61 protein-coding genes, 2 tRNA genes and 1 riboswitch (2 of these 64 only partly in view) are annotated in these 54,442 nt (G+C 58.4%); of the genes, 31 read left to right on the top strand and 32 right to left on the bottom strand.

Translation table 11 applies throughout. From position 1 onward, the window contains the following. A protein-coding gene (locus tag FNT36_RS11845; RefSeq protein WP_144847825.1) for a sodium:solute symporter family protein crosses the window boundary here: on the bottom strand, nt 1-1,687 show its 5' portion. It extends 146 nt beyond the left edge of the window; 1,687 of the gene's 1,833 nt are visible here — the first part of the coding sequence; it begins with the start codon at nt 1,685-1,687; its stop codon lies beyond the left edge, outside the window. Nucleotides 1,688-1,999: 312 nt separating this feature from the next. Between FNT36_RS11845 and FNT36_RS11840 the strand changes: the two genes are divergently transcribed. Both FNT36_RS11840 and FNT36_RS11835 read left to right on the top strand, forming a co-directional pair. Then, complete coding sequence (locus FNT36_RS11840; protein WP_144847823.1) at nt 2,000-2,875, top strand: helix-turn-helix domain-containing protein; 876 nt, start codon at nt 2,000-2,002, stop codon at nt 2,873-2,875. A gap of 282 nt (nt 2,876-3,157) precedes the next feature. Then, nucleotides 3,158-4,837: a glycosyl hydrolase gene (locus FNT36_RS11835; RefSeq protein WP_144847821.1), complete on the top strand. Its 1,680-nt coding sequence runs from the start codon at nt 3,158-3,160 to the stop codon at nt 4,835-4,837. 85 nt (nt 4,838-4,922) lie between these two features. Here the strand turns inward: FNT36_RS11835 and FNT36_RS11830 are convergent. From FNT36_RS11830 to rpmB, 6 genes are all read right to left on the bottom strand, one after another. Continuing rightward, nucleotides 4,923-4,996 (bottom strand) — tRNA-Asn (locus FNT36_RS11830). 91 nt (nt 4,997-5,087) lie between these two features. After that, nucleotides 5,088-5,495: a Rieske (2Fe-2S) protein gene (locus FNT36_RS11825; protein ID WP_233635862.1), complete on the bottom strand. Its 408-nt coding sequence runs from the start codon at nt 5,493-5,495 to the stop codon at nt 5,088-5,090. Nucleotides 5,496-5,608: 113 nt separating this feature from the next. Continuing rightward, nucleotides 5,609-6,586, bottom strand: coding sequence for a signal recognition particle-docking protein FtsY (gene ftsY, locus FNT36_RS11820; protein WP_144847819.1), 978 nt, complete (start codon nt 6,584-6,586; stop codon nt 5,609-5,611). A 193-nt stretch (nt 6,587-6,779) separates the two neighbouring features. After that, nucleotides 6,780-6,935 (bottom strand): DUF4295 domain-containing protein, encoded by a 156-nt coding sequence (locus FNT36_RS11815; RefSeq protein WP_144847817.1) that lies wholly within the window; start codon nt 6,933-6,935, stop codon nt 6,780-6,782. An 8-nt stretch (nt 6,936-6,943) separates the two neighbouring features. Then, nucleotides 6,944-7,126, bottom strand: coding sequence for a 50S ribosomal protein L33 (gene rpmG, locus FNT36_RS11810; protein ID WP_133659579.1), 183 nt, complete (start codon nt 7,124-7,126; stop codon nt 6,944-6,946). A 214-nt stretch (nt 7,127-7,340) separates the two neighbouring features. Then, nucleotides 7,341-7,580 carry a 50S ribosomal protein L28 gene (gene rpmB, locus FNT36_RS11805; protein WP_144847815.1) on the bottom strand — a complete coding sequence of 80 codons (240 nt, stop codon included), beginning with the start codon at nt 7,578-7,580 and terminating at the stop codon, nt 7,341-7,343. Nucleotides 7,581-7,773: 193 nt separating this feature from the next. Here rpmB and FNT36_RS11800 point away from each other — a divergent pair, with 193 nt between their 5' ends. Further along, nucleotides 7,774-8,631: a class I SAM-dependent methyltransferase gene (locus FNT36_RS11800; RefSeq protein ID WP_144847813.1), complete on the top strand. Its 858-nt coding sequence runs from the start codon at nt 7,774-7,776 to the stop codon at nt 8,629-8,631. Here FNT36_RS11800 and FNT36_RS25450 read toward each other — a convergent pair. Then, nucleotides 8,628-8,801, bottom strand: a complete 174-nt coding sequence (locus tag FNT36_RS25450; protein WP_233635861.1) for a DUF5522 domain-containing protein — start codon at nt 8,799-8,801, stop codon at nt 8,628-8,630. The two genes, FNT36_RS11800 and FNT36_RS25450, sit on opposite strands and share 4 nt — an antisense overlap. Before the next feature lie 171 nt (nt 8,802-8,972). Here FNT36_RS25450 and FNT36_RS11795 point away from each other — a divergent pair, with 171 nt between their 5' ends. From FNT36_RS11795 to FNT36_RS11775, 5 genes are all read left to right on the top strand, one after another. Then, complete coding sequence (locus tag FNT36_RS11795) at nt 8,973-9,491, top strand: DUF2314 domain-containing protein (RefSeq protein ID WP_144847811.1); 519 nt, start codon at nt 8,973-8,975, stop codon at nt 9,489-9,491. 35 nt (nt 9,492-9,526) lie between these two features. Next, entirely contained in the window at nt 9,527-10,780 is a 1,254-nt protein-coding gene (gene rocD, locus FNT36_RS11790; RefSeq protein WP_144847809.1) for an ornithine--oxo-acid transaminase, read from the top strand. A gap of 12 nt (nt 10,781-10,792) precedes the next feature. Further along, nucleotides 10,793-11,344, top strand: a complete 552-nt coding sequence (locus tag FNT36_RS11785) for a hypothetical protein (protein WP_144847807.1) — start codon at nt 10,793-10,795, stop codon at nt 11,342-11,344. Between the two features lie 96 nt (nt 11,345-11,440). Beyond that, nucleotides 11,441-12,433, top strand: a complete 993-nt coding sequence (gene hemB / locus FNT36_RS11780; protein WP_233635860.1) for a porphobilinogen synthase — start codon at nt 11,441-11,443, stop codon at nt 12,431-12,433. A 1-nt stretch (nt 12,434) separates the two neighbouring features. After that, on the top strand, nt 12,435-12,950 hold the full coding sequence (locus FNT36_RS11775; protein ID WP_144847805.1) for a GNAT family N-acetyltransferase: 516 nt from the start codon (nt 12,435-12,437) through the stop codon (nt 12,948-12,950). Nucleotides 12,951-13,016: 66 nt separating this feature from the next. Here the strand turns inward: FNT36_RS11775 and FNT36_RS11770 are convergent, their stop codons facing one another. From FNT36_RS11770 to FNT36_RS11755, 4 genes are all read right to left on the bottom strand, one after another. After that, nucleotides 13,017-13,724 carry a phosphatase PAP2 family protein gene (locus FNT36_RS11770; protein WP_144847803.1) on the bottom strand — a complete coding sequence of 236 codons (708 nt, stop codon included), beginning with the start codon at nt 13,722-13,724 and terminating at the stop codon, nt 13,017-13,019. Nucleotides 13,725-13,863: 139 nt separating this feature from the next. Next, entirely contained in the window at nt 13,864-15,282 is a 1,419-nt protein-coding gene (locus FNT36_RS11765; RefSeq protein WP_144847801.1) for an APC family permease, read from the bottom strand. A 47-nt stretch (nt 15,283-15,329) separates the two neighbouring features. Then, entirely contained in the window at nt 15,330-17,393 is a 2,064-nt protein-coding gene (locus tag FNT36_RS11760; protein ID WP_144847799.1) for a vWA domain-containing protein, read from the bottom strand. Between the two features lie 81 nt (nt 17,394-17,474). Further along, the gene (locus FNT36_RS11755; protein ID WP_144847797.1) at nt 17,475-17,834 is read right to left on the bottom strand and encodes a DoxX family protein; all 360 of its coding nucleotides are present in this window, start codon (nt 17,832-17,834) and stop codon (nt 17,475-17,477) included. 73 nt (nt 17,835-17,907) lie between these two features. Here FNT36_RS11755 and lptB point away from each other — a divergent pair, with 73 nt between their 5' ends. Together lptB and FNT36_RS11745 are read left to right on the top strand one after the other, a co-directional pair. Then, entirely contained in the window at nt 17,908-18,645 is a 738-nt protein-coding gene (lptB, locus tag FNT36_RS11750; protein WP_144847795.1) for an LPS export ABC transporter ATP-binding protein, read from the top strand. Between the two features lie 96 nt (nt 18,646-18,741). Then, entirely contained in the window at nt 18,742-20,274 is a 1,533-nt protein-coding gene (locus FNT36_RS11745) for a GH3 auxin-responsive promoter family protein (protein WP_233635859.1), read from the top strand. Between the two features lie 317 nt (nt 20,275-20,591). Here FNT36_RS11745 and tal read toward each other — a convergent pair whose 3' ends face one another. Continuing rightward, on the bottom strand, nt 20,592-21,734 hold the full coding sequence (tal, locus tag FNT36_RS11735; protein ID WP_144847791.1) for a transaldolase: 1,143 nt from the start codon (nt 21,732-21,734) through the stop codon (nt 20,592-20,594). A gap of 406 nt (nt 21,735-22,140) precedes the next feature. Here tal and FNT36_RS11730 point away from each other — a divergent pair, with 406 nt between their 5' ends. Then, a complete protein-coding gene (locus FNT36_RS11730; RefSeq protein ID WP_144847789.1) occupies nt 22,141-22,437 on the top strand; it encodes a hypothetical protein in 297 nt (98 codons plus the stop codon). A gap of 319 nt (nt 22,438-22,756) precedes the next feature. Beyond that, complete coding sequence (locus FNT36_RS11725; protein ID WP_233635858.1) at nt 22,757-23,254, top strand: DUF2306 domain-containing protein; 498 nt, start codon at nt 22,757-22,759, stop codon at nt 23,252-23,254. Nucleotides 23,255-23,326: 72 nt separating this feature from the next. Here FNT36_RS11725 and FNT36_RS11720 read toward each other — a convergent pair. Continuing rightward, nucleotides 23,327-23,400, bottom strand: a tRNA-Val gene (locus FNT36_RS11720). Between the two features lie 138 nt (nt 23,401-23,538). On the opposite strand from FNT36_RS11720, the gene FNT36_RS11715 reads away from it, so the two are divergent. Next, nucleotides 23,539-24,051 carry a DUF6992 family protein gene (locus FNT36_RS11715; RefSeq protein WP_144847785.1) on the top strand — a complete coding sequence of 171 codons (513 nt, stop codon included), beginning with the start codon at nt 23,539-23,541 and terminating at the stop codon, nt 24,049-24,051. Here the strand turns inward: FNT36_RS11715 and FNT36_RS11710 are convergent. From FNT36_RS11710 to FNT36_RS11690, 5 genes are all read right to left on the bottom strand, one after another. Continuing rightward, entirely contained in the window at nt 24,048-24,572 is a 525-nt protein-coding gene (locus FNT36_RS11710) for an acyl-CoA thioesterase (protein WP_144847783.1), read from the bottom strand. The genes FNT36_RS11715 and FNT36_RS11710 overlap by 4 nt on opposite strands. Before the next feature lie 53 nt (nt 24,573-24,625). Further along, complete coding sequence (locus FNT36_RS11705; protein ID WP_144847781.1) at nt 24,626-25,024, bottom strand: hypothetical protein; 399 nt, start codon at nt 25,022-25,024, stop codon at nt 24,626-24,628. Between the two features lie 342 nt (nt 25,025-25,366). After that, a complete protein-coding gene (locus FNT36_RS11700; protein WP_144847779.1) occupies nt 25,367-26,026 on the bottom strand; it encodes a response regulator in 660 nt (219 codons plus the stop codon). Nucleotides 26,027-26,230: 204 nt separating this feature from the next. After that, on the bottom strand, nt 26,231-27,484 hold the full coding sequence (kbl, locus tag FNT36_RS11695) for a glycine C-acetyltransferase (RefSeq protein ID WP_144847777.1): 1,254 nt from the start codon (nt 27,482-27,484) through the stop codon (nt 26,231-26,233). Between the two features lie 187 nt (nt 27,485-27,671). Next, a complete protein-coding gene (locus FNT36_RS11690) occupies nt 27,672-28,736 on the bottom strand; it encodes a patatin-like phospholipase family protein (RefSeq protein ID WP_144847774.1) in 1,065 nt (354 codons plus the stop codon). 120 nt (nt 28,737-28,856) lie between these two features. Between FNT36_RS11690 and FNT36_RS11685 the strand changes: the two genes are divergently transcribed. Beyond that, complete coding sequence (locus FNT36_RS11685) at nt 28,857-29,849, top strand: NAD-dependent epimerase/dehydratase family protein (RefSeq protein ID WP_144847772.1); 993 nt, start codon at nt 28,857-28,859, stop codon at nt 29,847-29,849. 206 nt (nt 29,850-30,055) lie between these two features. Here the strand turns inward: FNT36_RS11685 and FNT36_RS25445 are convergent, their stop codons facing one another. Both FNT36_RS25445 and FNT36_RS11680 read right to left on the bottom strand, forming a co-directional pair. Then, nucleotides 30,056-30,193: a hypothetical protein gene (locus FNT36_RS25445; RefSeq protein ID WP_233635857.1), complete on the bottom strand. Its 138-nt coding sequence runs from the start codon at nt 30,191-30,193 to the stop codon at nt 30,056-30,058. A 159-nt stretch (nt 30,194-30,352) separates the two neighbouring features. Next, nucleotides 30,353-31,117, bottom strand: a complete 765-nt coding sequence (locus FNT36_RS11680) for a DUF475 domain-containing protein (protein ID WP_144847770.1) — start codon at nt 31,115-31,117, stop codon at nt 30,353-30,355. Between the two features lie 113 nt (nt 31,118-31,230). Here FNT36_RS11680 and FNT36_RS11675 point away from each other — a divergent pair, with 113 nt between their 5' ends. From FNT36_RS11675 to FNT36_RS11660, 4 genes are all read left to right on the top strand, one after another. Further along, on the top strand, nt 31,231-32,007 hold the full coding sequence (locus FNT36_RS11675) for a DUF3891 family protein (RefSeq protein WP_233635856.1): 777 nt from the start codon (nt 31,231-31,233) through the stop codon (nt 32,005-32,007). A 153-nt stretch (nt 32,008-32,160) separates the two neighbouring features. Next, nucleotides 32,161-33,129 carry a YihY/virulence factor BrkB family protein gene (locus FNT36_RS11670; protein ID WP_144847766.1) on the top strand — a complete coding sequence of 323 codons (969 nt, stop codon included), beginning with the start codon at nt 32,161-32,163 and terminating at the stop codon, nt 33,127-33,129. Nucleotides 33,130-33,330: 201 nt separating this feature from the next. Continuing rightward, on the top strand, nt 33,331-34,293 hold the full coding sequence (locus FNT36_RS11665; RefSeq protein ID WP_144847763.1) for a hypothetical protein: 963 nt from the start codon (nt 33,331-33,333) through the stop codon (nt 34,291-34,293). 112 nt (nt 34,294-34,405) lie between these two features. Then, entirely contained in the window at nt 34,406-35,146 is a 741-nt protein-coding gene (locus tag FNT36_RS11660) for a hypothetical protein (protein ID WP_144847761.1), read from the top strand. A gap of 17 nt (nt 35,147-35,163) precedes the next feature. Here FNT36_RS11660 and rlmN read toward each other — a convergent pair whose 3' ends face one another. Together rlmN and FNT36_RS25965 are read right to left on the bottom strand one after the other, a co-directional pair. Further along, nucleotides 35,164-36,237: a 23S rRNA (adenine(2503)-C(2))-methyltransferase RlmN gene (rlmN, locus tag FNT36_RS11655; protein WP_144847759.1), complete on the bottom strand. Its 1,074-nt coding sequence runs from the start codon at nt 36,235-36,237 to the stop codon at nt 35,164-35,166. A 57-nt stretch (nt 36,238-36,294) separates the two neighbouring features. Beyond that, complete coding sequence (locus FNT36_RS25965; RefSeq protein WP_144849224.1) at nt 36,295-36,567, bottom strand: energy transducer TonB; 273 nt, start codon at nt 36,565-36,567, stop codon at nt 36,295-36,297. Between the two features lie 324 nt (nt 36,568-36,891). Continuing rightward, a riboswitch (TPP riboswitch) is annotated at nt 36,892-36,989 on the top strand. Between the two features lie 57 nt (nt 36,990-37,046). Between FNT36_RS25965 and thiS the strand changes: the two genes are divergently transcribed. The 6 genes from thiS (at nt 37,047) to thiH (ending at nt 42,660) form a co-directional block, all read left to right on the top strand. Continuing rightward, complete coding sequence (gene thiS, locus FNT36_RS11645) at nt 37,047-37,274, top strand: sulfur carrier protein ThiS (RefSeq protein WP_233635855.1); 228 nt, start codon at nt 37,047-37,049, stop codon at nt 37,272-37,274. Between the two features lie 36 nt (nt 37,275-37,310). Further along, nucleotides 37,311-39,188, top strand: coding sequence for a phosphomethylpyrimidine synthase ThiC (thiC, locus tag FNT36_RS11640; protein ID WP_144847756.1), 1,878 nt, complete (start codon nt 37,311-37,313; stop codon nt 39,186-39,188). A gap of 95 nt (nt 39,189-39,283) precedes the next feature. Beyond that, the gene (locus FNT36_RS11635) at nt 39,284-40,072 is read left to right on the top strand and encodes a hydroxymethylpyrimidine/phosphomethylpyrimidine kinase (RefSeq protein ID WP_144849218.1); all 789 of its coding nucleotides are present in this window, start codon (nt 39,284-39,286) and stop codon (nt 40,070-40,072) included. Next, the gene (locus FNT36_RS11630; RefSeq protein ID WP_144847754.1) at nt 40,069-40,701 is read left to right on the top strand and encodes a thiamine phosphate synthase; all 633 of its coding nucleotides are present in this window, start codon (nt 40,069-40,071) and stop codon (nt 40,699-40,701) included. The genes FNT36_RS11635 and FNT36_RS11630 overlap by 4 nt, the downstream gene beginning before the upstream one ends. Continuing rightward, the gene (locus FNT36_RS11625) at nt 40,698-41,474 is read left to right on the top strand and encodes a thiazole synthase (protein ID WP_144847752.1); all 777 of its coding nucleotides are present in this window, start codon (nt 40,698-40,700) and stop codon (nt 41,472-41,474) included. The genes FNT36_RS11630 and FNT36_RS11625 overlap by 4 nt, the downstream gene beginning before the upstream one ends. A 76-nt stretch (nt 41,475-41,550) precedes the next feature. Then, nucleotides 41,551-42,660, top strand: a complete 1,110-nt coding sequence (gene thiH / locus FNT36_RS11620) for a 2-iminoacetate synthase ThiH (RefSeq protein WP_144847750.1) — start codon at nt 41,551-41,553, stop codon at nt 42,658-42,660. An 8-nt stretch (nt 42,661-42,668) separates the two neighbouring features. On the opposite strand, the gene FNT36_RS11615 is transcribed toward thiH, so the two are convergent. From FNT36_RS11615 to FNT36_RS11605, 3 genes are all read right to left on the bottom strand, one after another. Next, the gene (locus FNT36_RS11615; protein WP_144847748.1) at nt 42,669-43,682 is read right to left on the bottom strand and encodes a hypothetical protein; all 1,014 of its coding nucleotides are present in this window, start codon (nt 43,680-43,682) and stop codon (nt 42,669-42,671) included. A 168-nt stretch (nt 43,683-43,850) separates the two neighbouring features. Beyond that, complete coding sequence (locus FNT36_RS11610; protein WP_233635854.1) at nt 43,851-44,465, bottom strand: thiamine phosphate synthase; 615 nt, start codon at nt 44,463-44,465, stop codon at nt 43,851-43,853. After that, complete coding sequence (locus tag FNT36_RS11605) at nt 44,462-44,896, bottom strand: acyl-CoA thioesterase (RefSeq protein WP_144847744.1); 435 nt, start codon at nt 44,894-44,896, stop codon at nt 44,462-44,464. Before FNT36_RS11605 ends, FNT36_RS11610 begins: the two co-directional genes overlap by 4 nt. A gap of 14 nt (nt 44,897-44,910) precedes the next feature. Here FNT36_RS11605 and mnmD point away from each other — a divergent pair, with 14 nt between their 5' ends. The 4 genes from mnmD (at nt 44,911) to FNT36_RS11585 (ending at nt 47,890) form a co-directional block, all read left to right on the top strand. Further along, nucleotides 44,911-45,654 carry a tRNA (5-methylaminomethyl-2-thiouridine)(34)-methyltransferase MnmD gene (gene mnmD / locus FNT36_RS11600; RefSeq protein WP_233635853.1) on the top strand — a complete coding sequence of 248 codons (744 nt, stop codon included), beginning with the start codon at nt 44,911-44,913 and terminating at the stop codon, nt 45,652-45,654. 130 nt (nt 45,655-45,784) lie between these two features. Continuing rightward, nucleotides 45,785-46,096 (top strand): hypothetical protein, encoded by a 312-nt coding sequence (locus tag FNT36_RS11595; protein WP_144847729.1) that lies wholly within the window; start codon nt 45,785-45,787, stop codon nt 46,094-46,096. Continuing rightward, nucleotides 46,086-47,348 (top strand): DUF2157 domain-containing protein, encoded by a 1,263-nt coding sequence (locus tag FNT36_RS11590; protein ID WP_144847728.1) that lies wholly within the window; start codon nt 46,086-46,088, stop codon nt 47,346-47,348. Before FNT36_RS11595 ends, FNT36_RS11590 begins: the two co-directional genes overlap by 11 nt. Beyond that, entirely contained in the window at nt 47,348-47,890 is a 543-nt protein-coding gene (locus FNT36_RS11585; RefSeq protein WP_144847726.1) for a GDYXXLXY domain-containing protein, read from the top strand. The genes FNT36_RS11590 and FNT36_RS11585 overlap by 1 nt, the downstream gene beginning before the upstream one ends. Here the strand turns inward: FNT36_RS11585 and FNT36_RS11580 are convergent. The 3 genes from FNT36_RS11580 to galK all read right to left on the bottom strand — a co-directional run bounded on the left by FNT36_RS11580 (nt 47,874) and on the right by galK (nt 50,252). Continuing rightward, nucleotides 47,874-48,401, bottom strand: coding sequence for an ExbD/TolR family protein (locus tag FNT36_RS11580; RefSeq protein WP_144847724.1), 528 nt, complete (start codon nt 48,399-48,401; stop codon nt 47,874-47,876). The genes FNT36_RS11585 and FNT36_RS11580 overlap by 17 nt on opposite strands. Before the next feature lie 90 nt (nt 48,402-48,491). Next, on the bottom strand, nt 48,492-49,079 hold the full coding sequence (locus tag FNT36_RS11575; protein ID WP_144847722.1) for a 5-formyltetrahydrofolate cyclo-ligase: 588 nt from the start codon (nt 49,077-49,079) through the stop codon (nt 48,492-48,494). A 9-nt stretch (nt 49,080-49,088) separates the two neighbouring features. Further along, nucleotides 49,089-50,252: a galactokinase gene (gene galK / locus FNT36_RS11570; protein ID WP_144847720.1), complete on the bottom strand. Its 1,164-nt coding sequence runs from the start codon at nt 50,250-50,252 to the stop codon at nt 49,089-49,091. A gap of 168 nt (nt 50,253-50,420) precedes the next feature. Here galK and FNT36_RS11565 point away from each other — a divergent pair, with 168 nt between their 5' ends. After that, nucleotides 50,421-50,609, top strand: coding sequence for a hypothetical protein (locus tag FNT36_RS11565; protein WP_144847718.1), 189 nt, complete (start codon nt 50,421-50,423; stop codon nt 50,607-50,609). A gap of 84 nt (nt 50,610-50,693) precedes the next feature. On the opposite strand, the gene FNT36_RS11560 is transcribed toward FNT36_RS11565, so the two are convergent. From FNT36_RS11560 to FNT36_RS11550, 3 genes are all read right to left on the bottom strand, one after another. Continuing rightward, nucleotides 50,694-51,377, bottom strand: a complete 684-nt coding sequence (locus tag FNT36_RS11560; RefSeq protein ID WP_233635852.1) for a sterol desaturase family protein — start codon at nt 51,375-51,377, stop codon at nt 50,694-50,696. Between the two features lie 33 nt (nt 51,378-51,410). Further along, nucleotides 51,411-51,959: a shikimate kinase gene (locus tag FNT36_RS11555; RefSeq protein ID WP_144847714.1), complete on the bottom strand. Its 549-nt coding sequence runs from the start codon at nt 51,957-51,959 to the stop codon at nt 51,411-51,413. A gap of 163 nt (nt 51,960-52,122) precedes the next feature. Continuing rightward, nucleotides 52,123-53,184: an ABC transporter permease gene (locus FNT36_RS11550; protein WP_144847712.1), complete on the bottom strand. Its 1,062-nt coding sequence runs from the start codon at nt 53,182-53,184 to the stop codon at nt 52,123-52,125. A gap of 255 nt (nt 53,185-53,439) precedes the next feature. Between FNT36_RS11550 and FNT36_RS11545 the strand changes: the two genes are divergently transcribed. Next, nucleotides 53,440-54,129 carry a hypothetical protein gene (locus tag FNT36_RS11545; protein ID WP_144847710.1) on the top strand — a complete coding sequence of 230 codons (690 nt, stop codon included), beginning with the start codon at nt 53,440-53,442 and terminating at the stop codon, nt 54,127-54,129. Nucleotides 54,130-54,199: 70 nt separating this feature from the next. Continuing rightward, nucleotides 54,200-54,442, top strand: partial view of an ATP-binding protein gene (locus tag FNT36_RS11540; protein WP_144847708.1) — the 5' end (the start) only. 1,956 nt of this gene lie beyond the right edge of the window; 243 of the gene's 2,199 nt are visible here — the first part of the coding sequence; its start codon is at nt 54,200-54,202; the stop codon falls past the right edge of the window.

The following is a 54,442-nucleotide window of genomic DNA, read 5'->3' as shown; positions in this document are numbered from 1 at the left end:
CCAGCACCACGTTGAACATATTGAGCCGAAAGTTGCGGTTGGGCTGAAAGGTGGGGTCGGCGGCTAGCACCTGCGCCTTCACCGGGCCCCAAAAGCCCCAGGGCCGCACGGTGGTGTAGAAGTGGTGCAGCACCGCCGCTTCGGTGGGTGGCGCCAAGTAGGTGCCCGCTACCGAGCCCCCTAGGGAAATGGCAAACAGCAGCGGAAACCAATACAGCAGGTTGCCCGATGGGATGAGCGCCCCAAACACCAGCGCCGCCAAAATACCGGCGCTCATGCCCACAAAAAAACCCGTGGCGTTGAAGCGCCACCAGTGCCACTTCAGCACATTGGCCGCGATATAGCCACCGTAGAGCGCCGACACGATGAACTGGAGCACGGTATTCACATCCTTGGCAATGAAGCCCAGCGCTACGCCCACCGCCACCACCAGCACGCCCACCACGTAGTTCATCGAGATGATGCGGCGCGTACTAGCCTGCGGATTGAAGTACTTGAGGTAGATGTCGTTGACGATGTAAGCCTGCGCCGCATTCACGGTGCCACTGAAGGTGCCCATGAAGGCGCCGAGCAGGCCCGTGAGCACCAGGCCGACTAGCCCCACTGGTAGGAAATTATTGATAGTAAGGGGCAGAATGCGCTCGAAGTCGATGGTGCCATCGGGCGCCTTCAAGTTCATTTGGTGGTAGTAGAGCAGCCCTAGGATGGTGAGCCCAATGATGAGCGCGTAGCGAATGGGCAACAGCATAATCGACACGAATCCGCTCATTTTGCTGGCCTCCTCGGGCGAGCGGGTGCTCAGGATTTTTTGCATGTCGTAGTTGGGCGCCGGGCCCGCCAGCGAGGCAAACGCGCCCTTGAAAGCCATCATCATAAAGAAAATGCCGAACAGCGAGTAGCCATCGCTCGAAATTTTGCTGTTGACTTCCGGAATAAGCCGGCTCCAATCGAGACCTAGGCGCCAGCCGAAGAAGGGGTTGAACCAGCCGTCGGGCACCGCCAACTCGTGGCCTTGCAGCTTGACATAAGCAATGCCCGCGATAGCCACGCAAGCCACCGTCATGATGGCGTACTTGATAATATCGCCCAGCACAATGCTGTGCATGCCGCCCACAATGGAGTAAAACATGGCAAAGAGCGTGAACACAATGCCATACAAGTGCGGCACGTATTGCGGCGCCACCGCGAAGGGCACGTAGTCCTTCACCACGCTCCACGGAATAAAAATCTCCATGAACTTACCTAGCCCCACGAAGCCATAGGCCAAAAACCCGAGGCAGCTGAGCAGCGCAAACGCGATAACCACCTGGTGCGAGGCCCACACGCCGGGCCCCTTCTGGCCGAAGCGAGTAGCCAGCCACTCGGCGCCGGTGCTGGCGCCCGAGCGGCGCAGCCAGCGCGAGAGGTACATCATCAAAAACACCTGGTTGAAGACCGGCCACAGCCACGGAATCCAAATGCTTTTCATACCATACACGAAGCAGAGGCTGACCATCCACATCGTGCCGCTGATGTCGAACATGTCGGACGCATCGCTGAGGCCGAGCTTGTACCAAGGCAGCGTTTTGCCGCCCAGCAGGTAGCTGTCCTTGTCCTGGCTGGCCTTCTTGCGGTAGTAGAGCCCAATGCCGACCGTGGCGAGCAGGTAAGCAACAATGAGCAGAATATCGGGTAGCCGCAAGCGCATAATAGAAGGGTGGGAAGCGAGAAAAAGGGCGAGCACCCGCGGCGAGCGCCTAGGTCGGGTTCAAAAAAGCAGACGGTAAAAACCGTGGTGTTTTTCCGCTGAATTGTGGGGTCAAAAGTAGACGCGCTATGCAGGCAGAAGTAATGATATTTTAACCTTAGCTAGTACTGATTTGCCGCAGATACCTAGCAAGCCGTTTTTGAAGGCTTTTAATAGGGTTTCAGTGCTTTATTTGGGGTAACAGCACCTAGGCGATAGTCGGTATTATTTTACCAGCCGGTTGTTGCCCTACCCTCTCTTTCCCACCCACTCATGTCGCACCAACTGATGCGGGAGATTACCCCGCTCACCCAAAACGACTGCTTTATGCTCTTCTCACGCGTAAAGCAGGAGTTCAACTTCCCCATTCACCACCACGAAGAGTACGAGCTAAACCTGATACTCGGGGCAGCCGGTGCGCAGCGCGTGGTGGGCGACCACATCGAGACCATCGGCAACGTGGAGCTGGTGCTGGTGGGCCCCAACCTGCCCCATGCCTGGTTTACGCACGAGTGCCGCAGCGGCGAAATCCGGGAACTAACCATCCAGTTTCACCGCGACCTGCTCGACGAGCGTTTTCTGCGCCGCAACCAGCTCCACTTCATCCAGAAGATGTTTGAGAATGCGCAGCGCGGCATCCTCTTTTCGGCCGAAACGGCCGAGCGGCTGCGCGGCCGAATACTGGCCCTAGAGCAGAAGCTGGGCTTCGACTCGGTGCTGGAGCTGTTCTCCATCCTGCACGACTTGTCGGCCTCGCGCAATATGCGCATGCTCTCCGACGCATCGTTTACCAACGAGCAGCTCAACTACAATAGCCGCCGCGTGGAAAAGGTCTTTGAGTACCTCAACGCCCATTACAGCCGGCAAATCACCCTGGCCGAGGTAGCCAAGCTCGCCAATATGCCCGAGGCCTCGTTCAGCCGCTTCATCAAGAAGCGCACTGGCAACACCTTCATCGACAGCCTCAACGAAATCCGCCTAGGGCACGCCTCGCGCATGCTCATCGACACGACGCACAGCATCGCGGAGGTGGCATATAAGTGCGGTTTCAACAACATTTCCAACTTCAACCGCATCTTCAAGAAGCGTAAAAACTACACGCCTAAGCTGTTTCGCCAGAGCTTCTCGGGCACGCGAGTCTTTATCTAAGCCTAGAAATAAAAACGGGTCATGCAGAGCGCAGCGAAGCATCTCGCGTGGCGCACTAACCTCTAACGTTAGCAACAAAGCGAGCGAGATACTTCGCTGCGCTCTGCATGACGAGTAAAAAGTAATAGTACACAAACGTCAAGTAGCACAATCACAGCATTTACTTGCTCATTTTTAACCACTTGGTCGGGCCGGTCGGTGAAACGAATTTCTTTGCTAGCGTCACCCCGCTCTCGGGGCGCGGGTGGCGCAGTGTTCACTTCCTTTTCCCACCCCCACCTCATGCGTTTCACTCGCTACGCTATTGCCCTAGGTCTGCTGGCCGGGCTGCACGGGGCCGCCGCGGCCCAAACCGCTTATAAGAGCCTCAACTACCTCTACGGTATTTCGGGCACCAAAACGGCCTCCGGCATTCATAACCGAGAGCCCAACTCGGCCCCCGCTACCTCCACCAACCGCGTGCAGGCTACCGCTGGTGTGTATCCAGCGCTCTGGAGTGGCGACTTCTTATTCTCGGCCGACGACGTGGCCAACCGCCAAACCATGATAAACGAAGCCAAGGCCCAGTGGGCCCGCGGCTCGCTCATCAACATCATGTTTCACGCCTGCCCGCCCACCCAAGCTGAGCCTTGCCAATGGGAGGGCGGCGTGAAAAGCACGCTCAGCGACGCCCAGTGGCAGGAGCTGATTACCAACGGCACCACCCTCAACACCAACTGGAAGCGGCGCCTCGATGTGGTAGCTGGCTACCTGCAAGACCTCAAAAACAGTGGCGTAGAAGTGTATTTCCGCCCGCTGCACGAGATGAACCAGGGCGTGTTCTGGTGGGCCGGCCGCACCGGCTCCAATGGCACGGCCAAGCTCTTCCAAATCACCCGCGATTACCTGCGCAATACTAAGGGCCTCACCAACCTCATTTGGGTGTGGGATTTGCAGGATTTCAGCTCGCTTTCGTCCGACCTCACCGCTTACAACCCCGGCAGCAGCTATTGGGACATCCTGGCTCTCGATATGTACTACAGCGACGGCCAGGGCTACACCATAGCCAAGTACAACGCCATGATGAACGCCGCTGGCGGCAAGCCCATCGCCATCGGCGAGTGCGAAGTGCTGCCATCACCCAGCCTGCTCAGCACCCAGCCTAAGTGGAGCTTTTTCATGGGTTGGTCGGAGCTAGTATTCAACAAAAACTCTACCGCCGCCATTCAGCAGGCATACACGGCCAGCAATGTGGTCAGCCAAAACGAAATGCCAGGCTGGGGCACCACCAGCACCCAGGCGCCCAATATCGCCTACCAGCGCCCCGTCACGGTCACCTCGACCTACAACAGCACCAACACGGCCGCTAAAGCCGTGGATGCCGACGGCAATACCCGATGGGAAAGCGCCTACGCCAACAACCAATCCCTCTACGTCGACCTAGGGCGCAACTACAATGTCAACCGCGTGCGCCTGGCCTGGGAAGCCGCCTATGCCAAAGACTACCAGGTGCAGTTCTCGACCGATGGCAGCACCTGGACCACCGTAAAAGACATGTGGGGCAAAACCTCGGCCGCTGCCGACGACCTCACTGGCCTTAGCGGCACTGCCCGCTACGTGAAGGTGTACTGCATCAACCGGGCCACCGCCTATGGCTTCTCACTGTTCGAGTTTGAGGTATACGGCACCGCCACCACCGCTACTGCGGCCCGCACGGCGCAGGCCACCTCCGCGGCTGCCGAGCCGCAAGACCTCGCCATTTATCCCAACCCAGCCAGCGACCAGCTCACCGTGCGCCTAGCCCCCACCAGCCCACCTAGCGGCCAACTAACCCTCAGCAACCACCTAGGGCAGGTAGTGCGCCGCCAAGCCACAGCTGGCGGCGAAAATAAGATTAACCTGCAAGGGCTAGCCACTGGTATCTATTTGCTAACCTTGACCGACTCACAAGGCCAGGTTACCCGCAAAGTCAGCAAGCAGTAACGAAGCCCTGCCACTCCTATGTGACTGGTACTGACCATAAACAAGAAGACCCGCCGAATTTCGGCGGGTCTTCTTGTTTGGGTAGCGCTCCCTCCTGGGCTCGAACCAGGGACCCTCTGATTAACAGTCAGATGCTCTAACCGGCTGAGCTAAGGAAGCTTTTTGTATCCGAAACCGGCGCTTTCGGGCTGCAAAGATAGGAAAGGCTTTTTTGAATTTGCAAGCAAATAGCAAAAAAATATTTCTCGATTTAATTTGTAATTGTTAATAAACTGCCGCTCAAGCTGGTAGAATATTGCCGCAGTGGACGTAGCGCCGGTCCGCCCGTCACGTTGCCTCGAAAGTCGAACTGCGAGGTGCAGCAGCTATCGCGAAAAAACAGCCGCGAGCGGTCAAGACTCACCGTAGAGCAGGCATCGTAGGGCTGGTAAGGGCAGTTGCGGTCAAACGCCAAGTATGTGCTCGCGTTCTGCCGCACCACTAGTAGGCCCTTTACGCCACCACCATTGATGCCAGTGGCGGGCAGCACCACCACGCCATTGTCGAAGCGCAGGGCTTGGTACTGCTGATTAGTGATGTTAATCTGGGTGCTGAATGAAATTGACGGAATAGTTTGGGTCGTCGTCGCCGAATTGCAGGCAGCGAGCAGCAATGCCAAAGAAGCCAAAGTAAAACCGCGCATAGGAGAAGAGGAACAGACTCGGCCTAAACGCGGACGAGCCCTGATTTATTCCGTCGGCGCCCCGCAAGCTTGCCTGCGGGAGCCCTAGGCTACTTTTTGAACAGCGAATTGACGAAGGTGTGGCGGTCAAATAGCTGCAAGTCTGTCATCTTCTCCCCTACCCCAATGTAGCGCACCGGAATGCTAAACTGGTCGCTGATACCGATAACTACGCCACCTTTAGCCGTACCATCGAGCTTGGTGATGGCCAAGGCCGACACCTCAGTAGCACGAGTAAACTCTTTGGCTTGCAAAAAAGCATTCTGGCCGGTGCTGCCGTCGAGCACAAGCAGTACTTCGTGCGGCGCTTCAGGAATAACTTTCTGCATCACGCGCTTGATTTTGCTAAGCTCGTTCATCAGGTTCACTTTGTTGTGCAGGCGGCCGGCGGTGTCGATGATGACTACATCAGCACCCATATCCACGCCCTTTTGCACCGCATCGTAAGCTACCGAAGCCGGGTCAGTATTCATGCCATGGCTGATAACGGGTACGCCCACCCGCTGGCCCCACACGATAAGTTGGTCCACAGCAGCGGCCCGGAAAGTATCGGCGGCACCTAGGACCACTTTTTTGCCTGCCGAGTGGAAGCGGTGCGCCAGCTTGCCGATGGTCGTGGTTTTGCCCACACCATTCACCCCCACTACCATAATCACGAAGGGGTGGCCGGGGCTGTCGGGCCGGTCGAGGATGGCGCGCGAGCCGGTGCTATCGCCGTGCGCGTCGAGCAAGCCCACAATCTCTTCGCGCAAGATGCGGTCGAGTTCACCAGTGCTCACATACTTGTCACGAGCCACGCGCTTTTCGATGCGGTCAATGACTTTTACCGTCGTGTCGATGCCCACGTCGGCGTGCACAAGCAGCGTTTCGAGGTCGTCGAGCACGGCTTCGTCCACCGTGCTTTTGCCCACCACGGCCTTGCTGAGTTGGTCAAAGAAGCTGGTTTTGGTTTTCTGCAAGCCTTCGTCGAGGGCTTGCTGCTGCTCCTTATTTTCCTTGTCTTTCTTAAAAAAATCGAAGAGGCCCATATAGCGGCAGGGTCATGCTGAGCGCAGCGAAGCATCTTATCACGCCTGCGCCAGTGAACTGGATAATTTCTGACGAAAGCCGCCGTGATAAGGTGCTTCCTTCGTCAGCATGACAAAAAGGAGGGGATACGGGTAACACGAAAAAAGTCCCACGAAGGTGGGACTTTTTCACGTCATTAAACAGCGGCGCAGCTTATTTGCCAGCCAGCGTGTCCTGCACTTTGTCTACGGGTACCATTTCCTCCTTGAAGGTGTAGGCACCAGTCTTTTCCGACTTCACGGCGCGAATTACTTTCGCCCAGTCTTTGCCGCCGGCGGTTTTCAGCGTTGCTACTACTTTCTTAGCCATGACGCGAGTTATTTAATTTCTTTGTGAACAGTCATTTTACGCAGAATCGGGTTGAATTTCTTCAGCTCGATGCGCTCAGGGGTGTTCTTACGGTTCTTGGTAGTGATGTAGCGCGAGGTGCCCGGCATACCCGAGTTTTTGTGCTCGGTGCACTCCATGATAACCTGCACCCGGTTTCCTTTCTTGGCCATCGCGACGGGAGGGGGGTTAATTTTTTGATTTAGGTCTGCAAAGGTACGGCTTTTTCGGGAAACCGCAAAACCTTGTTGGCCTGGCTCCTGCGCGCCGCTAAGTCTTGGGCTAGGCGCCCCACTTATGCAGCAGCAGCGCCGGAGCCGAGCTTACCCTAGGGGAGTTCGGCTCCGGCGCTGAGATAGGCCCGAGAAAACAGCTTGTGGCTGGTAACTAGTAGGTGATGAAGCCTTGCTCCTTAGCCTTCTTCAAGGTGGCCATGATGCCATTCTTGTTGATGGTGCGGATGGTCGAGGCGGCTACGCGCAGCGTTACCCAAGCATCTTGCTCGGGGATGTAGAAGCGCTTTTTCTGCAGGTTAGGGTAAAACTTGCGCTTGGTCTTGTTGTTGGCGTGCGACACGTTGTTACCCACGCGGGTACGCTTGCCGGTCAAATCACAAACTCGGGCCATGATATCGAAGGGTTAATTGATGCTATTCCGAAACGGGCCGCAAATATCGTGAAAATTTGGCTAACCACCAAATTACTTGCGGCTTCGCCCCGTAGCTACGGCGGTTTGCGCGGCAGTTGCCCCTAAGCGGCGAGCTCGCATAGAGCGCCGTATGTTTGCGGCTCATCGCCAGCGCTGGCCTTTTTTTCGGGAGATGCTTCGAGATATTTATCGGTTTATTTCGCCTAAGTACCAGAATTTATTTCTGGACTACCACGTGGATATGCAGCCGCGCTATGGCCACGGCAAGCCGCCGCACCCACAACTCTACGGCCTTATTGACCGCCACCGGGCTTCGTACCGCACCCTGCTGCAAGAGTTTCTCACGCATCAGCCCCAGCTCACAAAGCTCAAGAACGCCAAAGACGAAACCGACCCCAACGCACCGGCCTGGAACAACGGCTTCCTGCCGGGGCTCGACATTGTGGCTATCTACGGCATGCTGGCCCACTACCGGCCAGCGCGCTACGTGGAGGTAGGCTCGGGCAACTCGACCAAAGTAGCTGCCCGCGCCATCCGTGAGCAGGGCCTGCCCACCCAGATTACGTCCATCGACCCCTACCCTCGCGCCGAGATTGACCAGTTGGCGCAGCAAGTAGTGCGGCAGCCTTTTGAAACGACGGACCTAGCCATTTTTGGGCAGCTGCAGGCAGGCGATATTGTGTTTATCGACAATTCGCATCGGGTGCTACCCAACTCGGACGCCACCGTTTTTTTCTTGGATGTGCTGCCCCGGCTGGCGCCAGGAGTGGTGGTGCACATTCATGATATGTACTTGCCCTACGACTACCCGCAGTTTATGTGCGACCGCGGCTATTCGGAGCAGTACATGCTAGCAGCTTTCCTGCTGGCCAACCCGGCGCGCTATCAGACTATTATGCCTAACTACTTCGTGAGTGAGGATGCCGAGCTAAGCCAAGTGCTGGCCCCGCTGTGGCGGCAGCCTGCTTTGCAGGGTGTGGAGCACCACGGCGGCTCCTACTGGCTGCGCATTGGAGATTCTGTCGCTTAAGGCGTAGGTCGTTTCCAGGGGCAGTGGCGGCAGCCGCTACCGCAGCAGAAGCCACGCCGACGGTGGTATTGCTCGGTGAAGACGAGGTAGCCCTCGGGCGTATAATAAAAGTCACCGGGCTGGAGCGGCTGGGCAGCAAAGGCGGATAAATGCGGGTCGGCAGAAGGCATAGCGGGACGAAAGTACCAGCAGAAGGCGACCTAGGGCTACCCACCCTAGGTCGCCTTCTAATTGCGCGGTAGTTCTCGGCAGTAGCTTTGAGTGGCTAACCACCTTGCTACAAGCGCTTTGTAGCGCACACCAAGGCGTTCGCTACATCATCTTTTTACAAAGGCTTTACTATGAAATGTCTGATACTTCCGAGCCTTGTAGTAGGGCTGCTACTAGCGTTGCCCGCAGCAGCGCAAAAAAAGACTAGCGCTTCTAAAGAGGCCACACTAGCGCCCAACGCCCCTGTCGACCGGCCCGTGAGCGTGGCTGCTCCAGAGCAGGAGGCCGCCGCTGCCTTGGCCGCGTTTGAGCGTCACATTGCGCCGGCGGTGCAGCAAGCCCGGGCTACCCTGCCGCAGGCTAAGCGCCGCTACTTAAAAGGACTACCCGATGGCCAGATTTTCTTCGTCACTACTCGTATTAGCGACTCCGAGGGGCTATTTGAGCAGGTATTTGTGCGCGTCCGGCAATGGCAGGGGTCGCAGGTAAGCGGAGAAATTGCTAGCGAGCTCAATAATATAAAAACGTACCGGCAGGGCCAGCTTATCCATTTCCCCGAGTCGGCAGTGTTCGATTGGACCATCAGCCGCCCCGATGGCACGGAGGAAGGCAACTACGTGGGCAAACTGCTAGATGCCGATAGCCGTTAAGCTTTCTTACTACTCCGTTTTCTTTTCCTATTATTATGTCTACTGCAGCTGCTCCCACCCAGTTTGTTAGCCACGCCGAGCGCCTGATGGCCCTCGAAGACCAATATGGCGCCCACAACTATCACCCACTGCCCGTGGTGCTGGCGCGCGGCAAGGGCGTGCACCTCTGGGATGTAGAAGGCAAGCGCTACATCGACTTCTTATCTGCCTACTCAGCGGTTAACCAAGGGCATTGCCATCCGCGCATTATTGAAGCACTCACCGAGCAGGCCCAGCGCCTGACGCTCACGTCGCGAGCGTTTTTCAACGACCGGCTCGGGCCGGCCGAGCAGCAGCTTTGCGAGCTGTTTGGCTACCAAAAGGCATTGCTGATGAACTCGGGTGCCGAAGCCGTAGAAACGGCCCTCAAGCTGGCGCGCAAGTGGGGCTACCAGGAAAAAGGTATTGCCCCCAACCAGGCACGCATCGTGGTGGCCGAGCACAATTTTCACGGGCGCACCACCGGCATTATTTCCTTTAGTACCGACGGAGATAGCACGGGCGGCTTTGGGCCCTTTGTGCCGGGCTACCAGGTAGTGCCCTACGACGACCTAGACGCCCTGGCCGAAGCCCTGCAAGACCCACACGTGTGCGGCTTTCTGGTCGAGCCCATTCAGGGTGAGGCAGGTGTGGTAGTGCCGCACGAAGGCTATCTAAAGGGCGCCGCCGAGCTGTGCAAGCAGCACCGCGTGCTGCTCATCACCGACGAGATTCAGACCGGCCTAGGACGCACTGGCAAGCTGCTGGCCACCGACCACGAGGGTGTGCGCGGCGATATTCTCATCCTAGGTAAGGCCTTGAGCGGCGGCGTACTGCCCGTATCGGCGGTGTTGGCTGATGATATCGTGATGCTCACCATTCAGCCGGGTCAGCACGGCTCCACGTTTGGCGGCAATCCATTAGCGTGTGCAGTTATGCAAGCCGCGCTCACCGTGCTCCAAGAAGAAAAGCTGGCCGATAATGCGCAACGCCTAGGCGAGGTTTTTCGGGCGCAAATGCGAGAGCTGCAAGCCCAGCGCCCCGAAGTAGTAGACGAGGTGCGCGGCAAAGGCTTACTTAATGCCCTGGTTATTAACCCCTCGCCGGATGGCCGCACAGCTTGGGATGTGTGCGTGACGCTGATGGAACGCGGCCTGCTGGCCAAGCCTACCCACGGTGACATCATTCGGTTTGCGCCGCCGCTGGTTATCACTGAGGCCGAACTGCGCGACGCCTGCGCCGTAATTGCCGACGTTATCCTGGCTTTCTGAGTATAAGGCGTTATGAGAAAACCTTTATGGCTGGCTCCAGCCCTACTGCTGGCGGGCTGCCGCAGCGAGCAACTCGTGTTTCAATCGCAGTCGGCCACCTCTATGCCGATAGCTGTCACCGCCCCGAGGGTACTGGCTGACACTACCCTTACGGCAACCGTGGCTACAGCGCGGCCCCTAGGGGCTACTTCGACCGTTGCCCCGCCCCCAGCCCCTGCCCGCCAACCGTTGGCCGCAGCCGCACAGCCTATCGCGCCGCAGCCGCGGCATAAGGCCGCCCTACAGCTGCCTGCCTTATCGAAAGTCATCACCGCCAAGCCAATAGCTAAGAAGCTAGCGCATCGCTTACGCCAGCGCTCTACCGAAGGCGCCGCCGAAAGCGGCTTGGGTGGCATCGGGCTGTTTGTAATTGGCGTGGTACTGGCGCTGCTGGCCGGCCTAGGTGCTCTGGTGAATGTGATTTTCGGCGTCGGCTTCTTCACGGGGGTGGGCTACGCGGCCGCGGGGCTAGTAGTGCTGTTCCTACTTTACTCGCTCTTTAGTGGCGGCAAAAAGAAAAAGTAAAGCGGCTGCCTAGGTAGTAATATGGGCCGAATCTGTAACGATACCGGGTTTTGGTTGTTGGTAGGGGTGTACAAGTTTAGTTTTTGATTTTTAGCAATGCCTATTCTCCCCACGCATCGCCCCCGTCGCAATCGTAAGTCGCAGGTTATCCGCGACATGGTGCAGGAAACCCGTCTTACTACCCACGATTTTATTTATCCGGTTTTTCTGATTGAGGGCCAAAACCAAAAGTTAGAAGTAAAGTCGATGCCGGGCGTATACCGCTACTCGGCCGACCGTATTATCGACGAAATTGGTGCGGCTGTGGACCTAGGGATTAATTCCTTTGCTCCCTTCCCAGCCATCAATGATAGCCTGAAAGACCGCCTAGCCCGCGAGTCGACCAACCTCAACGGGCTTTACCTAAAAGCAGTAGCCGATATCAAGCGGCAGTTTCCCGATGTAGCTATCATGACCGACGTGGCCATGGACCCCTACAGCAGCGACGGCCACGACGGCGTAGTAGACGTGGATTCGGGCGAGATTCTCAACGACGCTTCGCTCGAAGTACTCGGCCAGATGGCGCTGGCCCAGGCCCGCGCTGGTGCCGACATTATTGGTCCCTCCGACATGATGGACGGCCGCGTGGCTTGGATACGCGAGGTGCTGGACAGCAACGGCTTTAGCAACGTCAGCATCATGAGCTACACCGCTAAATATGCTTCGGCATTCTATGGCCCGTTCCGCGATGCGCTCGACTCAGCGCCCAAAAAAGGCGATAAAAAAAGCTACCAGATGAACCCCGCCAACCGCCTCGAAGCCCTGCGTGAGCTGGCGCTCGACGAAGCCGAAGGCGCGGATATGGTGATGATTAAGCCCGCCTTGAGCTACCTCGACATCATTCGAGAAGTAAAGAACCACACCAACCTGCCTGTGACGGCCTACAACGTGAGCGGCGAGTATGCGCTGGTGCGCGCCGCGGCTCTCAACGGCTGGGTCGATGGCGAGCGCACCATGATGGAAGTACTCATGAGCATCAAGCGCGCTGGGGCCGACGCCATCCTGACGTATTTCGCCAAAGATGCGGCCGAGGTGCTGCGCCGCGGATAATATGCAAACGCAACTCTTAATTCGCCGCGCCACGGTGGCCGACTTACCGGCCATCGTGGCGCTGGTGCGCGACGTAGTGCCGCTGATGAACGCCAGCGGTAATTTTCAATGGACGGCGGAGTACCCCAACGCAGCCGTTTTTGAGAAGGATATCGCTCAAAATCACCTCTGGGTGGCTGAGCTAACTGGCCAGGTAATAGGCATAGCCGCCCTCACCCAGGACCAAGATGCTGAGTACGCCGACGCTGACTGGGACGCTACTGAGCCGGCACTAGTGACGCACCGCCTAGCCGTGTCGCCCCAAGCGCAGGGCCTAGGTGTAGCACAGGCCCTGCTGCAGCAAGCCGAGCACGAGGCACGCGCCCTAGGGCTGCGCACCTTGCGGGTAGATACCAACTCGGAAAACGCCGCCACGCAGCGACTGTTTCCAAAGCTGGGCTACCGGTTTGCGGGCGAAATCAAGCTGGCCTTCCGGCCGGGACTACGGTTTTTCTGCTACGAAAAACGGCTCGATTAACCTAGGCTGAATAGGGTGGCTGGCTATAATGCAAGGCCACTTAAAGCATTTAGCAAAATACCAAGATTAATGAGTACCGAGGAAGAAGGTAGCCACTCCGCGCAATCCCTCGAACATGGTTCCTATCTGGTAGGTGATAAGAAACAGGCTCAAGTAGAAAAACCCCGCATGCTGACTCCGGTAAGTAAGCAGAGGCTCAAAAACGGTTTTTAGTACGGCGGGACGCGTAGCCAGCCACACGCAACTAGCCCCTAACAAGCCCCCAGCCAACAAATCGGTAGGGTTGTGCACTCCAATATAGACGCGAGGTAGGCACACGAACACAATAGCATAGGCCATTACCCACAAGCCCACGCGCCGCGACGCAAGCAGTAGCCCAAATGACAAGGCTATTACCAACGTAGCAGTATCACTAGGCATGGAGTTGACATCGCCGAACGAGGCCGAAGCCATAGTGTGCCAGTTGCCGATAGGAGCTACAAAATGTAGGTCGGGGTTGAAGAGGGGTCGCACCCGAAAAGGCAGCACATGCACCAAGACCCGGGCCGCGAACATAGCCGCAAATCCGCCTGCCAGCGTAGCAAGTAGTATCTGCTGCGTTTTCTCGCGGTTGAGTGTGCGCTTGCTAAACCAAAGCAGCCAAAAGGCCATCGCAATAACACCGCCTTTAAACAAATTATTCACCACCAGCAAATCGATTAACGCATCGAAAAAGCTGGACTTACGTGAAAAATGGTTTACAAAAGTGATGATGGAGTAATCAACTAAATTCATGAAAAGTGAGGATAAGGAAGGAGTATAAAATATATAAGCACGAGCAAATATACTGGCCTATTCATCCTTACTCACTAGAAATTCATGAAATAACCATCATTATTTAAACTAGGCTACACCATTTGGTAACATTAAGCGCTTAGGCAGAACCCACACGGCCTGTGGCAAATGGCCAGCGCCCTAGGCGCCGGCTCCACAGCAAGAAAGCTACCGTGCCTAGCGCCATCATGCCGAGGGCAGCCAGCTGGAAATACAGCTTGAAATGCAGTCCGCCCCAATTCACCTCTACCGGCGCGATGCTCCAAAACACGGCCAGCCACACGGCTATGGCCACGATAACCGGTAGCGGGAAGAGCGGCATTTTGAAGGGTAAGCTAGCCGTGCCGCGCCGCCGCCGCAGTAGCACCAAGCCCACCGCCTGGCCCACAAACTGCACTAGAATGCGCATGGCCAGGATGGCCGAAATAACCTCCCCTAGGCGAAACAACAGGCTGAACACGAAGCCTACGCCGCCTAGCAGCAGTAATGACACGTAAGGAAACTGCTTGGTAGGGTGCAGCTTGCCGAAGACAGGCAAGAACTCGCCATCGGCCGCCGCGGCGTAGGGAATGCGCGAGTAGCCTAGCAGCACCGCAAACAACGACGCAAACGCCACCAGCAGAACCAGCCCCGTGGCCGCCGTGGCCGCGGCCGGCCCGTAGAGTCGCTCCACAAACACGCTCACGATAAACTGCGACTTATCGCCGGCGCCGGCCTGCCAGGCTTGTACTTCTTGCCACGGAATGACGGTGCCCACGCTCCAGTTGAGCAGCAGGTACAGCGCCGCGATGCCCAGAATACTTAAGAAAATACTGCGCGGAATGACCCGTTGCGGATTCACAATTTCGGCCCCTAGGTGGCATACATTGTAGTAGCCTAGGTAGGAGTAAATAGCCTTCACGGCCGACTGCCCCATGGCGGCCGACAGCAGCAGCCCCGGCAGCGCACCCATTCCGCCCGCCGGAAACAGGGCCACCGGGTGGTGCGGGTGCGTAACACCGCCCACAATCAGCCAGCCCATGAGGCCCAGCACGCCCACCCACAGCGCCACGCCGAGCTTACCGATGTCCTCGATGCGGCGGTAGAGCAGTACAATCAGCAACAGCACCACCGTACCGGCCACCAGCTTGGGCTGCCACCACTCGGTGAGCGGCACCAGGTAGCCGAAATACTGCGCAAAGCCAATGGCCCCCGACGCCAGCACCAGCGGCGACTGAATAAGTGTTTGCCACACGTAGAGAAACGACATGTAGCGCCCCCAGCTTTGCTCGCCATAAGCCAGCTTGAGGAAGCGGTACGAGCCGCCCGCCTCGGGGTAAGCCGCGCCCAGTTCGCTCCAGATAAGGCCATCGATGGCGGCCAGCGCCGCGCCCACCAGCCAAGCTAATAAGAAGTTAGGGCCCATGAAGCCCATCACGAGTGGCAGGGTCACGAAGGGACCGATGCCCACCATGTCAATCATATTGAGGGCGGTGGCTTGCACCAGCCCTAGGCGGCGCTGTAGAGAAGGTTGCGACATAGGCGGCGAATGTAGGGCGGACGCTGCGAGTCCGCCCTACGCTAACCCTAGCGCACGCCCACGGTTTTGGGAGCGGGCGTCAGGCCATCGGCCAGCTCCAGCAGCCGCACCAGCTCGGCGCGGTAGCCATCGGCGTCGGGGCCACGGCCAGCCTGGGCCAATTGCCGGGCGCTGGCGTAGGTGGCGGTGCCACGCTGCTCGCTCTGGCGCAGCAGCAGCCCAAACTCGGCCACGGCGGCGGCAAATTGCTGGTCGGCCGAAGCCTGCGTAATGGGCACCGCCGCACCGGCCAGCGGCTGGGCCAGCAGCTTGCTGGCAGTGCCCTGCGGCTCTTTGTAGCGTAGCTTCACGGTTAGGACCTCGCTGGCAGCGCTACCAGGCAGGTGCTGCGAATTGACTTGATATTTAAGATTATCAACCAACGGCTTCTCCGAATTAACCGGCACTAACTCGTAGAGCGCCGTGACGGTGTGGCCCGCCCCCAGCTCGGCGGCGTCTTTGCGGTCGTTGTTGAAATCTTCGTTGGCCAGCAAGCGATTTTCGTACCCTAGGAGGCGGTAGTTGGCCACGCGGGCGGGGTTAAACTCGACTTGCAGCTTCACGTCCTTCGCCACCGTGAAGAGTGTGCCGCCAAACTGCGCCACCAGCGTGCGACGGGCCTCGTCAAGGTTGTCGAGGTAGGCATAGTTGCCGTTGCCCTTGTCAGCCAGCAGCTCCATGCGGCTGTCGCGCAGGTTGCCGCGGCCCACGCCCAGCACAGTTAGGAACACTCCCGTTTCGCGCTGCTGCACAATCAATTGCTCCATGGCCTCATCAGAACTTTCGCCCACGTTGAAGTCGCCATCAGTAGCCAGAATCACGCGGTTGTTGCCGGTTTTTAAGAAGTTTTGCTGCGCTACCGAGTAGGCCAGGCGTAGGCCCGCGCCACCCGCCGTAGAACCGCCCGCCGTGAGCCGGTCGATGGCGTCCAGAATCGTACTTTGTTGGGCGCCAGCCGTGGGCGGCAGCACTAGGCCAGCGGCCCCGGCGTAGGCCACTAGCGCCACGTGGTCTTGGGGGCGCAGCTGCTTCACGAGCAGCCGCAGGCCGGCCTGCACCAGCCCTAGGCGGTCGTCGCCTTGCATCGAGCCCGACACATCGACCAGAAACACGAGGTTAGCGGGCGGCAGGCTGGCGGTTTCTACTTTGCGGGCTTGCACACCAATGCGGGCCAGCTGGTGGCCCGGCGCCCAGGGGCACTCGCTCAGCTCGGCGCTGATACGCACTGGGTCGGGGCTGGTGGCGGGCGGCGCAGGCAACTGATAATGAAAATAATTTAGCATTTCCTCCACCCGCACGGCATCGCGCGGGGGCAGCTGGCCTTCGTTAAGAAAGCGCCGCAAGTTGGTATAGCTGGCGTTATCTACATCGAGCGAAAACGTGCTCAACGGCTCCTTGGCGACGGGGCGAAAGGCGTTTTCTTGCACCTTAGCGTAGGTGTCGCCCGCGCCCGCTTCGGGCCTGGCAGGGTACACCAGCAGGGGCGGCGTTGGGCTGGCCACCATATCATAAGTGCCGCTAGGCGCACCTGATAGATTAGACAAATCGGGAGCAGAAGTCGAACTTGCCGCCGCACGGCGAGACCTACGAGTAGCTTTATTCACGGCCACGCCTGCTACCCGGCCCTGCAGAGGGGCCGCACTTACAGTACTGACGCTGCCCAAAACCTGACTGCGCTGCTGCACACTGTAGCCCGTTACTACTACTTCGTTAAGAGACTTATCATTGGCTTCGAGCACCACGTTCACGACCGTGCCCCGGACCGGTATAGCGAGCTCGCGCGTGACGTAGCCCACAAAGCTGAACACCAGCGCGCCACCTTTAGCAGGTATGCCCGCTAGCGTATAGCGGCCGGCCACATCAGTGGCAACCCCTAGGCTGGTGCCCTTGAGCAGTACAGTCACGCCAGGCAGTGGCTGCCCAAAGGCATCACGCACCTGCCCGCTAATGGTGCGGCGGCTGGCAGCGGGTGCACCTAGGTGGTGTGGTGCGGGTTTGGTTTGGGCAAACGCCGCCGGGCCGGCGGCCAGTAGCCCGAGTAGCACGGGTAGGGTGAGCAATGGTTTTTGCATAGCAAAAGCGGGAAAGAAGTGAAGTCCTTACCCTGCTGATGCCAACACCCTAGCAATTGCACAAGCCTTATTGCGTGTTGCTTAGCGACCCACGCGCCACACCCACCACATAAGCAGGGGCTGCAACGGCAGCCGTGCCCACAGCACCCAGGCCGGCAGGTGTAGCTGCTCGTGGATTAGCAGCATGTAAACGTTAGCCGGAAACACGGCCAGCAGCAGTGCCAGTAGGCCCCACGCCGCCCAGCGCCGGGTAGCAGGCCACAGCAGTCCTAGGCCGCCCGCCACCTCGGCCGCGCCGCTCAGCAGCACCAGCATCCGGGGTGCGGGCAGCTCGGGCGGCATGATGCGCAGATAGGGCGCCGGATGCAGAAAATGCAATAGGCCTGCGCCTACAAACAGCACAACGAGCACATAAAGCGACCAATGCGGACGATGGGGCATGATAAACGGCCGCCAAGCGTTAGGCCCGAAACGGCAAGTAGCCACTCCCTACGTTTTACCTTTGCCACCGTCTATGATTCTTCGCGCCGAGCACCTCGTCAAACAATACAAAGCCCGCACGGTCGTCAACGACATGTCGCTGACCGTGTCCCAGGGCGAAATCGTGGGGCTACTAGGGCCCAACGGCGCTGGAAAAACCACCTGCTTCTACATGATGGTAGGCATGGTCAAAGCCAACTCAGGTGATATTTTCATTGATGATGAAAACATTACGAAGCTTCCCATCTACCAGCGGGCGCGGCGCGGCATGGGCTACTTGGCTCAAGAAGCCAGCGTGTTTCGCGACCTAAGCGTGGAGGAAAACATCCTGTCGGTGCTCGAAATGACCAACCTGCCCAAAAAAGCGCAGCACGACAAAGTAGAAGAGCTGCTCGAAGAGTTTAGCCTGGGCCACGTGCGCAAAAACCTAGGGAAGGTGCTGAGCGGTGGCGAGCGCCGCCGCACCGAGATAGCCCGCGCCCTGGCCGTAAACCCCAAGTTTGTGCTGCTTGACGAGCCCTTCGCGGGTGTAGACCCCATCGCCACCGAAGAAATCCAGGGCATTGTGGCCAAGCTCAAAAACCAGAACATCGGTGTGCTCATCACCGACCACGACGTGAACTCAACCCTCGAAATCGTGGACCGCGCCTACCTGCTCTTCGAGGGCAAGCTGCTGAAAGCCGGCACCGCCGAAGAACTAGCCGCCGACGAAACCGTGCGCCGCGTGTACCTAGGCAAAAACTTTGAGTTCAAGCGCAAGGTGTTTAATTAAGTTATGAGTTTTTAGTTTTGAGTTACGCAGCGCTTTCTATGCTTTTCCAGCCGGATAACTCAACACTTATAACTCAAAACTCATAACTCACTCGAAGTGCTCGACCTCGCCATTGCCGCCGCTACCCAGCTTAGCAGCCTACCTAGGCTGGCGCGGGTGCGCCAGCAGCCGCACGAGTTGCAGGCCACCGTGCTGCGCTACCTGCTGGGGCGGGCCAAAGACACGAGTTGGGGCCGCCGCTACGGCTACGCGGCTGGGCTGCCCGCCCAAGAGTTTGACGCCCGCGTGCCGGTGAGCACCTACGAGCAGCTGTATCCCGAGCTAGAGAAAGCACTGCGGGGCCAGCCCGATGTGCTGTGGCCCGGCCCCGCCCCGCAGTGGCAAGCCAAAAGCAGCGGCACCACCAATGCCCGCAGCAAGTTTATCCCGCTCACTACCGAGGCTCTGCACGACAATCATTATCGCGCTGGGCGCGACATGCTGGCGCTCTCCACGCATCTCTACCCCGCGCAACGGCTCTTGCAGGGCAAAACCCTGAGCCTAGGCGGCACCCACGGCCCCAGCCCCTTTGGGCCGGCGGCGCGGGCCGGCGATGTGTCGGCCCTTATCATGCAGAGCCTGCCGGGCTGGGCCGAGTACCTGCGCACCCCGCCCCTACCGCTGGCACTGCTCGATGAGTGGGAAGAAAAAATCGACCGCATTGCCCACCACGTGCTGCGCCAAGACGTGCGCGTGCTGGCCGGCGTGCCCACCTGGATGGTGGTGCTGCTGCGGCGCGTGGTGGCTTTAGCCGGCGCCCAGCACGTAGCCGAGGTGTGGCCCCACCTAGGGCTGTTTTTGCACGGTGCAGTAGCATTCGGGCCCTACCGCGAGCTGTTTCAGCAGCTCATTCCGAGCGTACACATGCGCTACCTCGAAATCTACAATGCTTCGGAAGGCTACTTTGCTTTGCAAGACGAGCCCGGTGCACCCGACCTGCTACTGCTGCTCGACCACGGCATCTACTACGAGTTTTTGCCCGCGGCCGAGTTCGATAGCCCCAGCCCGCGCCCCGTGCCCCTAGAGGCCGTAGAAATCGGCCCGAGCTACGCGCTGGTTATCAGCACCAGTGCCGGGCTGTGGCGCTACCTCGTGGGCGACACAGTGCGCTTCACCTCGCTGCGGCCCTACCGCGTGCGCATCACGGGGCGCACCAAGCACTTTCTCAATGCCTTTGGCGAAGAAGTAGTTATCGAAAACGCCGAAGCCGCCATAACGGCCGCTGCCCAGGCCACTGGCGTACAAGTGCGCGATTTCACGGCCGCGCCTATCTATTTCGCGGCGGGGGCCACTTCGCGCGGCGGCCACGAGTGGGCCGTGGAGTGCGCGGGCCCGCCACCCGCCGCCCTAGGGCGCTTTGCCGAGGTGCTCGACTACACGCTGCGCCAGCTCAACTCAGATTACGATGCCAAGCGCCACCGCGACTTGGCCCTTGGGCCGCCCCGCGTGCACCTCGTACCCACTGGCACCTTTGAGGCGTGGTTGCGTCGCCAGGGCCCCCTAGGTGGCCAGCGCAAGGTGCCTCGCCTCAGTAATACCCGAGAGGTACTGGAAGCCGTGCTGGTGCTAGCGCGCCAGCATACGCTATAAATCAGTTAATTTTCAAGCGTCTTCACACTTGCACCTCTTCGTGCCATGAAAAACCTTGCCCTGCCATTGTTCGTGGTCGCCGTGTGTTTTTTAATAGGAAGCGCTGTCTTAGCCGATGCCATTGCATCGGGGCAACCCGGGAAAATCACGTGTACTGCCATAGCAATGACCATTATCTTAGGTTTTGTGGCACTACTTGGGCACCAGCTCCTTAAGCTTCGCAAAAAGAAGCTACACGCTTAAGCTACTGGGCTAGCGCACAAAAAAGCCCCGGCTTGCATGGGTGCAGGCCGGGGCTTTGTATGGCTTGGTTTATTTTACTTTAGCGCTTCCGCACCTTCCACAGCCTGCTGGCGCTTCTTTTCGACCGAGTCAATCAGCTTGCCGAAGGGCTCGATGAATTTCTGCACGCCCTCTGTTTCTAGCTGCTGGGTGCTAGCGTCGAGGTCGATGCCTACTTTGGGCAGGTCGCGCAGTACAGCCTGGGCTAGTTCGAGGCCCTGCTCGAGGCGGTCGGCGGGCTTGCCTTTTTCCTTGAAGATGTCCATCGTTTCGACCGGAATGGTGTTCACCGTTTTCGGACCGATGAGGTTTTCAACGTACTTCAGGTCGTCGTATTTCGGGTTTTTGTTGCCCGTGCTAGCCCACAACAGGCGCTGCGTATTAGCACCTTTGTCGGCCAAGGCCTGCCAGCGCGGGCTAGCAAAAATCTCTTTGTACAGCTGATAGGCCTGCTTGGCGCTAGCCAGGGCCACCTCGCCCACCAGTGACTCGGCTAGCTGGCCTTTCTCACCACCTTCAGCCGCGATTTTCTCTAGCTGCGGGTCAATCAGCACGTCGATACGCGACAGGAAGAAGCTAGCTACCGAGTCGATACGCTCTAGCGACTGCCCGGCCTTGGCGCGGTCTTCTAGGCCCGAGATAAAGGCTTCGGCCACCGCTTTATAGCGGTCAAGGCCAAAAATGAGGGTGACGTTAACGTTGATGCCTTCCGAAATAGCTTGGCGAATGGCGGGTAGGCCTTCGAGCGTAGCCGGAATTTTAATCATCACGTTGGGCCGGGCCACGTCTTTCCACAGCTGGCGCGCTTCGGCGATGGTACCCTCAGTGTCGTGGGCCAGCTTGGGCGACACTTCTAGGCTCACATAGCCGTCGCTAGAGTTGTCGTGGCTATCGTAAAGGGTGCGAAACAGGTCGCAGGCGGCTTGCACGTCGGCTACGGCCAGGCCTACGTAGATTTCTTCGGCCGATTTGCCCTGCCGGGCTTGCTCTTTAATCGTGTCGTCGTAGTCGGCCGAGCCGCCGATGGCCTTCTCAAAAATGGCGGGGTTAGAAGTAACGCCCCGCAGCGCGTCTTCGTCGATGCGGCGCTTCAACTCGCCATTGGTGAGCACTTTGCGGCTAATAAAATCGAGCCAAAGGCTCTGGTCCAGGCGGCGGATGTCGACTAAGGGGTTCATATGAAAGAAAGAAAACTAGGGTGAAAAGACAAACGGGCAGCGTTTTCCAGGGTTACTGACCGAGCTACCCCTTCAACAAGCGCAGCCACCATAAAGTAGCCGCCGGCTGCCAAAGTAACTGACCAAGCCGCTATCAAGCCATAAAAAAGTTTGGGGCGGGCAATGGCTGAGCCATCAAGCTGAGCCTAGGTAAGGTGCAGCCAACCTATCGCTACCGTTATGATAGTCGACAATCAGGTGTTCAGCTTATTATAGCCAGAAGCATTGAGCGCCCCTGCTACCATTTCCTATGCCTAAGCCCCAAGGGTATACCACTATACCTAACGCGGCTGCATGTCCACAACCCTAGGATAGATTTTAGGGTACAAGCTTCAGAAAAGTTTTTGTTCTCTTTTTATTACTTCCTATGAAACTCACGCATCTTCTCGTAGCCGCTGCCCTATTCAGTACTAGCGCCGCCCTGGCCCAAACTACCCCAGTGCAGGGTGCTCAAAAAAGCCCGGCCACCCTTACGCCTAGCAGCGCCGCACCGGCCCTGAACCCTAACAGTGCTGCTAATGCTACGCGCGATATTCCGGCCACTGGCGCCCCCGACGCTATTGACAACACTCCTTTAGATTCTAAAGACAAGCGCGCAACAAACAGCAAAAAGCAAAAAAATTCTATGTCGTCGGGAAAAGGCAAAATGAAGACTAAAATGTAAAGCAACCTGCAAGCCCAGGTTTTTCTTTGAGTAAAAGCACCCAGTTTCTTGATAGAAACTGGGTGCTTTTTTTTAGCTTCTGAGCTAAGCCAATCACCATTTTCAAGGCTTAACATTTCGTACTTACACCAGTCTATTTATCAACACACAACTTCTTGCGCAGATAAGCTGCCACAGTGAAGTGATTTATTATTTACTGTTCAGGTTCTGCTAGTAAGACACTAATTTGTGCGTTGAAACAAGAGCCGGAAGGAGTAACCCGCCGCTGAGCTAGAGGGTACAGTGGGCTATGCCCTCTTTGCTTCACTCGCCGGTTAGTATGCTGCACTTGCTGGCGGCACTAGTGGCACTGGGCACTGGCACTGCCGCCCTCTGCCTTCCTAAAGCCACTACCAGGCACCGCTACTTAGGCTGGGCTTACGTGGGCAGCATGTGCGTGCTGCTGCTGACGGCATTCCGTATTTACACGCTATTCGGGCGGTTTGGCATTGTGCACTGGGGTGCCGTTGGCAGTGCCGGCGCGCTCTTGCTGGGGGTAGGGGCGGCCGTGGGGCGCCCGGCAGGGCAGGCATGGCTGCGCTGGCACTATATAGGCATGGGCGCCTCCATCACGGGCCTGTATGCTGCCTTTGTAGTCGAAAGCACGTATCGTCTCTTGCCGGCAGTCTACTTCTGGTGGAGCACCCTCGGAGTTAGCTCCTTGGTGCTGGGGCTGGGCAGTTGGCTGTTGTTTCGGTATTATCCGGCTTGGGTCACTTCGTATGGCCCTTCGCCAGCGCGGCGCGCGGCAACACCGCGCCAAGTGCCAGTCGGGTAGCTTTCGGTAAGCTGCCTAGGTCATTTCCAAATGCAAAATGCCCTTCGGCACGAAGCCAAAGGGCATTACTAGTGGGCAATGCCGGATTCGAACCGGCGACCTCTACCATGTCAAGGTAGCGCTCTAACCAACTGAGCTAATTCCCCAGAATAGAGTTGTTGGGGCCGCGAAAGTACGGCGGCGGCGGGGTTTGTGCACGCCTAGGTGGTTATTTTTTGGCCGGAGCCGCCTCGGTAGGGGGCAGTGGGACTGGGCAGGTAGCTTTCAGCAGTTTCTTTGTAGCCATGATAAGCACTGTACTTCTAACGTCGGTGGTTCCTGCGGCGGGCTGGCTGGCGGCCTACCAGGCTCGCGAGCTACTACTGGGCCGGGGCTTGGGCGTGCTGGGCGTGTGGGCACTGGCCAATCTTATCGTTAGCGGCTACCAGCTGCCGCGCACCGACCGGCGCGAAATGCCCCACCACTTTCATTTCATGAACTGCTGCTGGGGCTTCATTAACGCGGTGCTGGCTGCGGTGGGCATCTTGCGCACGCACCCCGGCGCACCGCCCGCAGGCTTCACGGCCCTCGATGCGACTTTTGACCAGCAGCACGTGGTCATGATATTCCAAGTGAATGCCGTGCTCGACCTAGGGTATTTGCTGCTGGGCTGGTGGCTGGTGGCCCGTGCTGCCCGGCCCGCCTTGCAGCCTATAACTCCGGTGCGGCTGCTGGGTTATGGCCGTTCCATCTGGCTGCAAGGCGGCTTCCTACTAGTGTTTGATGCCCTGATGGCGCAGTTGATTGAGAAGGCTTAGCTAGCCTCGCTAGTGGGGCGGCGCAGCTTCTTCAGCTCTTGGCGCACAGCTTTCACGCGCTCGTCGAAGCCATCGGGGTCGTAGTCGATGTGGGGCACGTCAACCTCTTCTAGCATGTCCATAAGGGCATCGGCGTGGTCGAGGCGGGTGCCAGCAGGCAGCTGCACAAAAGCCATCTCAGACCACAGCAATGCCAGCAGCCGCTGGCCATCGGCCGAGCGCATCTGCATCTCCAATACCAGGTTAGAATTGTCGAAGTGAATAAGCTGAGACAGGATGCGCACCATGACGCCCTGCCGCGCCGGCTTGAGGTAGCTGAGGTGGTGCTTGGTAATAACCCAGGCCGCCTGCTGAGCCCGGGCCAACTCACCCATGTTCAAGGCGTAGTGCTCGGCTACGTGGTCTTCGCGGGCATTGAGAAAGTAATCGACGTAACGGGCGTTGTTGAGATGGCCCAGCATGTCGCAGTCTTGGAAATGAACGCGATGCTGGGTTTCGGGGGTGCGGACGAGGCGCGACATAGGCAGGCGGGCTACAATTTGGGGCCGCGAAGGTAGGCGTGCCGCGGCGTGCCCTAGGCGGTAGCGCTAGCCAGCAAAAACTGTGGCCCCTGAAAATCGGCCGCAGAACACAGTGTCAGCTGTGCACTCACCCCACTATCTTTCAGCTCATTAAGCAGGCTTTTAGACAGCCCGCACCAGTAGAGCTGCGTGCTGCTAGCGCGCGCCTTGCTATCAGCTTGCAGCAGCGCCTGCTGGCCCAGCCAACTCAGTGAGTGTAGTCCCCGGCAATCAATCCAGGCCTGCGGCACGGCCCGCACTAGTAGCTGGTTGATAGCTTGCTCTAAGTGAGCAGCATCGGCGGGCGACGTGCATCCTCCTCGCAAGCTCAGCCCCATGCAGTCGCGGTGTCCTCCTAGGTGGATGGTCAGCGTTCTCATCGGAAAGACGAGGAGCAAGAAAGTATCGGCCATGGCTACTAACGAGGTGGAGTAGTACGATGCAAATGTACCCGGCTTCCGTCCTATATTGGGCACAGTTAATACTTAATTTAAGTTGTTTGGTTGTACTTCATTTATAAATAAGTGAATTTACCTACGTACTATACCCTATTCTTGGGCAAGAGCACTACACAATTTTGCACAATTAATACAGCTTCTTGATAAATTGGTAGATACGTTGGTTCAATTACAGCCTTACTCACCGGGCGGCTATCCTCTCCAAAGCATTTCGGGCGCCTAGCTCCGCAGTCGTAGTTACGACTGCGGAGCTAAGCGCCCGAAATGCTTTGAAAGCGGAATAATCCTATTACACAGCTAATCTAGCAATCCCTGCGTCATGGCCAGCTTGATAAGAGCTGCCGTGTTTTTGGTTTGCGTCTTCTCCAGAATATTTTGGCGGTGCGTTTCGATGGTACGCTTGCTAGTAAACAGCTTTTCGGCCATTTCGCTGGTCGTCAGACCCTCGGCCAGCAAGCGCAGAATTTCGGTTTCACGCCGCGTTAGCTGGCCCGTTTTCTTAAACTCGGTGGGTTCGCTGGGTTCGTTATGCTCTTCTTTTGCCAGTACTTTGTGCAGCATGGCTAGGCCTAGGTCGCTGCATAAGAACTGCTTACCGTTGGCTACCGTCTGGATGGCAATCAGGATTTCGCCCTTATCGGCGCTTTTCAAGATGTAACCGTGTGCCCCAGCGCCAAAAAGCTGCCCGATGTAGCGCTCGTGGTTGAGCATCGAGAGCACCAGAATTTTTATATCGGGGTACTCAGCATGCAGGCGCTGCGTAGTAGCTAGGCCATCAAGCACGGGCATATTAATATCGAGCAGCACAACATTGGCGGGCGTGGTAGGCAGCTGGTCAAGTAGTTCTTGGCCATTGCTGGCTTCGCCTACCACCTCCAGGCCGGGCTCTTGCGCCAGTAGCGCCCGAATCCCATCGCGCACAATGGCGTGGTCATCAACTAAAAAGATACGGTTCATGGTGTCTGGGCGCTAGTATCTTTTGAGGCAACCCCTTGTGGTACTGATACTGCTAGTGGGCAAGGTTCGTTGGGAAAATCCAAACTATTTTGATAAAGGTCCAGTGTCCGGCATCCAGGGCCGTTCTGCGAAACTAGACAGCCAGCAGAGGGCCAGCCACTAAAGAGCCGACTCTCTGCTTTAGTCTTTCTTCTTAGCCTGCACCTAGGGAGTGTTTTCTACTACCTGCGGTCCTTTAGGGGCATCAGCCTCCGCGGCCTTGTCCTTGAGCGTACCCAGCTCGCGGCCTACTTTCTTGAAGGCGGCAATGGCCTTGTCGAGGTGCTCGCGGGTATGGGCGGCGCTGAGCTGCACCCGAATGCGGGCCTTGCCCTGCGGCACCACGGGGTAGTAGAAGCCCACCACATAGATGCCCTCATCGAGCATTTTAGCGGCAAATTCCTGGGCCAGCTTGGCATCGTAGAGCATAACGGGCACAATGGGGTGCTCGCCGGGCGTAATGTCGAAGCCAGCGGCCGTCATCTGCTCGCGGAAATACTTGGTGTTGATTTCGAGTTGGTCGCGCAGGGCGGTGCTTTCGGTCAGCAGCTCCAGCACGCGCAGGCTAGCACCCACGATAGCCGGGGCCAAGGTGTTAGAAAACAGGTAGGGCCGCGAGCGCTGGCGTAGAATTTCGATAATCTCCTTGCGCCCACTCGTGAAGCCGCCCATGGCGCCCCCTAGGGCCTTGCCGAGGGTGCCCGTGATGATGTCGACGCGGCCCAGCACGTTGCGGTACTCATGGGTACCGCGGCCGGTTTTGCCCAAGAAGCCCATTGAGTGGCACTCGTCTATCATCACGAGGGCGTCGTACTGGTCGGCGAGGTCACAGATTTTGTCGAGCTGCGCAATAGTACCATCCATCGAAAACGACCCGTCGGTGACGATGATACGGTGGCGCATCCCAGCGTTCACAGCGTCCTGGAGCTGCTTCTCTAGGTCGGCCATGTCGTTGTGGGTGTAGCGGTAGCGCTTGGCCTTGCACAGGCGCACCCCATCGATGATGCTGGCGTGGTTGAGAGCGTCGGAAATAATGGCGTCGCGCTCGTCAAACAACGGCTCAAACACACCACCGTTGGCGTCGAAGGCTGCGGCGTAGAGAATAGTATCCTCAGTACCTAGGAACTCGGCCAGCTTGGCTTCAAGCTGCTTGTGAATATCTTGGGTGCCGCAGATAAAGCGCACCGACGACATGCCGTAGCCGTGCGAGTCAATAGTTTCTTTGGCCGCTTTCAGCACCTCGGGGTGCGAGCTGAGACCTAAGTAGTTATTGGCGCAGAAGTTGAGCACGTCGCCCGCTTCGTTGGTCTGAATTTCGGCGCCCTGGGGCGAGGTAATCACGCGCTCCTTTTTGTAAAGGCCGGCGTCTTTTATTTCTTGCAGCGTCTGCTGAAGGTCGGCTTGAAGGGTTCCGTACATGGGAGGTGAGATAGATTGGATGGTGGGGCGTCTGCTATTGAGAGCGCAGCGAACCAAAGGTCGGCGTAGCTAAGCAATCGCACCAGCGCGAGAATGAGTGGACGAAGCTAGTACGCCAGTCTCGATTGCGATGGCTCGTTTTAAAGCGACTGATTCGTTGTGCTCACCATAACAATCTATTTCTTATTCAATTCCTCTTCCCGAAAAACGCCTGCACGCCAGCCCGGCCGCTGGCTACCAGCTGCTCTTTTTGCTCGGCCGAAATACGCTTCACTTTCGGCCGGAAGCCCATGGTATTGATACTGATAGTGCGCGGCCAATCGCTGGGCAGCGCGGGATTAAGATTTTCGAGACTAATGGTGTAGAGCGCGCCGATGTAAGACGAAAAATCGTGAATGTCATACGGGGCCAGAGCCTGGCGGCCGGTAGGCAGCGTATCGAGGGCTATTTGCTCGGCGCGGTCGAGGCGCAGCCCTAGGGTCTCGGGGTTGGCGGTAGTGCCGGGCGGCAGGCCAGCGGGTAGGTATTGGGGCTGGTCGAAAATGTGCAGTGGATAATTGGCCAGCAAGCCGCCATCGACCAGCACCTGCGTAGGCTGGCCAGCTTTAGGCTTGCCCTGAATAACTTTATCCTCCGCATCGAGCAGCACGGCGCGGAAGTACAGCGGGATGCTCATGCTGATGCGCACGGCATCGGCCACGCGCATGGTGGGGTGGGTTTCGTAGCCAAATACCTGGGTGCGCTGCAGCGTGAGGTTGGTGCCAGTGGTGTAGAGGTCGCGGTAGTGGCCGGGCTGGGCTAGGGCCAGTTGGTGCAGCTCACCTAGGGTTAGGTTGGGGCGCTGGGTCTGGCGGCCCACCAGTTCGCAGATGTATTTGGTGAGTTGGTCGCCGCGGTACCAGCCGTACTGGCGCAGCAGCCGGCTGCCGCCCCCAATGAAAATGAACTGCCCATCGTTGAGCCGCTGCACGGGCGTGCGGTTGATGATGTCGATAATGGCCTCGGGCGAGTAGCCCACCGCCAGCAGCGCCGCCTGAATGGCCCCCGCCGAGGTGCCGCCCACCCGCGTGATGTGCGCTAGCACGCCCTGCTTTTCTAATTCTTGCAACGCGCCGCCGTAGGCAATACCCCGAATGCCCCCACCCTTCATTATCAGGTTGCGGTAGGGCGAGACAAGAGCCTGCGCGTGGGTAGCGCGAGAAGCACCTAGCAAAGACAATGAACTGAGCATTAGCAGCAAGCGTATAATCATGGGGCCTAAATATACCGCTAATGCCTGCCTGTGTTGCCCGGCCGCAATCCCCTTGCCTGCCCCTGGCCGTATCTTTGCGATACGCCTCTCCCACCCCTCCCACCACCAGTTTAATCGTTTATGCAAATCTCGCCTAGCGAACCTGTTACCCCTCGAACACCGGGCACTGTGCTCGTCATTGGCGCCTGCGGCCAGCTTGGGCTAGAGCTTACGGCGGCCCTGCGCCAGCGCTACGCGCCCGAGGCTGTTATTGCGGCCGACGTGCGCGCCCCCAAAAACCCCGAGGCACTGGCTGGCGGCCCGTTTGAGCTGCTCGATGTGCTCGATAAGGCCCGCCTCGAAGCCTTGGTGCAGCAGTATCGCCCGGTGCAGATTTACAACCTAGCCGCCCTGCTGTCGGCCACGGCCGAAAAAGACCCAGCGTTTGCTTGGAAGCTCAATATGGACGGCTTGCTGAACGTGCTGAACGTGGCCGTGCAGTACCAGGTGCCGCAGGTGTACTGGCCAAGCTCCATCGCGGTGTTTGGGCCCGACACCCCCCGCGAGCACACGCCGCAGGTCACCATCATGAACCCCAACACGGTGTACGGCATCAGCAAGCTGGCCGGCGAGCAGTGGTGCGAGTGGTACCACCGCCACCACGGCCTCGATGTGCGCAGCCTGCGCTATCCCGGCCTCATTGGCTACAAGAGCCTGCCCGGCGGCGGCACCACCGATTATGCTGTGGACATCTACCACAAAGCCGTAGCGGGCGAAAGCTTCGAGTGCTTCCTTCAGGAGAATACGTACCTGCCCATGATGTACATGCCCGATGCGCTCAAGGCTACGCTTGACCTGATGCACGCGCCGGCCGACCGCATCAAGGTGCGCACTAGCTACAACCTAGGTGCCATGAGCTTCTCGCCGGCCGAAATTGCGGCCAGCATCCAGCAAGAAATTCCTGATTTTCAAATTACGTACAAGCCCGATGGTCGCCAGGCTATCGCCAACTCGTGGCCCGCTAGCATCGACGACGCAGCGGCGCGGCAAGATTGGAGCTGGGCGCCTGAGTATGACCTAGGCAAGATGACGCACGACATGCTAGCGCACTTGCGCGAGCTAGTGCCTGCTTAGTATTGCAGCGGTGCACAGCATCAGTTTAAAGCTCCGGTGTAAGCCGGAGCTTTTTTCGTTTTAATTGAGAGCAAGAAATACCCTAAGGCATTCAAAAAGTCTTGATTTTCGCTTTTATTCTTTAGCTGCGTAGCGCTGAATCATGGATGCTTCTTCGTCACGAACTCGGCGTGCTAGCTCTCTCGTAGTAGAGCTTCAGTCAGAGGCTAACTACTGCTGCCAAGCAGCTGCCCTATCATGCTGGCATCCTGCTGCCGCTCCTGCTGGTAGCAGTTGTATTTGGGCTGACTGTGCTGGTGCACCAAGATGGGCATTGGCTGAGCAGCGCTGGTAACATGTAGCACACACGACTGGCCGGCTGCTCGCTAGCATTTGCTGGCGGGCGAGCGCGAAGTATCGAAGGTGACTTACGCTGGCCTACAGCAGCAAGGTCTCGACCACATTCAAGAAGTACATCCCTTCATCAAGCAGCATTGCGCACTTACACTAGCTACGGCCTAGCGCTAGCTACCACCCAGCCGCTGCGGCCACCCTAGGAAGCGCGACGTGAGCAGCGGCACCCCAAATACGGCCACGGTGAGCACCGTCAGGCCCACATCAGCGGTCTCGCTCGTGAGAAACATCGAAAACGGATGCGTAGGCAGATAATGCTCGAACAATGACAGCACTAGCTTGAGCCCCAGGATACCAATAATAACGAAGGCCGCCGTTTCGAGAAACGGGTACTTACCCATGAGCAGCACAAAGGCCTGCGCCACCAGCCTCATGGCTAAAATGCCAATAAATACCCCTACGCAAATGATAATGAGGTTATTGGTGAAGGCTACCACGGCAAACACGTTGTCGATGGAAAAAGCCAAGTCCATGAGCTCGATGAGCGCCACAGTGGCCCAAAACTTCCCAAACAGCCCTAGGGTACGGCGGTAAATCCAGCTCTTCGATTTCTCCACGTGCTCCTCTCCGTGCGGCGGGCCCGCCCGGAAGTGGTCCCACACCAAATAGAGCAGGTAAAGACCCCCTAGGGGCTTCAAAAACCAGAACTCGATGAGGTACGAGGCGAATAGAATGCACAGCCCCCGAAACAGGTACGCGCCAAAGATGCCGTAGCGCAGAGCCTTCTTGCGCTGCTCGGGCGCGAGGTCGCCGACCATTGTGGCTAGCACAGCCGCATTGTCGACCGAGAGCAGGCTTTCAATAATAACGAGGTTGCCCACGAGGGCCAGGGCCGCCAGCGGATTGTCGATGATTTGCTGGATGTCTTGGGTCATGCCAAAGGGGTAAGGGCCGCAAAGCTACTGGCCGGAGCGAGTTGCCGGCCCAGGAGTGGTGGCGCAAAGGCCGTCTTGTACGTAGACCCAGCCACTTTGCCTACCTAGGCTGATTGCCTCGGCCCTTCTCCAAGATGATAGTAAACCCTACCCCCACTGGCTGGCAAATAATCTACCAGCAAGCCCACGCCCTACTTGCTATGCAGCTGGCCTGGACCTGGCCGCCCTTCTTACCCGCCGACCGCTGGGTGGGCCTGCTGGCCGCCACCGCGCAGCACGATGACGAGCAAGCGCCCTGGCACGGGCGCGGCGGCCACCACGGCCTCACGCCTGCCGGCGCCCCGGCCAATTTTACGCAGGTGGCCTTTTCGCTGGAGCAGGCCACGGGCGTACTGCATGCTGCGCGCTTTCAGGGGCGCTGGCGCAGCTTGCTCACCAGCCTGCACCTAAGCACTTTATATGAGCCGCTGCGCGGCAGCGAGGCCCAAACCACTGCTTTTCTAGACGAGTTGCGGGCCAGCCAAGCGCGCTGGACCAAAGAGCTGCGCCTCACCAAAACGCAGGTGCGCCAGGCCTACGACTTGCTGCACTGGTGCGACCGCCTCTCGCTCATCTTGTGCCGCCAAGAGCTACCTGAGATGGGCCGCGCCGTTGAAATTTACCCCGACCCCCTGGGCACCGGGCACCGCACACCGCACCTGGTGCGGCAGCCTGCCGGGCCGGGCACCCCAGTGGTCGTATCGCCCTGGCCTTTCGCTCCTAATGAGCTAGTGGTGAGCGTAGAATCTCAAGAATTGCACCAGCTACAATTTCGCGACGATGCCGAGCTGGCGGCCGCGCTGCACCAAGCTACCATCCAAACGTTAAGCTGGACGCTACAGCCAGCCTAAGTTATTTTTTCGTGCATTTTTCGGGCAAAAAGTTGCCGAAGCCGTATCTACTAGGGCCCTGGGCGGGCTAGGGCTTGTGGTACTGGGCGTGTTAGCCGCGGCGCGGGCCGGCCCAGCACTCACTTCTTGCTATGCTTTTTCTGCTTCCGCACTATGGCCCACTATAAGCTTTCTGACATCTTCGCTACGCTCAAATCGTCGGCTGGCGAGTTTGGCACCAACAACTCCTTCCGGCACGCCGCGGCGCTTTCGTACTACACCATTTTTTCGCTGCCGCCGCTGCTGCTCATTGTCATCACGTCGGCCAGTGCTGTATATGGCGGCGAGGCATTGACCGGCCAAATTTATGGCCAGCTCAAAGGGTTGGTGGGCGCCGATGCCGCCGCCTTTCTGCAAGAAAGCATCGCCAAATTCACGCTGCAGCAAAAGTCTGGGCTTGCTACGGCCATCGGCCTAGGCACGTTAATTTTTGCGGCCACCACCTTTTTTGTCACGCTGCAAGAAAGCATCAATGACATCTGGAACCTGCAAGTAAAAACTCAGGGTATCGGCGTGTGGCAGTACGTGAAGCAACGGCTGCTCTCGTTTGGGCTCATTCTCAGCGTAGCGCTGTTGCTGCTTACCTCCTTTGTGGTGAGCGCCGTGCTTAGCGTTTTTACGGGCTGGCTGCAGCGGCACATTCCGGAGGCGGGGCTCGTTGCCATTCGGCTCGTCGATTTCAGCTTGTCGCTGGTAGTTACAACGTTGCTATTTGCCCTCATCTACAAGTTCTTGCCCGATGCCATTATTCGTTGGCGCGATGTGGGCATTGGCGCCTTCATTACGGCTTCGCTTTTCATCCTAGGTAAGTATTTAATTGCTTTTTACATCTCAAAGTCCAACCCGGGGTCGGCATTTGGGGCGGCGGGCTCGGCCATTGTATTGCTGGTCTGGATTAACTACTCGTCGCTCATCATCTTCTTCGGAGCCGAGTTCACCCAGGAGTTTGCCGACGCCTTTGGCCAACGCGTGCAGCCTAAAGCCCACGCCGTGCGAGTCAAAATGATGGAGATTCCGCCCGCCGAAACCGAGGAGGCCATTGCTACCGGCCGTCCCCAAGCTACTGGACGCTGGCGGGCCTAAGTGTCTAAAGCCTAAGCGTAACTCCTGCTGCGTGCAAATCAAATTATTATAAATCAGCACTTTTACTAAAAGCTAAGTCATAGTTTTTCTGCTAAAGCGACACAAGTAAAAGTCAGAAACAAAGTGCTTTAGGCTTGCAACTAAGCTAGTTGATAAGCGCATCTTTGCGGCAGCCGAGTTATTCAGCGGCACTCTATCGCTATGCGCTTACTGTTACTGTTCGGGGGGCTACTAATGGCTAGTTCGGCTTGGGCGCAGCAGCCCGCGCTACCAGGGGCCCCACAGGTGCCTACTATTGCGCCGCCCGTGCCCAACGGAGTCCGCACGTCCGAGTTGCCTGAAACTAATGTTACCGGCCGCCACGAGGTGGTGGGCCAAGTGTATAGTGTAGAAACTGCTGGTGGCACCATTTTTACTGGCACGCTGCGGGCCACTAGCGAGCAATCGCTAACCTTCGAAACCAAGGAGCTAGGCATTGTTACGCTGCAGCGCACTAACCTGCGGCAGTTGTCGTCGCTCACGCCCGAGCAAGTGCGGCGAGGCTTCAACTACATAGGCAATGGTACACGCATGTTCCTTGCCCCCACGGCCCGCAATCTGCACCAAGGCGAGGGTGAAGCCCAAGTCATTAACATCTTCCTGACGGGCGTCAATTATGGCATCACCGACAATATCTCGGTGGGCGTGCTCGTGCCAATTATTCCCTTCGTTGGCGTGCCCTTCGTGGCCGTAACACCGAAGGTAAGCGTGCCAATCAGCGACAAATTTCACGTAGGAGCGGGCGTACTCTACGGCTTCGTCACGAGCTTTGATAGCGGTGTTAGTGGTGGTGCTGGCTATGGCCTAGCCACCTACGGCACAGCCGATACTAATATCACGTTCGGGTTGGGCTACGGCTTCGGCAGCGACGGTATTGGCGGCTCACCGGTGGGGGTTGTTGGAGCCAATGTGCGGTTATCGCGGCTGTTTTCGCTGGTCAACGAAACGTACCTGGCTGATTTTGGCTCTACTGGGGGCGTGGCTGGCCTAGGTGGCTTGCGCTACACCTCGCCCCGCTTCAACGCTAGCCTAGGCCTGCTGTACTACTCTGTGCGAAATGACAGCGGTGTATATCCAGCCTACCTAGATGTCGCCTTTCGCTTCGGCAAAGTCAAGCTGCGCTAGACTACACACGACAAACTTGCCCTAAAAAAGGCGTCTCATTTGAGAAGAAAGCTCCACTAACTGACATCCTAGGCGAGCCCATAAGGATACTATCTCGCGCTACCTTAGCAAGATGAAACACCTATTACTTTTTTGCGGCCTAGGGCTTTTGGGCATCTCAAACGCTACCAAGGCGGCCCCACGCCCGAGCGGCGCGCCAGCCGATACCATCGCCGGCCACGCTCGCCTGGTGCGCCAGCTTAGCCAAGAGCTATGCACCAAGCTTAGCAACGACCACACGACCAAATTTGCTGACCTCACGACCGACCAGGCCATGCAGCTGACGCAGCAATTATTTACCGAAGTAATGCAGCACGACAGCGTGGCGGTGCTGGCCATGATGGCAAAAGGCGCCCAACAAAACCTGCAGCCGCAGCAGGTGGGCCAGCTACTGGGCCGCGATGTAGTGGTATCGCTAAGCAAAACCTGTCCGGCCTCTCTACCTCTGCTCACGCGCCTGAGCCAAACCGAGCAGGCCCAGCAAGCTATAGCGGCCAAGCAGCCTGCCTTCAGTGAGCCCGAAAAGAAAGCCTTACAGCCGCTAGCCACGCACTTGTGCGCGCGACTCGCTCTAGCTGATGCCAAAACTCCGATAGCCAAGCTAACACCCGCGCAACGGAACGAACTGCTGGTGAACCTAATGAAAAAAGAATTCACAACTGGCCGCCCGCAACTGCTACGCTACTACAGCACCGCCCAGCTAGCCGACCAAGCACGCATGAAAGAGATTGGCGAAAAAATGGGCATTCTCATGCTGGCACAAAAGGATTGTGCCTCGTACATTTTGCTGCTAGGGGCCGACCATGTGAAATAACGGTCTGGCCACCTTTGCTACGCTGCCTCGGCCTTCTCCTTATTAGCGAGTTGGCCGCAGGCGGCGTCGATGTCCTTACCCCGGCTGCGGCGGATGTTAGTTTGCACGCCGCGGTCGGCGAGGTACTTGTGGAAGGCCGTGATTTTGTCGGCTTCGGCGTTCTGATAAGCCGCGTTCTCGATGGGGTTATACTCGATGAGGTTCACCTTGCAGGGCAGCCACTTGGCAATGGCATGCAATTCAGCAGCGTCTTCGAGGCCATCGTTAAAGTTCTCGAATACAATGTATTCGTAGGTGACTTTGCGGCCTGTTTTCTGGTGGTAATACTGCAACGCCTCTTTGAGGGCAGCCAGTGAGTTAGCCTCATTGATGGGCATAATCTCGTTGCGCTTTGCGTCGTTGGGGGCGTGCAGGCTCAGGGCGAGGTTGGCTTTTACATCATCATCAGCCAGCTTCTTTATCATCTTGGCGATGCCAGCAGTGCTGATAGTGATGCGCCTAGGTGCCATATTGAGGCCGTCGGGCGCCGTGATGCGGCGCACACTTTCTACCACGTTGGCGTAGTTGAGCAGTGGCTCACCCATACCCATGTACACGATGTTAGTGAGCGGCGTGCCGTATTGAGCCTCGCACTGCTCCCGGATGCGCACTACCTGGTCGTATATCTCAGCCGCGTCGAGGTTGCGCTTACGGTCCATATAGCCGGTAGCGCAAAACTTACACGTGAGCGAGCAGCCCACCTGCGACGAGATGCAAGCCGTCATGCGCGTGTCGTGCGGGATGAGCACGCCCTCCACAATATTGCCATCGTGCAGGCGGAAAGCCGACTTGATAGTGCCGTCGTTCGAGAGCTGCTGATTTTGCACGGCCACGCCATTAATGACGAAGTGCTTGGCCAGCAACTCACGGGTGCTCAGCGAGATGTTATTCATTTCCTCGAACGAGCCGGCTGTGTTCTTCCACAGCCACTCCGTCACTTGCTTGGCGCGGAAAGGCTTTTCGCCGTGTTCTACCATAAACGCCTTGAGGTCGTCGGGAGAAACTTTGCGGATATCGCGCTTGGCGGGGGCTAATTCGAGTTCGAGTAACATAGTACAAAGATACAAATAGCCAAGGCGTTGGGTTCCGACTGAGAATAGGACGATTAGCTATTTCGCTATTTTAGGCGGAGTAATAGGCAAAGTGAACTTAACTGGCATCGTAAGGCTGCTTGCAACGGGCTTTCCTGCGCGACTAACTGGTCTGAATTTCGGCAACTTCTGTACCGCTTGCAAGGCAGTGGCATCACAGTCAGGCCGAAATCCTTTAATGACCTCTGCATCCTGGATTAAGCCAGTTATGGCAATAGTGAATTTAATAAACACCCTACCTTCTGCTCGCTCCCTCACAGCCTGAGATGGGTAAACAAGGCGCTTTTGAATAGCCTCAACAACATTTAGCTGCTTGCCATTTTATACCAGTTCCGGCAACGGTTCGAAATAACAGATAAGCTGCGTTGTGTTCGATTGGGCTGAAGCTGAATAGCTATTAACCAAAAAAAGTAAGCACATCAGCCAAATTACCGAGTATTGCATAATTGCATTGTTAAGCATCTTACTCAATGGATGCCTGTTGGACTGATTTTGCACAACCGCGGCTTATTGTCTACTAAGTCAAAGCAGCCACCATGCGGATTTTGGCAATAAAATTTCGGCAAAAGTGGCTCGATTCAGCCAACACACAGTTTTCTCCGCCTACCTTCGCCCCGTAAACTTTAGGGGTGCTTTGCTACGGCAAGGCTGAGACGATACCCTCCGAACCTGAACCAGGTAATGCTGGCGAAGGGAAAAGTACTGGTCCGCTACGCGGCTGCCTTGTGGGGCACGCCGTGGCCGGCACCGCCTATTGCTTACGGCTTCCTATGTCCCAACTAATTCCTAGTTGCATGGTCTGCTACGTAAACAATTCAACTCACGAAGCCGCTGAAAACCAGCCGCTCGCCGACTTGCTGGCGGCCCTAGGTCAGGCTCAAACGCGCGGCCTTGCCGTGGCCATCAATGACACGGTGGTGCCCCGCGCCGACTGGGCCACCCACGCCGTGCAGCCCCACGACCGCATTCTGCTTATCCGCGCTACCCAGGGGGGCTAGGCGCGAGCCAGCCTCTTTTCTACCCCATCCAATCAGATGAAGAAAAAAGACCAAGCCCCCCAGCAAACGCTGGTGGAGCGCCAGCCCCTGACCGGCTCGCGCAAGATTTATGTGCCGGGCAAGCTCTACCCCAACATCCGGGTGGCGATGCGCGAAATCGCACTGGCCGACACCGAACGCAAGTTCGATTTTGGGTTTCCGTCGGAGCAAAACCCGCCTGTGACGGTGTACGACACTAGCGGCCCCTACACCGACCCTAGGGTCCAGATAGACCTCAAAAAGGGCCTGCCTAGGTTACGCGAATCGTGGATTCGGGAGCGCGGCGATGTGGAGCAGCTAGCTGGCACCACCTCGACCTATGGTCAGCAGCGCGCCGCCGACAACAGCCTCGACCACTTACGTTTCGAGCATATTGCCGCGCCGCTGCGCGCCAAGGCTGGCGCCAATGTTAGCCAGATGCACTACGCCAAAAAGGGCATTATCACGCCCGAGATGGAGTACATCGCCATTCGTGAAAATCAGCGCTTTGACGAGCTGCCCGCCGACGACCCGCTGCGCACGCAGCACCGCGGCCACAGCTTTGGGGCCAACACACCGGAGGGCCATATCACGGCCGAGTTTGTGCGGCAGGAAGTGGCTGCCGGGCGGGCCGTTATCCCGAGCAATATCAACCACCCGGAGAGCGAACCGATGATTATTGGGCGCAATTTTCTGGTGAAAATCAATACCAATATTGGCAACTCGGCCGTGACTTCTTCAATTGAGGAAGAAGTAGATAAGGCCGTGTGGAGTTGCCGCTGGGGCGGCGACACGCTCATGGATTTGAGCACCGGCAAGAACATTCACGAAACCCGCGAGTGGATTATCCGCAACTGCCCGGTGCCGGTGGGTACGGTGCCCATTTACCAAGCGCTGGAGAAGGTAAACGGCAAAGCCGAAGACCTGACCTGGGAGCTGTTTAGGGACACGCTTATCGAGCAGGCCGAGCAGGGCGTAGACTACTTCACCATCCACGCGGGGGTGCGCCTGCACTATGTGCCCATGACGGCCAAGCGCGTGACGGGCATCGTATCGCGCGGCGGCTCCATCATGGCCAAGTGGTGCCTGGCGCACCACAAGGAAAGCTTCCTCTACACGCACTTCGAGGAGATTTGCGAGATTATGAAGGCCTACGACGTGGCCTTTTCGCTGGGCGATGGCCTGCGTCCCGGCTCCATCGCCGATGCCAACGACGAGGCGCAGTTTGCCGAATTGGAGACCCTAGGCGAACTCACTAAAATAGCCTGGGCGCACGATGTGCAGGTGATGATAGAAGGCCCCGGCCACGTGCCCATGCACCTCATCAAGGAGAACATGGACAAGCAGTTGCGTGAATGCCACGAAGCGCCTTTTTACACCCTAGGGCCGCTCACAACGGATATTGCGCCCGGTTATGACCACATCACGTCGGCCATCGGCGCGGCCATGATAGGCTGGTTTGGCACCGCGATGCTCTGCTACGTGACGCCCAAGGAGCACCTAGGGCTGCCCAACAAGCAGGACGTGAAAGATGGCGTCATTGCCTACAAGATAGCCGCCCATGCCGCCGACCTTGCCAAGGGCCACCCCGGTGCCCAGTACCGCGACAACGCTCTGAGCAAAGCTCGCTTCGAGTTTCGGTGGGAAGACCAGTTCAACCTTTCACTCGACCCCGATACGGCCCGCGAGTACCACGACGAAACCCTCCCCGCTGAGGGAGCCAAGGTGGCGCACTTCTGCTCGATGTGCGGTCCGCACTTCTGCTCCATGAAAATCACGCAGGAGGTGCGCGACTACGCCGCCAGCCAGAAACTGACGGCCGCGCAAGTACTGAGCGAAGGCATGCTGGAAAAATCGCGGGAGTTCGCGGAGCGAGGCAGCGAGATTTATCTGTAAAAAGTCACTCCGTTTCCCGTCTGTCATGCTGAGCCTGCGAAGCATCTTATCACGCTAGGTAATCTCAACGTGAGAAGATGCTTCGCAGGCTCAGCATGACAGACGTGGAGGACAACTCTTTGAACCCTATGCGCCCCTACGCCCTCACCATTGCCGGCTTCGACCCTAGCGCTGGGGCCGGCGTGCTGGCCGACGTGAAAACGCTGGAAGCCAGCGGGGTGTATGGCCTGGGTGCCTGCACCGCCCTCACCGTGCAAAACGACGTGCGCTTCGACCGCGTGAGCTGGGTGCCGCTGGCCGACATCCAGGACCAGATTCAGGTTTTGCTGGCGCGGTTTCGGGTTGATTTTATCAAGGTGGGCCTTATTGAAAGCCTACCCCTTTTACTAAAGCTAATCAGCTGGTTGAAAGCCCAAAATCCAGCCGTACGCATCGTTTGGGACCCCGTACTGAAAGCCACAGCCGGCTACGAATTTCACGCCCAGCCCGATGCCGAGCTGCTCCAAACCATCTGCCGCGAGTTGGCGCTTATTACCCCCAATCGGCCCGAGGCGCTGCGGCTCCTTCCGGCTGCTAGCCCCGAAGCGGCGGCCGAAGCGCTGGCCGCCTGGTGCGCGGTGCTGCTGAAAGGTGGCCACGCCGATGGCCCTGAGGCTACCGACTTGCTCTTGCTGGGTGGCGAGCGGCACACCCTTAGCGCACCCCGCCTGCCGCACGGCGAGAAGCACGGCAGCGGCTGCGTGCTCTCCTCGGCTGTGCTGGCGCGGCTCGCCCTAGGTGACGACTTAGCCACTGCCTGCCAAAGCGGCAAAGCCTACACGGCCGCTTTTTTAGGCAGCAACACCACGTTGCTAGGCTATCATTTTATTTCCACTTTATTATGAAAATCAGCAGGCTACAGTATCTCGTTACGTCGCCTTCCCACGCCAAACTCGCAGCAGAGCGCGGGCTGGATTGGATACAGCTGCGCCTCAAAGACACGCCTTATGAGGACTGGAAAAAGGCCGCGCTGGTAACGCAGGCGATATGCCGCGACTACAATGCCACGTTCATCCTCAACGACAATCCGCATTTGGCGCAAGAAATCGGGGCAAATGGCGTGCACCTCGGCAAGCAGGATATGCCTCCAGCCGAAGCCCGCGCCCTATTAGGGCCTGGGTTTATTATCGGCGGCACGGCCAATACGTTCGCCGACATTGAGCACCTAGCCGCCGCTGGTGTCGATTACATCGGGCTAGGGCCATTTCGCTTTACTACCACCAAGCAAAATCTGAGCCCAGTGCTAGGCCTAATGGGCTACGAAGACTTGCTGGCACAGTGTCGCGCAACCACTATCAACATTCCCCTCATTGGCATCGGGGGCATCACTTTAAACGATGTGGGCCCGCTACTCGACTTAGGATTACATGGGGTGGCTGTAGCAAGTGCTATCACAAAAGCTTACCCCATAGCGAGAGCTATCAATGATTTTATTAGCAGCGTTTCCGCTAGCACTGAGCACCGAGTATCATGAAAACGCAACCCCTGGTAATTGCCGACCGCACGTTCACCTCGCGCCTGTTCACGGGCACGGGCAAGTTCAGCTCGTCGGCACTCATGGAAGAGGCGCTGCTAGCCTCCGGCTCGGAGTTGGTGACGGTGGCCCTTAAGCGCGTGGACGTGGCCGACGCCCACGACGACATTTTGCGGCACCTAGGGCACCCGCAGTTCCAGCTGCTGCCTAATACCTCGGGCGTGCGCACGGCCAAGGAAGCCGTGTTTGCCGCCCAACTCGCCCGCGAGGCGCTGGAAACTAACTGGCTCAAGCTCGAAATTCACCCCGACCCCAAGTACCTGCTGCCCGACCCCGTCGAGACGCTGCGGGCGGCCGAGGAGTTAGTGAAGCTAGGCTTTGTAGTGCTGCCCTACATCCATGCCGACCCTGTGCTGTGCAAGCGTCTCGAAGAAGTAGGCGTGGCCGCCGTGATGCCCTTAGGGTCGCCCATCGGCTCGAACAAAGGCTTGCTGACCAAGGAGTTTCTGGAAATCATTATCGGCCAAAGCAAAGTGCCGGTAATAGTAGATGCTGGCCTAGGGGCGCCTTCGCACGCCGCTGCTGCCCTCGAACTAGGGGCCGATGCAGTGCTCGTGAACACGGCCATTGCCGTGGCCGGGCAGCCGGTGGCGATGGCCTACGCTTTCCGGCTGGCCGTGGAGGCCGGGCGCATGGCCTACGAGGCGCGGCTGGCGGCGCCGATGCTAGAGGCTGTGGCGAGTTCGCCGCTCACGGCGTTTTTGGATATGTAAAGCATCTGAAAACGGTCGTCATGCTTCGCTGCGCGCTGCATGACGACCGTTTTCAGGAAAATCACTAAGCACCAAAATGAGCTTCCGCCCCGTTTTTGAAGCCCACCCGTGGGACGCTGTGCAGGCCAGCATCTATGCCAAAACGCCGGCCGATGTGGAACGCGCCCTAGCAGCGCCGCGCCGCACGCTCGACGATTTTAAGGCGCTCATTTCGCCGGCCGCTGCGCCTTATTTGGAGCAGATGGCACAGCTCAGCCACCGCCTCACGCGCAACCGCTTTGGCAATACCATGCAGTTGTATGTGCCGCTTTACCTGAGTAATGAATGCCAGAATATTTGCACATACTGCGGCTTTAGCCTTGATAATAAGCTGAAGCGCCGCACGCTCAGCAGTGTGGAAATGATGGCCGAGGCCGCCGTACTCAAGGGCTGGGGCTACGACCACGTGCTACTTGTGACCGGCGAGGCCAACCAAACCGTAGGGGTCGATTACCTGGAAAAGGCGCTGAAAACACTGCGCCCACACTTCGCGCACCTCTCGATGGAGGTGCAGCCGCTCGACCAAGTCGATTACGAGCGCCTCATTCCCGAAGGGCTGAATACGGTGCTGGTGTACCAAGAAACCTATCACCAGGACGACTACAAAAAGCACCACCCCAAGGGCAAGAAGTCAAACTTTCACTACCGCCTCGACACGCCTGACCGCCTAGGTCGGGCCGGCATCCACAAGATGGGCCTAGGTGTGCTCATCGGGCTCGAAGACTGGCGCACCGACTGCTTCTACACCGCACTGCACCTCGACTATTTGGAGAAAACCTATTGGCAGACAAAGTACAGCCTCTCCTTTCCGCGCCTGCGGCCGGCCGAGGGCCTGCTTCAACCTAAGGTAGAAATGAGCGACCGCGAACTGGTTCAGCTCATTTGCGCCTACCGTCTACTGAATGAAGAAGTAGAGTTGTCGATTTCAACCCGCGAAACGCCGAGTTTCCGCGACCAGGTTATCAAGCTAGGTATCACGAGTATTAGCGCGGGCTCGAAGACCAATCCGGGGGGGTACGCCGTGGCGCCGGAATCGCTAGAGCAATTCGAGATTTCGGACGAGCGCAGCCCCGCCGACATCGCGGCCATGCTGCGCCGCCAGGGCTACGAGCCGGTGTGGAAGGACTGGGACGCCGCCCTGGCCTGAGGCAACGGCTAGCCCAGCACTGGGGCAGGCTGCCGGGAGCTAGGCACCAAATCGGGGCGACACCAGTGTATAGTGCCGTCCTCGCTTAGCAGGTTGCCGGCCATGCGTTCACCGAGTTCGTGGGTGAGCATGGTGAGGCCGGGGCTCCAACTTACGTCTAGGTCGGGTTCGCCTAGGGCTTCAAACTTGGCCCACCACAGGGCCGCGGGGTGGCAGTCGGGGCGAAGCAGGTTGCCGGTTTCGGCCACTACCACGCGCTGGCTGGGAAAGAGCCGACGGGCCGCCGCCAGCATACCGGCGAGGTCGTTTTCGAAGTAAATATTGAGTCCTACAATATCGAGCAGGCCGGCGTGGCCCTGCTGCCAGGTAAAGCAGTCGTGCGCCACGGCCACCTCATCGGGCTGGCCTAGGATGGTAGCAAAGGGGCGGGCTTGGTCGGCCCAGGGCACGTTCGGGTTCCAGCCCCAGGGCTCGCTCATGGAGGTGCGGCAGGTGGGGTCGCCGGCCTTGAGGCCCTTGGCGATAGCAATGGTGATGGCGCTGGTTTGGCGGTACACCTCCCACCACGAGCGATTGCCGAAGGGCCACTGCCGGTTGTTGGGCGCCGCAATCCAATCGGTCCAGATGCCCAGCTCGGCGCCTAGGTTGTAGCTGCGAAACGCACCTGCGTAGCGCCGTGCCACTTGGTAGCTCAGCTCATACATGGCAGCGGCGGCGCCTTCGCCCCAAAAGCTGGCCTCGTCTAGCCACTCGGGCAATGCGTAGTGATTGAGCACCAACTCAATCTGCCCCTGGCTGAGCGCTTGCAATCGGTTGAGCCAGGCGTAGTCGGGGCCACGCCGGGCTTCATCCCAAAGTACGGTATCGCGAAAGAGCGTGAGGCCCATTTGGCGCGCTCGGCGGTAATGAAACTCCGCGTGCTCGACATGGCCCGTGGCGCGGGTATTGGAGAAGTGCAGGAGGCGCCCATCGTCGCCCCGGCCGCGCACCACGCTGCCATCGAAACACATGCCGTATCGCATTGAGAAGAGTTAAATAAAGTAGTAGTTAACTATTTATCAGTTAACACGCCGGTGCTAAAGCGGCCACCCCCTGATACGGGAACGGCGGGCAGATGGTCTTAACAGGAAGTTTTCACGGCCGGCTTAGCAGTCGTAACTACACTATAGCCAGTGCCTTTCAGGGCCGCGCTAGCTGCCGCGCAAGGCTAGGAACGCAGCCACTGGGTCAGCACTTTGCCACACGGCCCCGAGCACGGCCGCACCCGCAAAGCCTACTTGCTGCACCAAGCTAATGTTGTGCGCCTCGATGCCACCTAGGGCCAGCACTGGCGGGTGGTAGCCGGGCCGGGCCGCTTGGGCATGGAAGAAGCGCCGCAGTTCTCCTAGGTCGAAATTACCGGCGTATCCCACCTTGCTGAGGCTATTGAAGATGGGGCTTAGAAATACGTAGTTGTAGCGCCGCCGGTGCTGGTTGATTTTGGCTAGCGAATGGAAGGACGTCGAAAGCGTTTGGCCGGGTAGCAGCCGTGGGCGCCGCTGAGCGGCGGCGCGCTGGCTCCCCGTGAGGTGCAGCCCGCCCAGCCGATACTGCTGCACCAACTGCGGATGGCCATGCAGCACGAGGCGCGGATAAACCTGCGACGGCAACGCTTGAATAAGCGCTTCGAGCTGAGCGGCGGTCCAGTCGGGTTTGCGCAGGTGCAGGCGCCCTAGGCCCTGCGCTAACAGTTCGGTAAGAATACGCGGCTCGTCGGGCTGGGCGGTGGGGGCGCTGAGCAGCACTAGCTGAAACGGCGTGCTCACGGCTGCGATGGGGCTACTTGGGCGGCCAGCTCAGCGGAGAGGGCGCGCAGCTTACGGGTGTTGTAGTCAAAGCAGAGCATGCCCGTTTTGGCGCGGGCGACCTCGCGGCCGGTTTGGTTTTTGACCAAGTACACTAGGTCGAAGCCGTATTTGCTAAGGTCGGCAGCACCAATGTCGATGTGCAGCACGTCGCCGTAAAAGGCCTCAGCTTTGTATTCAACGGCCACATCGGCCATGATGAAGCCGAGCTTGGTGGCGTGGTCAACTTCGGCCGTGCCTAGGTGGGCCAGCAGCTGCACCCGCGCCTCATGCAGGATGCTCAGCAGGGCATCGTTGCCGAGGTGCGCGCCGTAGTTGAGGTCGGTGATGCGCACCGGCAGCTGCGTGGCAAAAAGAAACGTGCTGGGCAAAGCTATTTTTACGCGGGCCATATTTTCAGGTATCAGTGAGCGATTATCAGTCAGCAACCAATCAGGAGCAGCCCGCCGAGGCCCCAAAAATAGAGGTCCGCACCACGGCCGACGGTTCGCCTACCCTCTACGTACCGGCGCTCAATGAGCACTACCACTCGCACCACGGTGCGGCGCAGGAGTCGCGCCACGTGTTCATCGCAGCTGGCTTGCAGCCCTTACTTGCTGCGGGCCTAGGGCAGCCAGATGAGGGGCCGGTATGCATTCTAGAGATAGGATTGGGCACCGGACTTAATGCATTACTAACGATAGAGGCAGCGGTTGAAGCTCAAGCCATTATTGATTATGATGGCTACGAAACCAATCCTTTACCACTCGCCATAGTAGCCGCGCTAGCGCCGCAGTGGGACAATAATAATTTCCTTAAAGCAGCCTTTGAACAATTACACACGGCCCCTTGGGGATGGGATGAGTCATTCCAGTTTGACGAGGTTAGGCGTATGACTAAAATTCAGCAGCCCATTCAGAATGCTGATTTACCCATTAACCGATATAACCTCATTTACTTCGACGCCTTCGCCCCCGAAAAGCAGCCTGAGCTGTGGACGGAGGATGTCTTTGCGAAGCTCTATGCCGCTGCCGCACCCGGCGCGGTGTTGGTGAGCTATTGCGCCCAGGGCCAGTTTAGGCGCAACCTGCGGGCCGCTGGCTGGCTCACCGAAAAGCTACCCGGCCCGCCCGGCAAGCGCGAAATGACGCGGGCCCGAAAAGCTAGTTGAGGCTGTGAAGTATCGCGATTTTTGATTTTAAGCAAAAAAGGCTACCTTCAGCGCTCAGGCTGCGTTAAATAAGGATTATTGCCCACGCGCGGCAGCCGGCGCCAGGCACTCACCCTTATTTTTTGCAACTATGACCTCCGATTCTGTTGAGATTTATTGCCCCTGCTGCCATTGGGAGCCCGATGGCCGGGCGCACTGGCAGTGCACCTGCGGCTACGTTTGGAACAGCTTCGAGACGGCCGCCGTGTGCCCCAAGTGCCAGTACCGCTGGAAAATATCGCAGTGCCCTGCCGCGGCTGGCGGCTGTGGGGCCGTGTCGCCGCACGTAGACTGGTACCACGGGCTCGACGACCTGGTTGAGGAGCTAGTAGAAGAAACTCAGCATGCCGAGGCCGCTACACACGCGCACGTTGCCGTAAGTTGCGCGGCAAATGAGTCGTAAATTCCTCGAAACTGAAAGCCCTGCCTGGGTCGCCGAAGGCCTCATCACGGCCGAGCAGCAGCAGCGCCTACTGGCCCGCTACCCGCCCGACGCGGTGCAGGCGGTGGGCTTGCTGCCGCTCCTAGGTAGCATTCTGCTGCTGCTGAGCGCCCTCAGCGTGGTGGCCGCTAATTGGCAGAACTTGCCCACGCAGGTGCGCCTAGGGCTGCTACTGGCTACCCTAGCAGCCACCTACGCGGGCGGCGAATACTTCTTGAAGCGCGGCAACCGGCGCGTGGGCCACGGCTTAATCGGACTAGGGCTAGTAGTTTTTGGTGTCAGTATCATTCTGACCAGCCAGCTCTACCAACTGGTGGGCTACGACGTGAGTGGCCTACTGGCTTGGGTAGTAGTAGGGGTGCTGCTGAGCTATCTCTATGAAAGCCAAACGCTGGTGTTGCTGCCCATCATTATTGGGGCGGCAGTTCAGACGTATTGCACGCAGGCACTGGGCTTGTTTAGCTACGCCACTATGGGGCTGGTGGCGCTAGGCAGCGGCTACCGCTGGTGGCGGCGCCCCGATACCATCGTGGCCTCGGTGCTGGCCACCGGGCTGCTGTGGCAAGCGGCACTGTGGGTAGCGCTGTCGCACTCCAAAATCACCTGGTTTTTCATTCCGGCCATGCTCGTATACGCGGCCGGCGACTGGCACCCCGAGCGCCCGGCCAGCTGTGCCCTGCAAGGGCCGCCGCTCATTGCGGCCTATTTATTTGCGCTTGGCTTGGCTTTGTTTGGCGAAACTGACCAGTACGCGGGGCTGCTGCGCCCGCCGGTGCTGGCCTACCTAGGGGCCCTGGCGGCGGTATTTGCGCTATCGGTGGCGGGCAAGCGCCAGCGCGGCCGGTTGGCCTCGCTGCCCGACTGGCTGCTGCTGCTGCCGGGCTTCTACCTGCCGGGCGGGCTGCCGCTGGCCATTGCCACGCTAGTAGTGCTGTACGCGCACGCTGGCTCGGTGCTGGCCCGCGCCCACCGCTCGGGCGAGGCCGAGCAGCTTACCCTAGGTACCGTGCTATTCGTGGTAGCTACTATGGTGGCGTACTTCAAGCTCACCTGGGCGTTTCTCGATAAGTCGCTGTTCTTCCTCATAGGGGGCGTGCTGCTGCTGGGCATGAGCTGGTACTTGCGCCGCCGCAATGCCCAGCGCCTCGCCGCTGGTGTAGCCACCGTGGCGGCCACACCACCCACTCCTTCCGACCAAAGCCCCACCGCCTGATGCCCACTAGCTCCACTCCTTCCCACCGCATGCTAGTGCGGCTGCTGGTGGCGGCCCAGCTACTTTACGTGCTGGGTGTGGCAGGCGCCGGCTACGCTACCACGGCCTACGGCCAGCATATTGCGCTAGCTACCAGCCCCGTCGATTTGCACAGCCTGCAATATGAGAGCTTTGTGCGCCTGCGCTACACCATCGCCGAAGCGCCGCTCACGGCCTGGCGTGTATCCACCCCGCCGCAGCGCCGCCAGAGCGTATATGTGCTCTTAAACACTGGCGCCGATAGTCTGGCCGCCGTGGCGGGCGTGTACGACGCGGCCCCGCGCCCCGCGGCCGGCCAAGCTGTACTGCGCGGCTGGGTCACCGATGTCTTTCCCCGCACCCTAGGCTTGCGCTATAACCTAGAGCGCTACTACGTGCCCGGCGACAGCCCCCTGCGCCTCGGCAAAACTAGCCCCGCCGTGCGCGTGCAGGTCAGCATCGCGCCTTGGGGCCAGGCTCGTATCGAGTCGGTGCGGCTGCTGCGGCCTACTGCTGCCCGTTAGCCTCTAGCAGCTGGCGGTCGGTGGCGCTGAAGTCCGTGAGCGCATACTTCTCCTGGTCCGTGATATTCATCTCATCCAAAATATCCACCATATCGCGGTAAGTAGCTTGCGGGCTGGGCTTGATTAGAATAATCGGTTTAGGCTGTTGGCTTCTTCGTGCGAGCAATGCTTGGCGAATACCTTGCGCCCCAAAACTGGTAGTCTGAAGCGTGGGTACTGGCACTGTCGGGTCGGCCGGCGCATAGAGGCCAAAATAATAATGCAGCTGATGGTTCTTACCGAGCACAATGGTCATGGCCCGTTTGCTGGCTACCAGTGCAGGCTGCTTTTTATCGGGCACTGGCATGGTCAGCTGCATCACCCGCGGCTTGGCAAAGGTGGTGGTGAGCATAAAGAATGTCAACAGCAGAAAGGCTAGGTCCACCATCGGCGTCATGTCGAGGTGAAAGCTGTGCTTGCGGACACGTGGCTTCTTGCCGGCTTGGGGCGTGGGTTGTTGGATGGCAGCCATAGCGAAAAAGGTGGAAGGTGATTGGCTGCGCCCGCACTGCTACCTCGCAGCGCTACCAAAGGCAAAGCCTATCCATCCGATGCTTTTCGCTCAAAAATTCCACACCCCTCCTGGTGTGATGCAGGCTGTCAACGGCACATCGGTCGGCAGCACATCGGCTATTTCCGCTAGCGGCTCATCGTCGAGAATACTGAGCCCAATAAACTGCGTACCGGGCTGGCACTGCGCCAAAAACCGGTCGTAGAAACCGCCACCGTAGCCCACGCGGTGGCCGCGCTGGTCGCAGGCCAGCAGCGGCACCAGCACGGCATCTAGTTGCGTGGGCTGTACTTCAGCACCTAGGGCGGCTTGTGGCTCTGGTATGCCCCAGCGGTTGGAGAGGAGTGGCGTGGCGGGCGTCAGCTCGTAGTGCTTCAGCGAAATGCCATCGGGCTGCACTACGGGCGCAGCGAGCCGTGGCGCTGATTCTACGGCCCAAATTTGGTGAATAATAGCCCAAGTATCTGGCTCATTCTTAGCCGCTAGAGGCAAAAACACGTGTAGCCAGCGCCACTCCGCTACCGAGTACTGCCGAAAAAAGCCCGCGCACAACTGGGCGCTGCGGCGGGCTACTTCTGCGGCGGGCAGGGCCTTGCGCTGCGCCAGGGCGGTGCGGCGCAAGGCTGCTTTCGTGAGCATATCGGCCACCTAGGCAAAGATTTCGCCCACCCCGTCGGCCAGGGTCGTGACGTAGCTCTCTAGCTCCCGGCCCAGGCGGTCTTGGTAGCCTTTGGTCATGAATGCCACGAAGTTATCGACCTCGTCGGTGGCCACTAGGTTGATGGTGCAGCCACCAAAGCCGCCGCCCATCATGCGGGCACCGTAGGCGCCGGGCGCTTCGTGGGCCAGTTCTACTAGCACATCTAGCTCGGGGCAGCTCACCTCGTAGTCGTCGCGCAGGCCGTTGTGGCTGGCGTAGATAAGCTCACCTATCTCGTGCAGGGCGCGGCCAGCCTCCAGGTCTTTGGTCACTTTCTCAACGCGGGCGTTTTCCTCTATCACGTAGCGGCAGCGGCGCTCAATTACGTCGCCCATCTCCTCCTTCGACGCCTCCACGTCGGCTAGCGTGGCGTAGCGTAGCGACTTGATTTCGGGGTTTTTCTGGGCCATGATGCGCACGCCTTCGGCACACTCCTGGCGGCGGGTGTTGTACTCGCTGTCGGCCAGCGCGTGCTTCACGCCCGAGTTGCACAGCACCAGGCGGCAGGCCGTGGTATCGAGCGGAAAATAAGCGTACTCCAGCGAGCGGCAGTCGAGCCGCACCACGTGCCCCGCGCGCCCAAAGAGACTGGCAAACTGGTCCATAAGCCCGCACTCCACTTTGGCGTACTCATGCTCGGCCTGCTGCGCAATGAGAGCCAGAGCCATTGTATCGTGGCCTAGGTCCAGCATTTTATTCAAACCCCAGGCAACACCGCATTCCACAGCGGCCGACGACGAGAGGCCCGCTCCCGACGGAATATCGCCCCCAAAGGCGCAGTCGAAGCCCGGTATCTGGGCGCCACGCTGCACCAAGCCCGCCACTACGCCGAGCTGGTAGTTGGCCCAGTGTCCTTGCTCCAGCGGTTTGATGTCGGCCACGGCTACCTCGTAGCTTTTTTCAAAGTCCAGGGCCCGCAGCCTAATTTTATCGGTACCATTGAGGCGCAGCGCGAAGCTCACGGCCTGCGCAATGGCGCCCGGCAGCACTAAACCCTGGTTATAGTCGGTGTGCTCGCCGATGAGATTGAGGCGGCCGGGGGCGCGCACCAGCAGGGTGGGCGCCGCGTCAAAATGCTGAGTAAAAGCTTGGGTGAGAGCAGAAGCAGTCATGCAAAAATCGGCTAAACGAAGGAGAGAAGAAAGGCCGCTGCGGCCAAGGCACCAGCGGCTGCGAGGGCGAAGGTAGCGCCCAACCTTTTGCCCTCGGAAAGAGTAAGCTTGCCCTATACCGGGCCCACAGCCGTGGCGCCCGTCCTCTTTACCTTCTGACTTCTCTCCATGACTACTTCTCGGTTATCTCTACTCTTTGTGCTAGCTACGCTGGCCACCACGCTCACGGGTTGCGAACTCGCGGGCGACCTCGTTAAAGGCGGCATCTGGGTGGGTGTCATTGGCGTGTTTGTGGTAGTTGCCATCATCTTCTGGCTTGTTACCAAGCTTGGCGGCGGTAAGAACACGGGCGCCTAGGGTACGCCCTCACCCACGCACGCAAAAAAGGCGCGGCCCCTACCTAGGGGCCGCGCCTTTTTTGTACTGGTGCCAAGCTAGCCTTTACGAATTGCGCTTGGTGGGCATAGTGCCGATAATGTGGTCCCAAAGGGTGCTACTCACCCCAAAAGCCACTTCATCTTGGCGGTAGTGGTGCTGGGCGTGGTGCGTCCACCACACCTTCAAGAAGTTTTTCGGTGGCGCATACACGTGAATGGCATAGTGCACAAACAGGTACATGGCATAGCCAAAGGTGAAACCGGCCAGAATGCCAAACGCCCAATTGCCAAACACAAACCGGAAAATGAAGAACAGCAGCGAAGCCACAAACACCGTCAGAATGGGCGGCATAGCCAGCCGCGTTTCGTCTTTAGGATATTCGTGGTGCACGCCGTGCATGGTGTATTGAAACTTAGCGCGCCCCGGCGTAGTGGCCGGAATGTGGTACACGTAGCGGTGCACCAAGTATTCGACGAGAGAGAACAACAGCAGCCCACCTAGGAACAGCCCCAGCCCCGAAAGGCCCGCCACAAAGCCGTGCGTGATGCCATAGTACAGGCTCACTAGGGCCGTAGCAACGAAAATGCTGACTGGCAGCGCAATATGCGTGTGCGAAAGCCGCTCCAGCACCGGGTTTTTAAATAGCTGAGCCGAGCCTTTGTGCTTGGGCCGAACCGGTGCGGCAGCCGGCTTAGTAGGCTGCTCCGTTACTGTGTCCATCTCCATACGAAAGCTGATAAAATTCAAGAATTAAGCGGCAAATTTACGACCGCCCGCGATTTAGGTTAAGCTCGGGCGAAAGCCCGCCTTGGCCAGCGCCGCCGTAATGGCCGCCACAGAGGCAGCCCCCGCGTGGCGTAGGTTAGCTTGGCTATAGAACTGCTGCCGGGCCGCCAGGGTTCGGTTGAGCTGCTCAAAAAGTGCAGTTTCCGGGCTTTCTTGGGCCGCAGTGCCCGCCAAAAGCGGGCGCGAACTGCTGCCGCGCACTAGGCGCCGCACTAGTTCGGGCAGCGGCACATCGAGCCACAGCGTGAAGCCCGTATCGCGCAGCACCTCTAGGTTTTCATGAAAGCAGGGTGTGCCCCCCCCGGTGGCCAGCACCAGCGGCGGGCCAGTGCGAGTGGCCACCGCACGCAGCGCCTCGGCTTCGCGCTGCCGAAAGCCAACCTCGCCCTCAGCCGCAAAGATTTCGGGTATCGTGCACCCGGCCTGGGCTACAATATCTACGTCTAGGTCCCGAAACTCCCGCTTGTAGTGCGCCGCTAGGCGGCGGCCAATAGTGGTTTTGCCCGAGCCCGGCAGGCCAATGAGGTATAGGTTGTTAGTCAAGGGGTATTAAGGCGTGGCGCTTACTAATAAATTCGGTTGTCATTGCGAGGAGGCACGACGAAGCAATCTTTCCTTGTCGGCTGCAAACGACTGCAAGGTGTAAAGGAAAGATTGCTTCGTCGTGCCTCCTCGCAATGACAAGCAACATTCCGAGTATCAAGCACTAATTAATTTTCACCCTAGGGTCAAGTAGGGCATATAGCATATCTACGGCGATGTTGACCAGCACAAAAATGGCCGCCACAAACAGCGTGGCCCCCATTACCACTGGGAAGTCAAGGTTTTCGACCGCCCGTAGCGTCACGGTGCCTAGGCCCTTCCAGTTGAAGATATACTCAATAAAGAAGGCGCCCGCCATCAGCGAGGCCAGCCAGCCCGACACGGCCGTGACCACCGGGTTGAGTGCATTGCGCAGAGCGTGGCGCCACACGGTGCGGCCTGCACTCAGGCCCTTAGCCCGCGCCGTGCGGATGTAATCTTGGCTCAATACATCGAGCATGCTAGAGCGCGTGAGCTGCATAATAATGGCCAGCGGCCGCACCCCTAGGGCCACAGCCGGTAGCAGCAAATTGCGCAGCACCAAGTGGCTTTCACCGGTGAAGGGGTCGGTTTCGTAGAGTTGGCCCGTCAAACTCAGGCCCGTCCAGTGGCTCCAATAGAAGCCAAACGTGACCGCGATGAGGATGGCCGCCACAAACGAGGGCACCGAAATACCCAGCACTGAGGTAGTCACCAGCGCCCTATCAAGCCACGACTGCGGTCGCAAAGCCGCCGCTACCCCTAGGGCCACGCCGCCCACCGCCGCCAGCAGCATGGCCGCCAGCGCCAGCCACAGCGTACCCGGAAAGTAGCTGAGCAGCAGCGTCAGTACGTCTTGGTTGCTCTGAAAGGAGCGGCGCAGGTAGGGCCATTTCAGCACTAGCGCGCGCTCGCCACCCACTGGCAGCAGTGCTACTCCGCCGTAGCGCGCCACCCCCGCCGAGTCGCGCGGGTGCACACCCAGCGGCGAGGCATCATTGAGGTAGCCGAGCAGGCGGCTGGGCAGCGGCTCATCGAGCCCTAGGTCGGCCCGGATGGCCGCCTGCGTGCCTACGTCGGAGCGCTGGCCTGCCAATAGAGCGGCCGGGTCACCGGGCAGCACATTGAAGAGGAAAAACACCACCGTGGCCACGCCCACCAGCACTAGCAGGCCCTGGCCCAAGCGGCGTAGGAGAAAAGAAAGCATAGGCACGCGGGCAAACTAAAAAGTTTACAAAGATTCACCTATATGTGTGACCAAACTACGAAGCTGAGAAGCGCTTCACTAAGCTCTAACCTAGCGTGTCCTTGTCTGGCCTGTCTTTGTTCTCAATAACTTCTTTCTAAAATACTTATTTTATATAATAATATATATATTTGTTTTATAATGCTTTTTCTTATGCTCATCCAGCTATAGCCTATCATACTCGCGCTTTCCCACCCAATTCTAGTTTTCGAAGCTATGAGCATACTTACTGCTTCCGCTGCTACTCAGGACGGCCCCAAACTCATCCGGCCCGCAGTCATTGAACTGCGCTTTAGCAATAAAAAGCAATACATACGGCACGTCAGAGCGTATCGCCGGGCCCTAGGTATCACTAAGCCATTTAATCCACCCAAACCCCCGACTCCCTACTCGCAGGCTGACTCCTCCTTTTCTTGCCAGGTTGGTATGATACCCAAGGGGTGGAAGGACCCAGATATGCAGTTGCGATTTGTATTGCTAGCTAAAAAGAAAATTGGGAAAAATCGTACAGTTATTTATTGGGAAGTTAAAAAGCCTAACCTGCCATCTGTCACCGATACCTTTACTAATAAGCTGGGCTATAGAGTAGTTGACCCTCCACACTCTACGGTCACCCCACCTTCTCCTGACAGTATACAGACTATCTTAAGTTTGACTGATAGTAAGGAGGACACATCGAGCACTTCTTTTGCTGCAGAAGCGCTGACTGCTGCCGCTATTAAGGATGGCAACAACGTTGGCTTAGTCATCAATCCACCCTACCCACGCTACACTGATGGCTCAGGCGGGCCGGGGATTCCAGCTATTCCATCGGGATTTAGCCTGTTATCGCTCGGCCTCACCTTATTGGTCGGCTTACTCGCCGGCTGGGGGTTTACCCGCTTGTACTTACGGGCGCGCCGCTAAAGTATTTTAGCTAGTCGATGTTCCTAAAACTCTACCTACCCGGACAGTCTCATCTTGTATTGCTACTACTATGGTGCGCTGGCTTGTATTCTTGCTGGTAGGGGGACTGCTGTGGAGCCCGCCGCTGAGCGCCCAAACGCGCCCGGTCGACAGCTTGCGGGCGCTGCTCCGTGCGGCCGCCCAGCCCGATACCACGCGGGTGAGGCGCCTGCGCATGCTGGCTCGCGAGCTGATAGCTACTAACTTGCCCCAAGCAGTTGGGCTGCTGCACGAGGCATTGGCCCTAAGTCGGCAATTGCATGCCGTGACTGAC

This window comes from Hymenobacter setariae (assembly GCF_007713685.1).
Lineage (GTDB): Bacteria > Bacteroidota > Bacteroidia > Cytophagales > Hymenobacteraceae > Hymenobacter > Hymenobacter setariae.
This window is presented reverse-complemented; position numbering and strand designations above follow the sequence as displayed.

Bases quoted from the DNA above. Each gene is read 5' to 3' on its own strand.
- FNT36_RS11840 (WP_144847823.1), top strand. From the start codon at position 2,000: ATGTCGCACCAACTGATGCGGGAGATTACCCCGCTCACCCAAAACGAC.
- FNT36_RS11835 (WP_144847821.1), top strand. From the start codon at position 3,158: ATGCGTTTCACTCGCTACGCTATTGCCCTAGGTCTGCTGGCCGGGCTG.
- ftsY (WP_144847819.1), bottom strand. From the start codon at position 6,586: ATGGGCCTCTTCGATTTTTTTAAGAAAGACAAGGAAAATAAGGAGCAG.
- FNT36_RS11815 (WP_144847817.1), bottom strand. From the start codon at position 6,935: ATGGCTAAGAAAGTAGTAGCAACGCTGAAAACCGCCGGCGGCAAAGAC.
- rpmG (WP_133659579.1), bottom strand. From the start codon at position 7,126: ATGGCCAAGAAAGGAAACCGGGTGCAGGTTATCATGGAGTGCACCGAG.
- rpmB (WP_144847815.1), bottom strand. From the start codon at position 7,580: ATGGCCCGAGTTTGTGATTTGACCGGCAAGCGTACCCGCGTGGGTAAC.
- FNT36_RS11800 (WP_144847813.1), top strand. From the start codon at position 7,774: ATGCTTCGAGATATTTATCGGTTTATTTCGCCTAAGTACCAGAATTTA.
- FNT36_RS25450 (WP_233635861.1), bottom strand. From the start codon at position 8,801: ATGCCTTCTGCCGACCCGCATTTATCCGCCTTTGCTGCCCAGCCGCTC.
- FNT36_RS11795 (WP_144847811.1), top strand. From the start codon at position 8,973: ATGAAATGTCTGATACTTCCGAGCCTTGTAGTAGGGCTGCTACTAGCG.
- rocD (WP_144847809.1), top strand. From the start codon at position 9,527: ATGTCTACTGCAGCTGCTCCCACCCAGTTTGTTAGCCACGCCGAGCGC.
- FNT36_RS11785 (WP_144847807.1), top strand. From the start codon at position 10,793: ATGAGAAAACCTTTATGGCTGGCTCCAGCCCTACTGCTGGCGGGCTGC.
- hemB (WP_233635860.1), top strand. From the start codon at position 11,441: ATGCCTATTCTCCCCACGCATCGCCCCCGTCGCAATCGTAAGTCGCAG.
- FNT36_RS11775 (WP_144847805.1), top strand. From the start codon at position 12,435: ATGCAAACGCAACTCTTAATTCGCCGCGCCACGGTGGCCGACTTACCG.
- FNT36_RS11770 (WP_144847803.1), bottom strand. From the start codon at position 13,724: ATGAATTTAGTTGATTACTCCATCATCACTTTTGTAAACCATTTTTCA.
- FNT36_RS11765 (WP_144847801.1), bottom strand. From the start codon at position 15,282: ATGTCGCAACCTTCTCTACAGCGCCGCCTAGGGCTGGTGCAAGCCACC.
- FNT36_RS11760 (WP_144847799.1), bottom strand. From the start codon at position 17,393: ATGCAAAAACCATTGCTCACCCTACCCGTGCTACTCGGGCTACTGGCC.
- FNT36_RS11755 (WP_144847797.1), bottom strand. From the start codon at position 17,834: ATGCCCCATCGTCCGCATTGGTCGCTTTATGTGCTCGTTGTGCTGTTT.
- lptB (WP_144847795.1), top strand. From the start codon at position 17,908: ATGATTCTTCGCGCCGAGCACCTCGTCAAACAATACAAAGCCCGCACG.
- tal (WP_144847791.1), bottom strand. From the start codon at position 21,734: ATGAACCCCTTAGTCGACATCCGCCGCCTGGACCAGAGCCTTTGGCTC.
- FNT36_RS11730 (WP_144847789.1), top strand. From the start codon at position 22,141: ATGAAACTCACGCATCTTCTCGTAGCCGCTGCCCTATTCAGTACTAGC.
- FNT36_RS11725 (WP_233635858.1), top strand. From the start codon at position 22,757: ATGCTGCACTTGCTGGCGGCACTAGTGGCACTGGGCACTGGCACTGCC.
- FNT36_RS11715 (WP_144847785.1), top strand. From the start codon at position 23,539: ATGATAAGCACTGTACTTCTAACGTCGGTGGTTCCTGCGGCGGGCTGG.
- FNT36_RS11710 (WP_144847783.1), bottom strand. From the start codon at position 24,572: ATGTCGCGCCTCGTCCGCACCCCCGAAACCCAGCATCGCGTTCATTTC.
- FNT36_RS11705 (WP_144847781.1), bottom strand. From the start codon at position 25,024: ATGGCCGATACTTTCTTGCTCCTCGTCTTTCCGATGAGAACGCTGACC.
- FNT36_RS11700 (WP_144847779.1), bottom strand. From the start codon at position 26,026: ATGAACCGTATCTTTTTAGTTGATGACCACGCCATTGTGCGCGATGGG.
- kbl (WP_144847777.1), bottom strand. From the start codon at position 27,484: ATGTACGGAACCCTTCAAGCCGACCTTCAGCAGACGCTGCAAGAAATA.
- FNT36_RS11690 (WP_144847774.1), bottom strand. From the start codon at position 28,736: ATGATTATACGCTTGCTGCTAATGCTCAGTTCATTGTCTTTGCTAGGT.
- FNT36_RS11685 (WP_144847772.1), top strand. From the start codon at position 28,857: ATGCAAATCTCGCCTAGCGAACCTGTTACCCCTCGAACACCGGGCACT.
- FNT36_RS11680 (WP_144847770.1), bottom strand. From the start codon at position 31,117: ATGACCCAAGACATCCAGCAAATCATCGACAATCCGCTGGCGGCCCTG.
- FNT36_RS11670 (WP_144847766.1), top strand. From the start codon at position 32,161: ATGGCCCACTATAAGCTTTCTGACATCTTCGCTACGCTCAAATCGTCG.
- FNT36_RS11665 (WP_144847763.1), top strand. From the start codon at position 33,331: ATGCGCTTACTGTTACTGTTCGGGGGGCTACTAATGGCTAGTTCGGCT.
- FNT36_RS11660 (WP_144847761.1), top strand. From the start codon at position 34,406: ATGAAACACCTATTACTTTTTTGCGGCCTAGGGCTTTTGGGCATCTCA.
- rlmN (WP_144847759.1), bottom strand. From the start codon at position 36,237: ATGTTACTCGAACTCGAATTAGCCCCCGCCAAGCGCGATATCCGCAAA.
- thiS (WP_233635855.1), top strand. From the start codon at position 37,047: ATGTCCCAACTAATTCCTAGTTGCATGGTCTGCTACGTAAACAATTCA.
- thiC (WP_144847756.1), top strand. From the start codon at position 37,311: ATGAAGAAAAAAGACCAAGCCCCCCAGCAAACGCTGGTGGAGCGCCAG.
- FNT36_RS11635 (WP_144849218.1), top strand. From the start codon at position 39,284: ATGACAGACGTGGAGGACAACTCTTTGAACCCTATGCGCCCCTACGCC.
- FNT36_RS11630 (WP_144847754.1), top strand. From the start codon at position 40,069: ATGAAAATCAGCAGGCTACAGTATCTCGTTACGTCGCCTTCCCACGCC.
- FNT36_RS11625 (WP_144847752.1), top strand. From the start codon at position 40,698: ATGAAAACGCAACCCCTGGTAATTGCCGACCGCACGTTCACCTCGCGC.
- thiH (WP_144847750.1), top strand. From the start codon at position 41,551: ATGAGCTTCCGCCCCGTTTTTGAAGCCCACCCGTGGGACGCTGTGCAG.
- FNT36_RS11615 (WP_144847748.1), bottom strand. From the start codon at position 43,682: ATGCGATACGGCATGTGTTTCGATGGCAGCGTGGTGCGCGGCCGGGGC.
- FNT36_RS11605 (WP_144847744.1), bottom strand. From the start codon at position 44,896: ATGGCCCGCGTAAAAATAGCTTTGCCCAGCACGTTTCTTTTTGCCACG.
- FNT36_RS11595 (WP_144847729.1), top strand. From the start codon at position 45,785: ATGACCTCCGATTCTGTTGAGATTTATTGCCCCTGCTGCCATTGGGAG.
- FNT36_RS11590 (WP_144847728.1), top strand. From the start codon at position 46,086: ATGAGTCGTAAATTCCTCGAAACTGAAAGCCCTGCCTGGGTCGCCGAA.
- FNT36_RS11585 (WP_144847726.1), top strand. From the start codon at position 47,348: ATGCCCACTAGCTCCACTCCTTCCCACCGCATGCTAGTGCGGCTGCTG.
- FNT36_RS11580 (WP_144847724.1), bottom strand. From the start codon at position 48,401: ATGGCTGCCATCCAACAACCCACGCCCCAAGCCGGCAAGAAGCCACGT.
- FNT36_RS11575 (WP_144847722.1), bottom strand. From the start codon at position 49,079: ATGCTCACGAAAGCAGCCTTGCGCCGCACCGCCCTGGCGCAGCGCAAG.
- galK (WP_144847720.1), bottom strand. From the start codon at position 50,252: ATGACTGCTTCTGCTCTCACCCAAGCTTTTACTCAGCATTTTGACGCG.
- FNT36_RS11565 (WP_144847718.1), top strand. From the start codon at position 50,421: ATGACTACTTCTCGGTTATCTCTACTCTTTGTGCTAGCTACGCTGGCC.
- FNT36_RS11550 (WP_144847712.1), bottom strand. From the start codon at position 53,184: ATGCTTTCTTTTCTCCTACGCCGCTTGGGCCAGGGCCTGCTAGTGCTG.
- FNT36_RS11545 (WP_144847710.1), top strand. From the start codon at position 53,440: ATGAGCATACTTACTGCTTCCGCTGCTACTCAGGACGGCCCCAAACTC.